A 55,165-nucleotide genomic window follows, 5' to 3' on the forward strand; every position below is an offset into this window, starting at 1 on the left:
CCGCGAGTTCGCGTGGGAGGACCTCGCCGACGACTACGTCGAACTCGTCAAGGGACGGCTGTACAACGGCCGGCCGGGCGAGCGTGCCGCCGCCGAGAAGACGCTCTACACCGCGGTTACCGCAGTTGTTCGGATGCTGTCGCCGTTCAGCCCGCACGTCACCGAGGAAATCTGGAACCACCTCCCGGGCACCGAGGGCAGCGTCCACAACGCCGCGTGGCCCGAGGTCGACATGTTCGACGAGGACGCGGAAGTCGCCGGCGAGTACATCGCCGAGACCGCCAGCGAGGTCCGCGCGTGGAAGTCCGAGAACCACATCCCGCTGAACGAACCCCTCGACCGCGTCGAGCTCTACTTCGAGCCCGGCCAGGAGGCGGGCCTCGACACGTACGACCTCAGCGAGACCGTCAACGCCCCCATCAAGCTCGTTGAGGGGCGCCCGGACATCGAACTGGTCCCGGTCGAGGTCGACGCCGACGAGTCCGAAATCGGTCCCGAGTTCCGCAGCGACGCGGGCGCGGTGATGCAGGCCGTCGACGCCGCCGACCCCGCCGAGATTCAGGCGCAGATGCACTCCGGCGACACCGTCACCGTCGACGCCGCCGGCGAGACGTACGAACTCGACGCCGACTGGCTGACCGTCGAGACGGAGTACCACGCCCAGTCCGGCGAGGAAGTCGCGGTCATCGAGACGTCGTTCGGCACCGTCCTCGTCTACGAGTAGGGCGGCCACCACCTTCTACTGGCGCGCGAGAGACCTCGCGAGCATGGTCGACCCAACAGCGCCACGAATCGAGGACGTCGTACGCCTCCCGGAGGACGCGTTTCTCGACCAGGTCGCGGAGACGATGCACGCAGAAGACGTCGGCAGCGTCGTCGTCACCGGCGACACGACCGACCTCGCAGGCATCGTCACCGACCGGGACCTCGCACTCGCACTCCGGAACGGCATCGACCCCGAGCAGACGACCGTGGACGAGGTGATGACGCCCGACCCAGTCACGGCCGAGAAAGGGGCGGAGATATTCGAGGTCGTAGAGACGATGCGCGACGAGGGCGTCCGCCGGCTTCCACTCGTGGACGAGGCGGGCGACGTCGTCCGGCTGGTGAGCCTCGACGACGCGCTCGTGTTGCTCGGCGAGGAGATGGCCGACGTCGCCGAACTCGTCGAAGCACAGGTGTAACCCCCGGCGTCGTCCGGAACCCGGCTGCTTTTTCGCCGCCGTCCGCGAGAGCAGGGTATGGACCCCCGCATCGAGGACCACGCCGAAGTGCTGGTGGACTGGAGCGCGCGCGTCGAGGAGGGCGACGACGTCGTGTTGAGCGTCGGCCCGGACGCCCACGAGCTCGCGGTCGCGGTCGCCGAGAAGGTCGGCGAGCGCGGCGCGAATCTCGTCACGACGTACTCGTCGAACGAACTCGGCCGGGCGTACGCGCTCGCCCACGGTGACGACTTCGACCAGGACCCCGAGTACGAACTCGCACTCTACCAGAACGCCGACGTGGTTCTCTCCATCGGCGGCGGTCGCAACACCAGCGAGGGCTCGGACATCCCCGCGGAGACGCGGCGCGCGCAGTCGAAGGCCCGGCAGGGCATTCGGGAGGCCCGGATGAACTCGGACTGGGTGTCGACGGTCCACCCGACGCGGTCGCTCGCTCAGCAGGCGAACATGTCCTTCGCGGAGTACCAGGACTTCGCGTACGACGCCATCCTCCGCGACTGGGAGGAACTCGCTGACCAGATGGCGAACATGAAGGAGATTCTGGACGCGGGCAGCGAGGTGCGGCTCGTCAAGGAGGACACCGACCTCACCATGAGTATCGAGAACCGGACCGCCGTGAATTCCGCGGCGTCGGTCGCGTACGACTCCCACAACCTCCCCTCCGGCGAGGTGTTCACCGCGCCCCACGCCACCGAGGGTGAGGTGTTCTTCGACGTCCCGATGACGATTCGCGGCGAGCGCGTGCAGGACGTCCACCTCACGTTCGAGGACGGCGAGGTCGTCGACTACAGTGCCGCCCAGAACGAGGAGGTCGTCGGCGAGGTTCTGGACACCGACGAGGGGTCCCGACGCCTCGGCGAATTGGGCATCGGGATGAACCGCGGCATCGACCAATTCACGGACTCCATCCTCTTCGACGAGAAGATGGGCGACACCGTCCACCTCGCGGTCGGCCGCGCGTACGAGTCGAACTTCCCCGAGGGCCACGAGGACGAGGCCAACGACTCCGCGGTCCACGTGGACATGATTACGGACGTGAGCGAGGATTCGTTCCTCGAAGTCGACGGCGAAGTGGTGCAGCGCGACGGGACGTTCCGGTGGGAAGACGGGTTCGAGGAGTAGCGTGGTTCGGAACGAACGAAGTGAGTGAGAACCACGGGCAGCCGAGCGGCGAACGAAGTGAGCCGTGAGGACGCGGCCCGGACCTCGAAACATTCGAACGGGTGAGCAGGCCACCGTGCTTATCTGCCGTCGGCGTGTCAACGTTTAGAGAGACACAATGTCCTTTCTCAACTCCGTCGGCGAACTCGTCGGCAGCGTCGTCGCGGTGGCGCTGCTGCTCGTCCTCGCGGTAATCAGCTTCTTCGTGACCATCTTCATCGTCGACGCGGGCGCGAGCCTCGCGGGGCTCGACCCGGGCGACGACTTCGTGACGCTCGCGGCAGCGGTGCTGACGGCCGGTGCCATCGTCGGCGGCGCGTCGCCGCTCACGGCGATTGCCGGCACCGAGAGCGCGTAACGCTCCGCAGTCGTTTTCCGTGTTTTCAGCGCCGAAAACCGTTCGGAAGATACACCGGCTGTCGGACAGCGACGCTCTGGGTCGATATTTCACACCCGGTAGCGGTTGCTGTCTTTTTTTAGCGTAGATTTTTGCGGGGTCGCGCAGCGATCCCGCAAAAAGGTACGAGCTCGAGGGGAGTAAGCCCCCTTCTGTTCGGCCTGGCATTCGGCTGAGCGTCCACACGGCCCCTTGCGGGCGTGTCGGGCTACCTTGCGCGCGTGGACTTGCACCGGCGGGGATTAGCCGTTCCATCGGTCCCCTCCCTTCAGCGAACGGGGATACCGTTCGCGTTTGACGCGGTAGAACCGCGCGGTTCGCGGCTGACGCCGCTCACCTGTAACGTGGCCTCCCGTTGGTCGGCCACGCCTCCCTCGGCGGGTTAGCTTCCTTCCCTCGCGGGTCGGGTCGCACGCCTCATCGGTGGGGGAGGGACGTGTCGTCTCTGTTCCAGTGCCGACGGTCTCCCGTCCCGGATTTGCATCCGGCCGCCTGCCCGAACGGGTGGGGGGACTTTCCTCATGCCTCTCGGCACGGGAGCCAGGCTCCCTCTGCTCGCCGGTTCTAGGAGTGCCGCGGCGTTAAGGGGTTCGGTTGAATGGGTCGTCGAAGCGCGTGGCGACGAACCGCGTTCAGTATTCAACCTTGTGGCCGGCGGAATTATACAGAACCATTGTCAACGAACCAATCAGTGCGCGCGAATCCGACTCACGTTCCGCGATTCGGCCGTCCTACGCAGCCGAGGAAAAATCCTTCACGGTTCTCGCCCGTGAGGGGAAGAGTTCAAGTTAATCCTTGCCATAAATAGACTCGTATGGCCGAGGCCCAGTCAGTAGTACTTTCCTTCGAGGACGGCGCTCGGACGGTTGAACTAGCACGCGAATCCGTCGAGGCGTTCGTCCGGAACGGCCAGCGCGAGCAGCCCGGCAGCATGCGGGACGCCTTCTACAACCGAACGAGCGCGTTCGTGCGATTGGAGTCGACCCACGGCCGCGGCCGGCTCCGGGGCTGTGCGGGCGCGCAGGAGTCCGCCCGCGACCTCGGGAGCCGCGACCAACAGCTCGGGCACGCCATCGTCGAGGCGTCCATCAAGGCAGCCTCGGAGGCGTCGTGTGGCTCCGAAGTCGAGGCCGCGGAGCTACCGAACCTCCGCGTCTCCGTCTGCACCGTCTCGAACCTCGTTCTCACGGACGACCCCGTCGAGGACATCGAGCTCGGCGTGCACGGCGTCGCCATCGACGGCGACGGCAAGCACGGCTGGATGTACCCGACGCTGCCCGTCGAGAACGACTGGAGCGTCTTCGAGTACCTCGACCGGACGTGCCGGAAGGCGGGCCTCCCGAACGGCGCGTGGGAGGACGACGACGTGATGGTCACTCTCTTCGAGGGGCAGGTGTTCCGGGAGACCGGCGAGGACGCCGAGGAGCCCGTCGAAGAGCTCACCGCGTAGAAGCGCGCGCTACTGTTACTCCCCTCCGTTCCCGAACCCGACACGCTCGGCGTCGTCGAGCGCTCGGTCGGCGGCGTTCTCGATGCTGAACGACCGGACGACGTCGCCGTCCCGAATCAGCGGGTCCAGCAGCGACGTACCGTCCGTCGGGCCGGGCCGGGCGGCGAGGCCGACGTGGTGGCCGCCGTCGCGCGTGCGATAGACGTCTTTCTTCCCGGAGAGTTTCCCGCGCTTGGCGGCGGGTTCGCCGTCCACCTCAACGATGTCGAGCGCGAAGTCCACGGGGTCGGCGTTCGAGACGTGGCTGCCGACGCCGAAGCCGTCCGCGACGTCCCGGAGATCCCGGAGTTGTGTGGGGCCGAGGCCGCCGCTGAGGAAGATGTCGACGTCGCGGCGGTCGCGGGCGTCCAGTTCCCAGCGAATCTCGCGGACGATGTGCCGGAAGTCGCCGCGGCGCGAGCCGGTGGTGTCGAGGCGGACGCTGTCGAGGTCGTCGCCGAGTTCGTCGATGGCGCGCAGGACTTCGTCTTTCTCGTCGCTGTACGTGTCACAGAGCGCGACCCGCGGAACCGACTCGTCGACGGCGTCGTCGAACGCGCGCCACGCCGCCTCCTGGTTGCCGCGCCCGAAGCAGATGAGGAGCGCGTGGGGCATCGTCCCGCCGGCTTCGCGCCCGATGACGTCGCCGGCGGCGAGGTGAGAGAAGCCGTCGAGGCCGCCGACGAGCGCGGAGCGTTCGACCATCGCCGCAATCGAGGGGTGGACGTGGCGCGCGCCGAAGCTCAGGACTTGGGAGTCGGGCGCGGCGCGCCGCGCTTCGAGGGCGGCGGTCGCGACGCCCGAGGCGTGCGAGAGGAAGCCCAAAAGCGACGTCTCGTAGCGCGCGAAGTCGCGGTAGTTGCCCTCGATGCGGAGGACGGGGCCGCCGTCGAACAGCGTCCCCTCGGAGATCGCGTCCACGTCGACGGGGAGGCCTTCGAGGAGGTGGGCGGCGTCCTTGACGCCCGCGAGCAGTTCGAACTCCCCGGTCGGGAACTGGTCGGCAGTCACCTCCGCGACCACGCGAGGGTTCTTCCCGGCGAAGTCCAGCGTCGTCTCGGTGCGCTCGAAGTACGCGTCGGTCGCGCGGCCGCTCTCGATGGCCTCCGGCGGCACGACGTCGAAGGTCACGCGACCACCCGGCGAGTAGCCTGCATGCCTCGGGGTAGACCCGCCCGAGCGAAAAAGCCTCGCCTCCCTACTGCGAGTGGACGTCGCCGAGGTCGCCGGGAGTGGGCGCGTTCACGATGGTGACCTCGTTCCCGGAGCGAGTGACGCGGAACGCGTCGGCGAACTCGCTCTCGTTCTCGGGGATGCGCCAGACGCCGTTCGAGCGCTGTTCGGCCCCCCAGTACTGGAGGAGGTGGCGGTACGTCCGCGCGAACTCGCGGGCGTCGCCGTTGGAGTCGAACGCGAGCCGCCACGTGTAGGCGGTCTCGTTGCCGTTCTCGTACACCCAGAGTTTTTCGCCGTCCCAGCCAGCGACGGGCTGGGTGGCGTAGTCGAACGGCGAGTCCTGGTCGATGTTGCCGTTCGCGCCATAGTTCAGCGGGTTCAACACGGCGTCCTGCGGGTGGCGGTCCTGCTCGTAGGCGGGGTAGCCGAACATCGCGGTGAGCCCGCCGACGCCGACTTCGCCGTAGGGCGCGCGGCCGCCGGGCGTGACGCGCTCCCAGGAGTCAGTAGAGCGGTCGGGGAGCGAGACGTCCCGGGGCTGGTCGCTGCCGTACTTCTCGGGCTGGGCGACCTGCTCGGAGGACGCCGGCGGCTGGTCGTAGACGCCCGCGACCGCGTCCCAGCCGCCGTCACTGTGGACGTGCTCGACGAACGCCGACCCCGCGCTGTACGGGAAGTACTTCATCATGTAGACGCCGAGGTGGATGCTCCCGCCGCCCCCGCCACCACCGCCCGCGGCTTCGGGCGTGGCGCACTCCCACTCGGCACCGCAGCGCTCGCTGTACTGGCTGTCGAGGAAGCTCGCTTCGCCCTCGATGAGGCCGTTGTGGGCGTTGGCCTTGTCCCGGGTGGGCGAGGAGAAGTTCGCCTGGAAGTTCCGGAATTGGAGGGCGTGCATCAGCTCGTGGCCGAGTGTGTTCTCGTCGATGGTCGGCGTCTCGGACTCGGAGATGACGACGATTCGGTCGTCGCGGGGCGTGTAGAACCCGAGCACGTTCGACCCGCGGTTTTCGTTCTGGACGGACAGCGAGTCGTTTCGCTCGCCGACGAGGAACAGCGCCTCGAATTTTACGTTGTCGAACGTCGCCATCGCGTCGCTGGAGTTTCCGGTGCCGGTGTACTCGTCGCGGTACGTCGACCGCGAGATGACGTCGACGGGCACCGGCTTCTGGAATTCGATGCCGCGGAGCTGTTCGACCCGCGCCATCGACCGGTTGACGACTTGGTCGCGTTCGGTCTCGTTGAGGCCGTCGTCGACGGTCACGGGGAGGGACTCGTTGTGCCAGTAGCCGCCCTCCCAGCCGAGCGCGTCGCCGGCGGGGTCGGCGTAGTCGAAGTCGCTCGTCGCGGGCGCGGTCGTGGTCTCGACGGCCCCACCGCCGGTCCCGGCGGGGGACTGACAGCCGGCGAGGACGACCAGCGCGACGAACGCCACGGCCAGAATACGGCGTGTCATTACACGCGGTTCGGTCTCGACGGGGTAAAACGCTACGCACAGCCACACCGCCCGAGGGCCGGCCCAACGGCTTAGTGGCTCGCCGGCGAGCACTCGCGCATGGAGTTCGACCCCGACAGCACCGCGGTCGTCGTCGTGGACGTCCAGAACGGCTTCTGCCACCCCGAGGGGAGCCTGTACGCGCCCGCCAGCGAGGAAGTCGTCGACCCCGTCACCTCGCTCGTCTCCCGGGCGCGCGAGGCGGGCGCGAGCGTCGTCTACACGCGGGACGTCCACCCGCCCGAGCAGTTCGAGGGCAACCACTACTACGACGAGTTCGAGCGCTGGGGCGAGCACGTCGTCGAGGGGACATGGGACGCCCAGTTCCACGACCGCCTCGACGTGCGCAACGAGGACTACGTCGTGGAGAAACACACCTACGACGCGTTCTACCAGACCGGCCTCGAAGGGCACCTCGACACCTACGGTATCGACGACGTGCTGGTCTGCGGGACGCTGGCGAACGTCTGCGTGCTCCACACCGCGGGGAGCGCGGGCCTGCGGGACTACCGGCCGGTGCTCGTCGAGGACGCCATCGGCTACATCGAAGAAGAGCACCGCGAGTACGCGCTCGACCACGCCGACTGGCTGTTCGGCGAAGTCCTCGACCGCGACGAGGTCGCGTTCCAGTAGTCGGAGCCGTCAGTGGAGACTGCCGGACTCGGTGGGCGTCTTCCGAACGATGTAGAGCGCGCCGACGAGCACGGCGAGCAGGACGGCGAATCCGGCGGACGTCAGCAGCGCTTCCATCGCGGCGTGGTCATCGGGGTGGAAACTGATGACGCGACGCGTGACCGCGATGATGCCGGTGATGATGACGATGCGGACGACGCTCTCCTCGCGGGTGTACGCGACGACCGTCTGGTAGATTTCCACGATGATGAAGAGGAGGAGGACGGTGTCGATGAGCGCGATGACCTCGCTGGTCTGCGTGATGGCGCCCGTGCGGACCAACTGGAAGATGTTCAATCCGAGGTCGAAGACGCCGACAGCGAACAGCAAGACGAGCACGTACGCGGCGACGATTTCGACCGCCTGGATGAGTCGCTCGGTGATTCGTACGTGGTCGTCGACGTCCATGCACCGGAGTACAGACGGGGCGCTATTAAGAGCGTGGGCGGGACGCGGTCCCAGGTGACCGCTACGTAATGTCGACCGAGACGCTATCTCCGACCGCGAGGTCGTGGCCGGGTGCGACGAGTTTGACGCCGAGCCGATCGGTGCCGAGCCACAGCGAAAGCCCGCGAATCGGCTCGCCGTTCGCCGTCACGGTGACGTCCCGCCACGCGACGGTGCGGCCGTCCGCGACGTCGCCGACGTGCGTCCCGAGGAACGAAACCGGGTCGTCGTCCGCGCTGCCGCGTCCGAAAACGCCGCCGCCCTCGTAGTGCGGGAAGCCGCCGTCGAGCACACGGCCGTCGTCGGTGGCGATACCCGCGAACCGCTTGCCCGGTTCAGGGTGTTCGGGCGCGTCGAGGAGCGCGTACGTCTCCCCGGTTTCTACGACCTCGCCAGTGCCGTCCCAGGGGACTGGCTCGACGTGCGCGTCGAGGTCGAGCGGGAGCGACCCGGACGCTCGCACGGCGTCGCCGTCGCGCTCGCGGAACCCGAGGTGGACGTGGTTGTCGACCCACGGCGCGAAGAAGCCCGAGCGCACCATCCGCCCGAGGTCGTCGCCGAGCGCGACGGCATCGCCGGCTTCGACGGCGGGCGCGACGTGGAGGATGCGCGCGAGGTAGTCGCCCGTATCGACGACGATGAGGTGATCGTGGTCGGCGGCGTACGGCTTCGACGGACAGCGGACGGTGCGGGTCTCCACGACTTCGCCCGCGACCGGACTGGGGGCGCGAGCGGTCCGGGGGTACAAGTCGACCGCACAGCCGGCGTCGTGGGCGGGGTACGGCGAGTTGTAGAGGGACGCTCGCGGGTAGCGCGCGAGCACGTCGCCGTCCAGCGTGACCATACCCGCGAATCGGACCGTGAGGATTTACCGCCGTCGGTCGAAGGGACCGGTATGCGCGTGCTCCGCGAGCAAACCGACAGCCCGGACGCCGACCGCGCGGCGACCCGGCGGCTCCTCGATTCCGTCGGGGAGACCGGCGAGCCGGCGGTCCGCGTGTGGGCTCCGGGTCGCCAACTCGCGTTCGGCCGCCGAGACGCCAACAGCGACGGCTACGAGGCCGCCCGCGAGGCCGCTCGAGAGCACGGCTTCCCGCCAGTCGAGCGCAGCGTCGGCGGGCGCGCGGTCGCGTACACGGAGACGACGCTCGCGTTCGCCAGAGTCACGCCGGTCGAGGGCGTCCGCACGGGCCTCCAGGAGCGCTACGACGCGATGGTCGCGGACGTCGTCGACGCGCTCGCTGCAGTCGGCGTGGCCGCCAACGAGGGCGAACCTCCAGACTCGTTCTGCCCGGGCGACCACTCCGTCTCCGCGGACGGTAAACTCGCGGGCATCGCCCAGCGCGTGACGAAGGACGCCGCGCTCACGTCGGGCGTGCTCGTCGTCGACGGCCGCGACGAGATTGCCGACGTACTCGCAGACGCCTACCCGAAACTCGGGGTCCCGTTCGACCCGAAATCGGTGGGGAGCGTCGCGACTGCTGGCGGCGACACCGAACGCGTCAGGGACGAACTGGAGCGTGCGCTCGTCGGCGATGAAGAGGTCGACGTGGAACGGCTCTAGGGGCTTTCCAACCACAGTACCAGCGATTACACAGCCGGCCCCTGGCGGATTGAAAGGGCGAGGCGCGCTCGCGGCCGGAGGCCGTGTGCGGTCCGCGAGCGCGACGAGGGCTTTCTAGGAGGCGGCACCGAGTAACGAGCGGTGAGTACGTCTCCGCAGTACTTAGGCCGGTGCCTGAAGACGACCACGTATGCGAGTAATCCGGAACGCAACGCTGGCGGACGGGCGGGAGCGCGACGTCCGAATCGCGGATGGGCGCATCGACGCGGTGGGCGAGGACCTCGACGGGGAGACGCTCGTCGACGCGACGGGGAAGCGCCTGCTGCCGGGGATGATAGACGCGCACGTGCACTTCCGCCAGCCCGGGTACGGGCACAAGGAGACGTGGGCGACGGGGTCGCGGAGCGCGGCGGCGGGCGGGGTCACTACCGTCGTCGACCAGCCGAACACGGAGCCGCCGACGGTGACGGGCGCGGCGTTCGACGAGAAGGCCGAGTACGCGGTCGACTCGCTCGTGGACTGGGGTATCAACGGCGGCGTCACCGAAGACTGGGACCCCGAAACGCTGTTCGACCGGCCGCTGTTCGCGCTCGGGGAGGTGTTCCTCGCTGATTCGACCGGGGACATGGGCATCGACGCGGACCTGTTCGCGGACGCGTGCCGGCGCGCGGCCGAGGAGGACGTGGTCGTTACCGTGCACGCCGAGGACGCCGACCTATTCTCCGAGGAGGCGAAGGAGCGTGACGACGCGGACGCGTGGAGCGCGTACCGGACGGCCGAAGCCGAGGAGGCGGCCGTGGAGCGCGCCGTCGGCGTCGGTGGGAACGTCGGCGCGACGATTCACGTCGCGCACACGTCGACACCCGAGGGCGTGGACGCGGCGCGGGCGGGCGGCGCGACCTGCGAGGTGACGCCCCACCACCTGTTCCTCTCGCGCGAGGACCTCGACGAGTTGGGGACGTTCGGGCGGATGAACCCGCCGCTGCGCAGCGAGGAGCGCCGCGAGGCGCTGTTCGAGCGACTCGAGGACGGCGAAGTCGATATCGTCGCGACCGACCACGCGCCCCACACGCGCGAGGAGAAGGACGCGAGCATCTGGGACGCGCCCTCCGGCGTGCCGGGTGTCGAGACCGCGCTGCCGCTGCTGCTCCAGGCTGCCAGCGAGGGGAGGCTGAGCTACGAGCGCGTGCGGGACGTCACCGCCGCGAATCCCGCGGATATCTTCGACCTGTCCGACAAGGGACGCATCGAAGCCGGCCGGGACGCCGACCTCGTGCTCGTCGACCCCGACGCGTCCCGCGAAATTCGCGGCGACGACCTCCACTCGAAGTGCGGGTGGACGCCGTTCGAGGGGATGGCGGGCGTGTTCCCTGAGTTGACGATGGTGCGCGGGACGGTCGTCTGGGACGGCGAGGAGTTCGACGAGCACGACGGCGAGAACGTCCGCGCCTGAGAGATTGCCGGCAGGGCTTAGTGCGGCGACGGCGACCGCTCATGTATGCGAACGGTCGTCGCGCTCGGCGGGAACGCGCTCGCGCCGAGCGGCGAAGCCACGATAGCCGCCCAGCGCGAGCGAATCGAGGAGACCGCCGACGAACTTCAGGTACTCCACGAGGAGGGCCACGACCTCGTGTCGACGCACGGGAACGGCCCGCAGGTCGGCGCGCTGCTCCGCCAGCAGGAGGAGTCGAACGTGCCCGAGCGCCCCCTCGACGTGCTCGTCGCGGAGACGCAGGCACAAATCGGCTACCTCCTCCAGCAGGCCATCGACGAGCGCATTAACGCCAGCGTCGCGTCGGTCGTCACCCAAGTAGCGGTTGACCCCGAGGATTCGGCGTTCGACGAACCGTCGAAGCCGGTCGGCCCGTACCTGAGCGCCGAGCAGGCCCGCGAGCGCGACTTCGAGACGACGGAAGTGACGACGCCCGAGGGCGAGACGGCGTACCGGCGGGTCGTCCCCTCACCCGAACCCACGCGGATTTTGGAGGGCGAGCGCGTCGAGAGTCTGGTCGCGGACGGCGCGCCCGTCGTCTGCGGCGGCGGTGGCGGCGTCCCGGTCACCGTCGGGGAGGAAGGAATCGAGGGAGTGGCGGCGGTCGTCGACAAGGACCACACGACGCGCCTCGTCGCCGAGCGCGTCGACTCGGAGGTGCTGGTGATGGCGACGGACGTCCCCTGCGTCTACACGGACTTCGGGACGGCCGAGCAGACCTCCATCGAGGATGCGACCGCCGCGGAGATGCGTGAACACCTCGCCAGCGGCGAGTTCGGCGAGGGGAGCATGCAGCCGAAAGTGCGGGCGTGTCTGCGGTTTCTCGACGCGGGCGGCGAGCGCGCGGTCGTCGCGGGAACGGGGGATATTGCTGCGGCGGTCGCGGGCGACGCCGGCACGCAGATTAGCCCGGACTAGACGCCGAGCGCGACGGCCGTGACTGCGGCGGCGAACGCCCAACCCGCGCCCGTCCACGTGAGCACGAAGAAGGCCTCGCGCGCGCCAGCCTCGGTCCACGCGGAGCCGACGTCGACGTACTCCTGGACGCCGCGGAGCGTCTCGCCGAGGCCGACGGCGGTCGCCCACGCGAACACGCCGAACCCGAGGACGAGCGCGCCGAGCGCGAACGCCGTGTCGGTCGCGCCCTTCGGGGACGTGACGACGAGTAGCGCCAGCGAGAGGGCGACGCCGACTGCGGCGCCGCGGAGGGTCCAGCGGCCCGCGCGAACGACGAGGTCGCGCAGGCTGGGGGGAGAATCAGTCAATCGCTTCCCGCATCCGCGGGTCGAGCGCGTCGCGCATGCCGTCCCCGAGGAGGTTGAACCCGAGGACGGTCAGCGCGAGCAGCAGGCCGGGGAAGAACGACCACCACCACGCCCCCGAGAAGAGGCCGTACTCGACGCCGTTCGAGAGCATCATCCCCCACGTCGGTTCGCCGGGGCTGGCACCGAACCCGAGGAAGGACAGCGCGGCGATGTCGATGATTGCGAGCCCGAAGTTCAGCGTCGACTGGACGGTGATGGGGGCCAGGCAGTTCGGGAGCACGTGGCGAACCAGCAGCCGGGGGTCGGTCGCACCGAGTGCGCGCGTCGCCTCGATGTACTCGTCCTCCAGAACTTTCAGCGCGGCGCCGCGGACGACGCGGGCGAACCGCGGCGTGTACACGAGCGTCAGCGCCGCGACCGCGCGCCACAGGCCGAGGTCGTCCGGGAAGATGGTGACGAGCGCGAGCGCGAGCAGTAGCGACGGGAACGACAACAGCACGTCCATCGTGCGCATGATGACGTTGTCCGTGAGGTCGCCGTAGTACGCCGCGATGATGCCGAGGCCGACGCCGAGCACGGTGGAGGCGGCGACCGTGACGGTGCCGTACAGCATCGCGTACCACGCGCCGTACAGCACGCGCGGGAAGATGTCGCGGGCCTGGCCGTCGGTGCCGAACCAGTACTGCGCGCTCGGCGCGGCCTCGGTTGGGTTCGTACCGAACTGCGTCGACGTAATCGCGCCGAGGTCGTAGGCGAACCGGGCGTAGATGGCGACCGCGAACACGCCGCCGATGAGCGTGAGGCCGAGGACGGCCAGTCGGTTCGACAACAGTTCGGAGAGGAACGGGCTCGCGCGGAGCCGCTCGACGATGCCACGCTCGACGTCGGGAGTTTGGGTTTCGGTGCTCATTGTTCGATGCGGGGGTCGAGGACGGAGTACGTCACGTCGACGAGGAGGTTCACCAGCGTGTACATCACCGCGAACACGAGCACGGTGGCTTGCACGACCGGGTAGTCACTCTGGTTGATGGCGCTGACCAGCAGCGTGCCGATGCCGTTGATTTCGAAGACGGTCTCGGTAAGCACGGCACCGCCGAGCAGCGCCCCGAACTGGATGCCGATGATGGTGATGACGGGGATGAAGGCGTTGCGGAGGCCGTGTTTCATCGTCGTAATCTTCTCGCCCTGGCCCTTCGCGCGGGCAGTCCGCATGTAGTCCTGGCGGATGACCTCGATCATCGACGAGCGCATCATCCGCGAGATGAGGGCCATCTGGTAGATGCCCAGCACGACGATGGGCAACAGGAGGTGGCGGAACGCCGACCGGAACGCGGGGAGGTCGCCCGCGAGGAGGGTGTCCACGAGGATGAAGCCGGTGACGGCGTCGATGAAGTGCGCGGAGCCGATGCGGCCGCTCGTCGGTAGGATGCCGAGGAACTGCGCGAACAGCAGGATGAGCAGCGGGCCGCTCCAATAGATGGGGATGCTGATGCCGCTGAGCGCGCCGATGCGCGTGAGGTGGTCGGTGAGCGTGTCCTGTTTGACCGCGCTCAGGATGCCCAGCGGCAGCCCGAACAGCAGGCCCGCGAGCTGGCCGAGCACCGCGAGCTCGATGGTGATGGGGAGGCGGTCGGCGAGAATCTGGCTGACCGGCGTGCCGCGCTGAATCTGGTAGGACTGGCCGAAGTCGAAGGTGGCGACGTCGCCGAGGAACCGGAGGTACTGCTGCCAGAGCGGGTCGTTCAGCCCGAGGTCCGTACGGACCTGCTCGACGAACGCCTGACTCGCGCGCTGGCCGGCGATTGCGACCGCCGGGTCGCCCGGCGAGAGGTGGAGGATCGCGAACACGACGGTCGCCACCCCGAACAGCACGGGGACGAGGAGCAGCAACCGTTTTGCGACGAACCGCTTTGAGACCATTACGCGAAGGGGGGAGTGCGAGAATTAAAAAGGTCCCGTCGTGGGGCCGTTATTCTAGTTCGACGAGGTCGAGGTGCGGGCCACCGATGGCCGAGATGGTGTAGTTGCTCACGCCGTTGCCGACGCCGCGCACCTCCTCGGCGTAGTCGATGTACACCCACGGCGCTTCGTCGTGGGCAATCTGGACCGCCTCGTTGTACAGGTCCGCGCGTTCGCTCTGGGTCGTCGTCGTCTGTGCTTCCTCGACGTGGTTCATGTAGTCCTGGTTCGCCCACGCCGTGATGTTGGACGTGTTGTAGCCCTCGGTGTCCCACGACACCCAGTCCTGGCCCTGGGGGACCTCGCACTGGGGGTGGAGGAGGACGTAACAGAAGTTGTCGGGGTCAGCGTTGTCCGTGTACCAGCCGGCGAGCGCCGCGTCGTGGCGGCCCTCGGCGGTGTACGTGAGGTAGTCCGAGAACTGGCGGTCGTCGATGGTGACGTCGATGCCGACCTCGTCGAGGTTCGACCGGATGGTCTCGGCGGTCGGGAGCGGCGCGGGGTTGTAGCCGCGCGGGTTCTGGAACGTCGTCAGCTCGAAGGAGAAGCCGTCGCCGTAGCCGGCTTCCTCGAGCAGCGACTGCGCCTGCTCGGGGTCGTGGGGGTACGGGCTGAGGTCGTCGCTGTGGCCGAACAGCGCGGGCGGAATCGGCTGGTCAGCCTGCGTCGCGATGCCCGAGTAGATGTTCTCGACGATGGACTGCGTGTCGATGGCGTAGCTGATTGCGCGGCGGACGCGCCGGTCGCGGAACGCCTCCACGCGGGACATGTTGAAGCCCATGTAGCCGATGTTGATGCCCTGCTCCGTCTCCACGGAGGCGGTGTCGGAGCCCTCGACGGTCTCGATGGTGTCGGGGTCGAGGCCGTCGATAATCTCCATCTCCTCCTCGACGAGAGCCTGTGCGCGCGTGGAGTTTTGGCCGCGCGTGAGGAACAGCACTTCGTTGACGTTCGGGGCGTCGCCCCAGTAGTCGTCGTAGGCGGTGAGTTGGATGCGGTTGTTGGCGTCGTCGAGCTCGGAGAGCTCGAACGGCCCGGTGCCGACCATCTCCTCGTCGAGGTTGACGTCGCCCTCGATGGCGTCCTGGGAGATGACGACCGCGCAGAACATTGCGAGGTTCCGGAGGAACGGCGCGTACGTCTGCGTGAGCGTGATGTTCAGCGTGTAGTCGCCGTCCTTGGAGACGCTGTCGATCCAGTTACCGAGCGTGAACGGCCCGTACGCGGACGCGTCCTCGAAGTGGTACTCGTAGTCGTCGTCGACGAACCGGCGGTACGTCGCGATGAAGTCGTCGGCCGTGAAGTCGGAGCCGTCGTGGAACGTCACGTCCTCGCGGAGCTGGAGGGTGACGTTCGAGCCGTCCATCGTCCAGTCGGTCGCGAGCGCTTCGGTGAGCGCGGCTTCGCCGGGCTGGAAGCCGATGAGCCCCTCGTAGGCCTGGTTGGTCACCTTCGCGACCTCGCCGCTGGTGGTATTCTGCGGGTCGAGCGTCGAGGAGTGCGAACCCCGGCCGTACCGGAGCGTGCCGCCGCCACCGCCGCCGCCACCGAGACAGCCGGCAACGGAACTCGTCGCGGTCGCGGCGACGGTCGCGGTACCGGCGGCCTTCAGGAAACTGCGCCGTGAGACCTGGCTGTCATTACCTGCCATAAGAGGACACCCGAGAGCTACCCAAATAATAGTATCGGATAGTCGTGGTGTAATCGGCACACGCCGCTGGGGTCGCCCGCAGACGGACTTCGTCCGGGGGCAAAATTGCCGCTAACTCCGGGGCGGCGACGGGGCAGTCCCAGCCCGGTTCACTCAGCGTCGGAGAACAGGTGACACGCTGCGGGATGGGGCTCGTCGCCGAGATGGGGGTCCTTCCGCTCGCAGACGCTTTCGAAGGTTTCGCTAAGGACCGCTTCCGCGCCATCCCAGTCGCCCTCGGCGAGGTAGTCGAAGGACTCGTCGACGGCGTCCCGAGCCTTCCCGGAGAGTGGCTCATCGAAGAACTGGTCGTGGAGGACGGCGTGGAGGTCGCTACCGCCGTCCGCGACCGCTCGGTCCGCGTGGGCCTCGCCGGCCGCCTGCTCGCGTGCGGCGTCAAGGTCGATGTCGCGGGACTCCACGCGCTGCCGGTAGAACATCACTTCGCGGTAGCGCTCCTGCTCGATGTCAAGGTCCTCGGGCGGAATCACGGACGGACACCGCGTGCGGAAGTGGCAGCCCGACGGCGGGTCGATAGGCGACGGCACGTCCCCCTTCAGGATGGTGCGGTCGCTGGTCTCGGCCAGCGGGTCGGGCTCGGGAATCGCCGACAGCAACGCGTTCGTGTAGGGGTGTTTGGGGTCGCCGAACAGCTCGTCCGTCCCCGCGACCTCCACGATTTCCCCGAGGTACATCACCGCGACGCGGTCGGAGATGTGGCGCACCACGGAGAGGTCGTGGGCGATGAACAGGTACGTCAGGCCGTACTCCTCCTGGAGGTCCTCCATGAGGTTGATAATCTGGGCCTGCACAGAGACGTCAAGCGCGCTCACCGGCTCGTCCGCGACGATGAAGTCGGGGTCGACCGCGAGTGCCCGCGCGATGCCAACGCGCTGGCGCTGCCCGCCCGAGAGTTCGTGTGGATAGCGGTCGTACTGACTCGGGTCGAGCCCGACCTCTTCGAGGAGTTCGACGACGCGCTGGCGGCGGTGGCCCTCCGCGAGGTCGTGAATCTTCAGCGGCTCCATGACCGTCTGACCGACCGTCATCCGCGGGTCGAGACTCGACATCGGGTCCTGGAACACCATCTGCATGTCCTTGCGCTTCTCCCGGAGTTCGGTCTTCGAGAGGGTCCCGAGGTCGTCGCCCGCGAACACGACCGTGCCGTCGGTCGGCGGGTCGAGGTGGAGGAGCGCGCGCCCGGCCGTCGACTTCCCGCAGCCGGACTCGCCGACCAGCCCGAGCGTCTCGCCCTCGTGGACGTCGAGGCTGATGCCGTCAACGGCCTTCACGCTGGGCTCCTCGCCCGGGAAGAACCGGTCGAGCCAGCCCGACTCCTGCTCGTAGTACTTGCGCATCTCCTGAAGTTCCACGAGCGGTTCGCCGATTTCGTGTTCGGCCTTCGAGGAGACGCCTTCGGACCCGTACTCGCTCTCGTCGAAGTCTGGGAGGATGCACTTCGAGCGGTGGTCGACGTCCTCGGCGCCGTGCTGGAGGAACGGAATCTCGCCCTCGCGGCACTCGGGTTTCGCCCACGGGCAGCGGTCCGCGAAGTGGCAGCCCTCGGGCATGTCGATGAGGTCCGGGACGTTGCCCTCGATGGGCGTCAGGCGCTCTTTTTCCTCGGTCGGAATCGACTCCAGCAGCGTGTACGTGTACGGGTGGCTGGGGTTGTGGAAGATTTCTTCCACGGGCCCCTTCTCGACGATTTCGCCCGCGTACATCACCGCGACGCGGTCGCAGGTCTCGGCGACCACGCCGAGGTCGTGGGTAATCATCAGCACGGACATCCCGAATTCGTCCTGGAGGTCGTCGATGAGGTCCAGAATCTGGGCCTGGATGGTCACGTCCAGCGCCGTCGTCGGCTCGTCGGCGACCAGCAGCCGCGGCTGGCACGCCAACGCGATGGCGATGAGCACGCGCTGGCGCATCCCTCCGGAGAACTCGTGGGGGTACTCCTCCAGCCGGGTCGTCGCCTCGGGAATTCCGACCTCGGTGAGGATGTCGATGACGTCCTCGAACACTTCCTCGTCGTGCTCGCGGCCGCCAATCTTGGGGAGAATCTCGCGAATCGCGTTCAGCCACGTGTCGGGCTTGCGGTCGCCGTAGCGGTGGAGGCGCAGCGACTCGGCGACCTGCTCGCCGACGGTCACCGCGGGGTTCAGCGACGTCATCGGGTCCTGGAAGATCATCCCCATCTCGCCGCCGCGCACCTTCCGCATCGCTTCCTCGGGGGCGTCCGTGAGGTCGAGGACGCCGTCGGTCACGTCCACGTCAGCCACGTCCGCCCCGCGCAGCAGTTCGGCGCGCGCGTCGTCGTCGACGTAGACGAAGCCGTCGTCGGCATCGTCGACAGCGGTTTCGAGGGCGTCCGCGACGACGGACTCGGTCGTGCCTTCGTCGAGTCGGTCGGCGGCCTCGCGGAGGTCGTCCGCGAGGTCGGCGGGGTCGTCGGCACCCGTGAGGTCGGCGGACATCCCGCGGAGTTCCGCGGACGCCGACTCAACGCCTTCGCCGACGCGGAGGTCGCCGACGACTTCCCAGACGGCGTCCACGAGCTCGAACGGGTACGGGACGACGCTGCCCTCAAAGTCCCCCGCGAGGTCGGCGGCGAGGTCGGCAGCACGGAACGTCACGCGGCCGTCCACGACCTCGCCGGGGTCGTCGACGAGGTCCATCGCCGACAGCGCCGTGACGCTCTTCCCGGAGCCGGATTCGCCGACGAGCCCGACGGTCTCGCCCTCCTCGATTGTGAGGTCGATGCCGTCCACGGCCTTCACCGCGCCGCGTTCGGTCTCGAACTGCGTCCGCAGGCCGGAGAGCGACAGGAGGTCAGTCACTGGGCAAAATTCGCAGTCCACCCAAGAAATACCTTGCGGGACTTGGGCAACGCTTATCCCCGGCGCTGCCCGCGACACAGACATGAACGACAACCCCGCCAGCGACGGCCCAACGAACCAGCCGACAGAGCAGGGCTGGCAGGCCGTCGTCGACGACATGGCGGCGACCGCCGAGGCGTACCGCGACCGCGGCTGGACGACGCTGGAACTCCACCCCGGCGACTCTGTACTCGTGGACTCGGAGTTCCGCACCGGCCTCGACGTGTTGCTGCCCGGTGACGAGTACGAGGACCTCGAAGCACTCGCCGAGGACACGGCGTTCACGGACGTGGACGTGTTCCAGGCGGCCGCGAACAGTACGACGTACCTGCTCGTCGTGGAGAAAGACCCTGACAGCGAGACCGCGGTGTTCGTGCCCGCGTACTACGACAGCGCAACCTCTGCGGAGAAACTCGACACGATTCGCGCGAACGGCGAAGTCCGGCTGTTCTGCCGGCGACTCAACGACGACTACGTGGAGTTCGTCCACGAGAACGTCGACCCGTTCCTCCCGGAGCAGCCCGACGCCTAGTCGTCGGCGCTCGCGTCCGCGTCGATGGTGTGCCCGCAGTTCGGGCACTCCGTGCCGTCGTGGCGCAGTTCGTCGCTCGCCGAGCGCACGTCCCGCATCACCGACGAGATGCGTTCCTCCGCCTCTAACTCCTCCTCGACGGCGAGGTCGACGCCCTCCACTTCGAGCAGGAACTTCGCGACCTCCGTCACCTCGTACATCAGGTCGTCGAGCTCGTCGGCCGTGAAGAACCCGGACATCGCGCCGTAGAGGAACGTCGCGCCCGCCATCCGGACTTTGTCCTCGAACGCCGACCGAGCCTGGTTGACCGCCTGCGGGCTGTACGTGTCGGTCATGAACGGCACGAGTTCCGGGAGGTTCTCCCCGATTTTCGTCATCTCCACGCCAGTCTCCGTGCGGAAGTCCGCGCAGAGCCGCGCTATCGCCCACTCGCGGGCCGTGACGTAGGTTCGGTCCCGGAGGAACTCGTTGACGCGGTCGTACTGCGCGCCGTCCATCTTCGAGAACCGCGCGTACTCGCGGACGTCCTCGGGCACGTCGTCGGTGTCGTCGGTCGGGGCCTCCGTCGGCTCGACGGCCGGCGTGAGGTCCCAGTCTGCGGGAGAAGCGCGTTCGGGCATGGAGTAGGGTTGCCGTGTTGAGCGCAAAAGCGTGTCGCCGGCGAGACTCCGACCAGAGGGAGGAGTCTCGTTATTGCGAGCGGCGACCAGAGGGAGCCGTGAGCAGCGCGGGGCGATCAGCCCAGCGAGAAATTCCCGAACGGACGAGCGGGGACGTGCTCGACCGGAGAGAGAGCACGGAAGAGCGAGCCGTGAGCGTAGCGAGCCGCGAGCAGCGCGGCTCGCTGAGTGGGGCGTTCGGTCACTCTGTGCTCGGAATCCCGCAGTTCGCGGGTCGCTTCGCTCCCCGCTCACATATCCGGAGGCGACTCGCGTTGCTCGTCGCCTCCCAGCCGAATCCTTTTACTCGGCGGCGCTGACAGTCCGACTATGAAAGTGCTGCTCGGCATCGGCGGCGCAGACGACTCCCTCGACGCGCTCCACGAGACGGTCGAACGGGCGGTCGAGACCGGCGACGAGGTGACGGTGGCTGTCGTGGAGAATCCCGACAGCGACCGGTCGCCCGAGGACATCGTGGAGGTCGCTCGGGAGACGCTGACCGAGGCCGGCCTGGAGGCGGACGTGCGGCAGTTGTCCGGCGACCCGGGGAGTAGTATCGTGCAGTTGGCCGAGACCGAGGAGTTCGACCAAATCGTGCTCGGGGGCGGCCAGCGAAGCCCGATGGGGAAGATTCGCCTCGGCAACATCGCGGAGTTCGTGCTGTTGAACGCGCGCGTGTCCGTGAAGTTGGTGCGATAGCATGTCCGACGAACGAGCGTACCCCGACGAGGTCGCGGACGAGTTCCCGCGGCCGCCGCGGGAGTTCGAGGACGGCGAGGGCCGAACCATCGAAGTGCGAGCGTGGGAGGGCGAGCACGGCCCGGGCGACGACGCCTTCGAGGCGGTCGTGGAGATGTACGTGGAGTTCGACCCGGCCGACCGCGCGCAGGGCGTGCCACCGGTCGGCGAGGAGCGCATCCGGGAGTGGCTGGAGAACCTCTTCGAGCAGGACGGCTACGACGTGCTGGCGTGGGACGACGACGAGGTGGCGGGGCACGCGACGCTCGTGCCGGACAACGAGTCGACGTACGAGCTCGCCATCTTCGTCCACCAGGACTACCAGGGCGCGGGCATCGGCACGAAACTCATCGAGGCGCTGCTCGGCCACGGCCAGGAGCACGGCGCGGAGTACGTCTGGCTGACCGTCGAACGCTGGAACCGGCCCGCAGTCGCGCTCTACGAGAAGGTCGGCTTCGACACGGCGGCCGCCGAGAGCTTCGAGATGGAGATGGCGATTCGACTGAATTAATTGGGTGGCGGGGGACGTGCCGACGATGACAACCCCGGATTGGTCCGACGAACACGTCTCGCGGGCGAACCGGTTCACGCTCCACGTGGTGCTCGTGTGGGTGGCGCTCGTCGTGTTGCAGGCGATGCTGCTCCCGACCGGCTCCATCGGCATGTTGCTGACGGGTGTGTTCGCGCTCGGCGCGACGTGGCTGCTCGTGCACTCGCTGTTCACGCAGGTGGACGGGCTCGTGAAGACGAGAATCGCGGAGGCAGAAGATTATGCAGACGTAAACGAACCGGACGCGGAGGCAGAGGGCGACGCGGCGGAAGAGTTAGACTGAGAGGACCGGCTGGCTGGCGTACAGCAGCACGTACTCGGCGGCTTTTTCGAGGACGTCGCCGGTTTCGTCGCGCATGCCCTCGCGGGGGATGGTGAGGAAGTCGGCGTCGACGTCCGCGGCGCAGTCGAGGATGACGCTGCCGGGGTGCTGGAGTTTGCGCCTCGTGGAGAACCCGTACGCGATGGTCGAGTCGACGCGGACGTCCTCGGGCGCGAGTTCCTCGACGTCGTTGAGGAACGTCCGGGTCTCGTCGGCGAGTTCCGGTTCGTCGACTTCGCCGGCGTGGATGCCGCGGCTGACCGTCTCGCCGAGGACGTACAGCGCGTGGGCGTCGGCGTCGTACCGGTCCGCGACCGCGAACGCGTACTCGGCGGCCGTGACCGAGGCGTCGGTCCCGTCCACGGGCACGAGCACGGTGTCCACTTCGAGGCTCATGGCTGCGTCTGCGCGGGCGGGCTACTAAAGCGCTCCGCGTGTGCGGGCTCCACTGCCGCGTGGCTTTAAGGGGCGCGGGCGCGCAGCGTCGAGTATGATAGAGACGGTGGTCATCGCGACCGACGGCTCCGAGAGCGTGGGGCGCGCCGTCGCGGTCGCGCTCGACTTCGCGGAGCGCTTCGACGCGGACGTCCACGCGCTGTACGTCTTAGAGGAGAGTGAGGTCGAGAGCGCGCCCGCGGAGGTCCGCGAGGAGATGCACGACGCCCTCGAGGAACGCGGCGAGGAGGCCGTCGAGCGCATCGCCGAGGATGCCGACCAGCGGGTGACGACGGCAGTGCGGGAGGGGCGGCCGGCCGCGGAAATCAGCCAGTACGCCCGCGACGTGGACGCCGACGTGGTCGCGACCGGGACGCGGGGCCGCCACGGTGAGAACCGCTTCCTCATCGGGAGCGTCGCCGAGCGCGTCGTCCGGACGTGTCCGGTGCCCGTGTTGACGGTGCGCCAGCTCGACGAGAACGAGTAGCGGGAGTACAGCGAGCGTCTGACCCAACGCGGGCTTTTTCCTCCGGGCGGCCGGGCGTGTAGTCGATGCCCTCCACGCGCCGCCGGTTCCTCGCGGCAGTCGGTACGACTGGTATCGCGGCCCTCGCCGGGTGTAGCGCGTTCGACGGCGGCCGTCCGGACGTGAACACGGGGAGCGGCCTGCACGCGGACACGAGTCGCGTGCTCGACGACGAAGCCGTGTACCTCGCCGGCGACACCGACGACCTCCCCGACCCGCCGAACACCAACGATGCAGTCGCGGGGGCGGACATCGTGCTCGCGACCGCGAGCGCGGACCGCGGGGACCTCGTCCGAGCGTTGCGAGCGGGCAAACCAGTGGCGTTCGCGGCCGGTGACGTACAAGCCGCGCTCCGCAGCCTGCTCGAAGCCGTGCGAGGCGAGTACACGTTCGGCGTCGAGGCCGTCCGCGCGAGGCCCGTCGAGACGGTCGTGGCGATACCGAACGCGAATGGAACCGTCGAGACGTACACGTTCGTCGACGACGGCGGGTGGGACGACCCCGCGCTCGACCCGCTCGGGTGGGCGCTCGTCGGCCGCGTTCCCGAGTGTGACACGTTCGTTCCGGAGTCCTCGGCGGACTCGATGTACGACTACGCGGGTGCCGCGCACGTCGTCGGCTGCCTCGAAACCGGGGAGGCGTACGCGTCGCGGACGGTCGCGTCGGTCAGCCGGCAAGACACCGGCCAGTACGTCCGTCTACGAACGACCCTCCACGCGGCGGCCGGCGACGGGTACGCCGTCGAGGAGGCCGTCCGCAGCGCCGACCTCCCCGACGACCAGCGCCTCGACAGCGTCTTCCCGAACCCGCACACGCGCAACGGCGTGCAGGTCGCGAACGTCTCGGACACGATTCGGAGCCAGTTCGCCGTCGAACTGACGCCCGCGTCCGACCGCGCCCGGAGCGCGCTCACCGGCTGTGGCGGCTTCCGGACCGAGGGTGCGGTCGGCTACGACCACCGCAGCAGTTTCCAGTGGAAACGCGACCGGCTGCTCGGGAGCGACCGTCACTACGCGAGCGCGACGGGGCGCGGCGAGTGGCACCTCGACGACTGACCGCCAACCCACCGAACCACTGGGTTCTTTGCGCGTCCGGGCGTCCGTCCAGTATGGAAGATTGGGTCATCGAGGACGAGGACATGCCGCTGGAGCGGAAGTCGCTGCTCCCCGGCAAGGGCTTCTTCATCCCGGACAGCATCCACGAGGAGCGCAAGGACCGAGAGATTCGCGAGGAAGCGGAGGGCGCGGACGTGCTCGTCGTCGCGGACCCGGACGCCGACGGGATGGCCTGCGCGGCCATCGTCCGCGAAGTGTACGGCGACGCGGCGCTCGTGCCCGCGGGCCCGCACGAACTCGAAGACGGCCTGCGGCGCGCCGCGGAGTTCGGCGAACTCGACTGCACGGTGTACGTCTGTGACCTCTGCCCGGACAAGTACGCGTACGTCGAGGACGAGCTCGCGTACCTCGTCGAGCACGCCAGCGACGTGCACTGGTACGACCACCACCAGTGGACCGACGACACCGAGGCCGCCGTGCGCGAGGCGGGCGTCGACCTCGTCATCGGCGACTCCGAAGAGGAGTGCACGGCCGACGTCGCGGTGCGCTCCATCGACGCGGACCTCCCGCGCTACCTCAAGGAACTCGCGGCTGTCACCCGCGACCACGACCTCTGGCTGAAGGAGGACCCGCGCAGCGACGACCTCGCGGACTACTCCTACTGGGTGGACACCGACGAGTACATGGAGACGATCCAGGAGCACGGCGCGGACCTCCCCGAGGACGTCATGGAGTTCCTCGAGGAGCGCCGCGTCGAGAAGAACGACCTCATCGACCGCGCGGTGTCGCGGGCGTCGCTGCGCGAGGTCAACGGCTGGACCGTCGGCGTCACCTACGGCCGCTGCTCGCAGAACGAGGTCGCCGAGGCGCTGCGCGAACAGGGAGCCGACGCCGCAGTCGTCGTCAAGCCTTCCGGGAGCGCGAGCATCCGGGGCACCGAGGACTTCCAGCGAGCCCACGAGGTCGCCCGCCAAGTGAACGGCGGCGGCCACCCGAAGGCGGCGGGCTGCAAGCCCGACATCTACGAGGACATGATGGACTACGCGAACCACTGGACGTCGCAGGGCGCGACCGCGAAACAGGTCATCCTCGACGGGTTCCGCAACCTCGACCCCGAAGAAGAACCGGACGAGTCCTGACTAGCGCTCGCCCGCGAGCCACTTGTCGGAGTACGACTCGCCGCAGGAACAGTAGACGTAGGCGTGGATGACGTCGCCCTCCGCGTAGAGGCCGCCGACCTCCTCGTTCTGGGGTTCCGCGAACGAGAACGCGAACTGGGGGCTGTGCTCCTGGGGGCCGTCGCTGGCGTGCGGGCAGTCGCCGCCCGCGAGGTCGCTGTCCACGTGCCCGGGGTTGTCCATCGCGGCGGACCCGAAGTCCATCGCGCCCATCCCCGTAATTTTCTTGAAGACGCTGCGGCCGCGCTCGCCCTCGACGACGAGCACGACGCCGTCGTCGACCCGTTCGGCGTCGTCGCGGTCGGCTAGCTTGTCCACGTCGGAGACGTACGACTCGGAGAGGTAGAGTGCGACGTCGTCGGTCCTGTCGCCGGCGAGATACGCGTCGTAGTCGCTCACGACGACGAATACGCGACGAACGCGAAAAAGCGTGGCGTTCCGTTAGGCTTCGGCTTCTTCGGCGTCCGCTTCCTCGGCTTCCTCCTCGCCCTCGCCGTAGAGGGATTCGACGGACTCCTCGCCGCGCTCGGCGATGGAGACGTTGAGCTGGGCGACGGCCTCGGAGACTTCCTTCCCGCGGACGGTGACGCGCTTGCGCTCGCCGTCGTCCTCGGGGTTGAAGCCGGGGCCGCCCGTGAGCAGCACGTCCTTGAGCGCGGAACCCTCGACGTCGCTGCGCATCGGTCGGCCGGCGGCGTCGCTGCCGCCCGTGATTTCGACCGTGTAGCCGTCGAGACCGACGGCTTCGCCGTCGACTTCGTCGCCGATTGCGAGGCCGAGGAACCGATTCGCGTCCTGTCCGTCTACCTCCTGCTGGTAGCTTCGCCCCGACTCGGGGTCGGCGACGACAACTTGGAACGTAGCCATGCGTGAAACCAATCGGGCGCAGTTCAAAAACCCGTCGAAGCCGCTCCCGCCGGCAGGACGCTCCTCGCGGGGGAATTGTGGGTGCTGGGGCGTAGCCGGCACCCGAGCGTTGAAGGCGCGGCCCACACAATCACGCGGTGACGGACATGGACCGCGAAGTTCTCATGGACCGCCTCGAAGCCGCCTTCGGCGGGACGCCCGCGGAGCGCCGCGTGGTCGCGCGGATGGCCGGCGACCTCGCCGACGCGGAGGCGGGAGACGGCGACCTCGACTTCGAGGTGACGCCGGAGGCCGTCGTCGACCACCTCGGGGACGCGCCGGGCGGGTCGCCCGCGGAGCGCTGGAACTGGTGGATTGGCGCGCTGGACGCCGCCCACGGCGGCTACCGGCGGTTCCGCGTGACGGCGTGGCAGCAGGACTCCTAGATGGAGCGCCGGCCGAGCGCGGCGACTGCGGCAGTCACGGGCACGAGTATCCACGCCGCGAGCGCCGCCAGCAGCACGCCCTGACTCAGCCCCGCGCCGGTGAGGACGCCGGCGATGCCGCCCGCGGTCGTGGAGACGGTGCGGAGCACGAGCACGCGGAAGAGGTCCGCGGGGTTCGCGAGCACCGCCACGGAGACCGCCCACTGCGGGAGGTCGAAAGTGGCGATAGCGCCGAGCGCGACGAGGTCGTGGACGAGCACGAACCACACCCACGCCGCGAGCGCGCCGCCCAGCGCCCGCGTCTTCTCACTGGCGAGCGCGGACGCGAGGACGCCGACGCCGAGGAACGCCAGCGCCGCGGCGACCGCGATCAGCGCCACCCACGCGTACGCGCCGGCGACGCCCACGCCAGCGTATCGGACGAGGAGTGCGCCGCCGACCGCGAACCCGAGCAGCATGCCGCCGCCGACCGCGGCTGCGCGGCCCGCGTACTTCCCGACGACCACCGAGAGATTCGACAGCGGGAGCGCAAGCAGCATCTCGAGGCTGCCGGACTCGTCGGCGCCGACGATGGCGTCGTAGCCCGCGGCGAGCGCGACCAGCGGGACGACGTAGACGCCGACCTGCGCGAAGCTCGCGAGCACGGCGCCGACGCGCGTCGGCCCGACCTCGGAGCCGCCGAGAACGACCAGTGCCAGCGAGAACAGCGCGAACACGACCGCCGCGCCGACCGCCCAGCGGCGCCGGACCGCGAGGCGGTACTCGCGGGCGGCGACCTCGACAGTGCCGCGGACGGTGCTGCGGATGCTGTCGCGCTCCACGAGGTCTGTCGCCGTTGCGCCGTCGGCTGCGAACTCTGGGGGTTCGTCGACGACCGCAGTTGCGCCGCCGTCGGTCGCAGGCTGCTCGTCCACGGCGTCGGTGCGGTCTGCCGTCACGCCCGCTCACCCCCGGTTTCGACTGCAACGTCGCCGCCCGCGGCGACCTCCTCACGAAACACCGCGTCGAGACCGGGCTCGGTGACCTCGACAGATTCGACGTCGGCGGCCTCGCGAAGCGCGTCGAGCACGTCGAAGACGCCGTCGCGCTCGCAGGTCAAGTGGACGCGGGCGCCGTCGGTTTCTACAGTCGTCACTGCGGCGTGGTCGAGCAGGTCGGCGGCGGCCGCGTCGGGGTCGCTCACGACGGTCGCGTCCACCGAGACGGTGTCTGCGGCCGCGCGTCGGAGGTCCTCGACGCTCCCCGAGACCGAGACGTCGCCATCTTCGAGGACGGCGACGCGGTCGCAGAGGCGCTTGATTTCCGGGAGGACGTGGGAGGTGACGAGGACCGTCACGTCCGTCTCGGTGGCGAGCGCGTCCACGATAGCGTGGAAGTCCGCGACGCCCGCCGGGTCGAGGCCGGCGGTCGGCTCGTCCAGGAGGAGGACGTCCGGGTCGCCGACGAGCGCGGTCGCGAGCCCGAGCCGACGGTTCATGCCGTTCGAGTAGCCGCCGACGCGCCGGTCCGCGGCGTCCGCGAGGCCGACCGTGCGGAGCACGCGCTCGACACGGCGGTCACGCGCGTCGGCAGGGACACTTCGGACACGAGCGTGGAACGAGAGGACTTCGCGGCCCGTCAGCGACGGCGGGAAGCCGGCGTGTTCGGGGAGGTAGCCGACGCGCTCGCGGAGCGCGGTGCCCGCCGACGGCGCGAGGCCCGCGACCGTGACGCTGCCCGCGTCCGGCGTCTCGTGGCCGACGAGGAGTTTGAACAGCGTGGTCTTGCCGGCGCCGTTGCGGCCGACGAGCCCGAGCGTCTCCCCGCGGTCGACGGCGAGGCTGGCGCCGTCGAGCGCGGTGACTGTGCCGTAGGACTTCTGCACGTCGCGGATGTCGATGGTTGGGTCAGGCATAGTATCGCCTCCAGTCGTCGTGAGCGGGAGTCGCGAGCGGATGGTGGTCGACGACGCCGGGCGCGTCCACGAGCGGCACCGACCGACCCGCCAGCCGGACCGCGTCGAACGCCGGGCTGGACGCGAACACGCGGGCCCCGGGATGTTGGCGCGCGAGGTTCTCGACGGTGCCGTCGGGCTGGAACCGGACCTCGCTGACGCCGTCGTGGTCGACGTCGACGGGGCTGGCGTCGCTCCAGTAGTTGCCGCGGTCGCTGGCGTTCCACGCGACCTGCTCGCCGACCACGGCGTACATCGCGTCCGCGTTGTCGACGAACGAGTTCCCGGCCGCGCGGACGTCGACGCTGCCAGCGGTGAGGTGGACGCCGACGTCGTTGGCGAGCACGAGATTGTCCCGGAACGCGTTGTCCAGAGAGTTGTAGACGAAAATCCCGTTGTCGTTACCGACGAGGTCGTTGCCGGCGATGGTGGAGTGGTCGACCTCTTTCACGAGGACGCCGTGGCCGCTCGTGCCGGTGTTGTTGACGGCGACGTTGTCGACGATTTCGAGGTCGTCCGAAACCATCAGCGCGTAGCCGGCGTCGTTGTCGAAGGCGGTGTTGTTCGCGAGCCGGTTCCTGTCGGAGTACATGTAGTGGACGCCGTAGCGGAGGTCCCACAGCGTGTTGTTCGACGCGACCACGCCCGAGCTCCACGAGAAGTAGACGCCGTCGCGGACGTCCGTGATGCGGTTGTCCGCGATTTCGGCGTCGTTGGCGCGCCAGAGTTGGATGCCGTTCCCGCGGTCGGAGCGACGCTCGACGCTCGTGCGGCCGACGATGGTGGTGTTCGCGATGCGAGCGTCCGGCACGCCGTTCACCCAGACGCCGAACGTGGTGTTCGTGATGCGCGTGTCCGCGACGGTCGCGCCGGGTGCGTCCACCCAGACGGCGGCGTCGTTGTCCTCGGTGCTGTAGCCGGCGTTGCGCACCCAGACGTCCCGAATCGTCACGCTGCTGGCGTTGACGGTGACGACGTCGCCCTCGGCTTCACCGGAGACGACGGACTCGGAGGGCGACTTCCCGGCGATGGTGACGTTCGGCGTGTCGACGCTGACGGGGCCGGCGACGTGGCCGTGGACCGCGACAGTATCGCCGGGTTCAGCCGCGTCGACGGCCGCGGCGAGGGAGTCGTAGCGTTCGTCGCCGATGGCCGCGTAGCCATCGCCGCGCTCGCCCACCGACGAGAGCGCGAAGTCGTACTCCGCGGGGACCGGCGCGTCGAACGCGACCTCGGGGCTGCCGGCCGCGTCGTCGCTGGGGGCGGCGACGACGGCGCCGACGCTCACCACGAGCACGGCGACGACCGCGACGGCGAACCCACGCTCGATGCGGCGGTCAGTCACGGGCGGTCACCTCGCAGCCTCCGCGTCCTCGGCGGTATTTCGGTTCGTGATGCGCGCGGCGAGGTCGCCGAACGTCGCGTCGCTGTCCCGGAAGTAGAACGCCACGACGAGCAACGCGACGGCGACGATGGCCATGTACGCGCCCAGCCCGAAGCGGCTGTAACTGGTGATGTTCGCGACGTGGTACTGGCCCCACAGCGGCGGCGTGAATCCCTCGACGCCCATCACGGGCGCGTCCGGGTCGAGCGTGTGGCCGGCCTGGTAGAGCCGGTACTGGATGTCCGCGAGCATCACGCCGAACACGACGACGGTGCCGACTAGTTGGGCGGTCAGCCCGCGCTTCAGCCGGCGGGCGTCGGGCGCCAGCGAGACGAACAGCGTGGCTGCCGACACCGCGACGAACGCCAGCGGGCCGAACGACCACTCCGGCACGTCCACGGCGTACGGGTGTGGCTCGTAGTTCGGCTGCCAGTACACCGGGTCGGGGTAGTAGAAGCCGATGTACTTGTTGAGGTTCGCCATCTCCGCGTAGTCGCCCGCGATGCGGGGGTAGGCGTACAGTTCGAGGTGCAGCGTCGTCGACGGGTACTGCACGGCGTCCACGGCGATGCGCCACATCGGGAAGCACAGCGCCGCGACGAACAGCACCGCCGCTGCGAGCGGGAGCGCGCGCCGGACTTCGCGGAACGCCGAGGGGTCGGGAATCTCGTAGTCCATGGTGTCACCTGCCCGGGGTTCGCGCGACGAACCACCGGTTGCGACCCCCGCGGGCCGCGCCGACACGGCGAGCGTGCCGGCGCCCCGGGGAGGCCGCCGATGGCCGTCGAGTGGATGACAGACAGCGGTCGGTCAGTCGTCGCGCGGTTCGACGAGCATCCGCGAGCGCATCTCCAGGTGGAGCGCGCTGCAGAAGTACGTGCAGTAGATCCAGTAGACGCCGGGCTCGTCGGCCGTGAACGTCGCCTCGCGGGTGTCCTGGGGCGCGATGGCGAGGTGGACGTCGTGCTCGGGGATGGCGACCCCGTGGATGACGTCGCGCACGCCCTCGATGTTCGTCACCGTGAGCGTCACCTCGTCGCCCTCCTTGACGGTGAAGTCCTTGAGGCCGTACTCCGAGCGCATCGAGGACGTCTTCACGTCGACGGAGCGCTCGCCCGTGCGCTCGACCCGGGAGTTCTCCTTCGTGACGAACTCCTTCTCGCCCTCGTAGTCGGCTTTGTCCCACGTCGTCGCGGGGTCGAGTTTGTCCTTGTGCGCGAACACGCAGTCGTGGGGCTCGGGGTAGGCGGGGTGGTCGGCGACCAGTTCCATCTCCTTCTCGCCCTGGCCGATGTGGATGAGCTGGTCGTTGTCCGGGTGGATGGGGCCGACCGGCAGGAAGCGGTCCTTCGAGAGCTTGTTCAGGCTCACCAGCCACTCGCCGTCGGGGTCCATCGTCATCGCCTCGACGGCCTGAATGTGGCCGGGGTTGTAGTGGACGTCCTGCTTCTCGATGACGGGGTCCGAGGAGCCCTCCTCGGCCTCCACCGCCGCCTGGATGTCCCACTTGACGGCCTGGGAGTCGATAAACAGCGACGTGTACGCGTGGCCGTTCCCGTCGAAGGTCGTGTGCAGCGGGCCGAGGCCGACGTTCGGTCGGCCGGCGACGACGTCCTCGGGGTCGCTGGAGGAGTCCAGCGCGTCGATGTCGAGGATGGTGACCGTCGGGGAGAGTTTTCCCGCGATGAACGCGTAGTCGCCGTTCGGCCCGATTTCCACGCAGTGCGGGCTCTTCGGCGTCGGGATGTACCGCACGATGGGGCTGTCCCCCTGGTTCAGCGAGCTGTCCTGCGTGCCGTCGACGACGGGCACGCCGTTGACTTCCTCGTACTCGCCCGCCTGCACGGCCTCCTCGATGGCGGGCACGTCGAATGCCTTCACGTAGTCGCGGTCGTCGCGGGTCATCTCCGTGACCGTGACGCCGCCCTCGTCGTTGTACGCCGACGAGATGGCCCAGCGGCCGTCCTTGTCGGTGTCGACGATGTCGAGGTTGCCGTCGACTTTCACCTGCCACTGGGTCTCCATCGACTCGGGGTCAATGGCGGAGAACAGCGACACGTACTCGTCGGGGTTGTCGAGGTCGCGGCCGTCGTTGGGCAGCGGTGTGCGGAACTCGCCGTTCCCGAATATGTACTCCGTGTCCGGGCTCTGCACGGAACACCCGTGGATGGCCTGCATGTTCGGGACGTCCGTGATGGCGTCCGTCTCGAAGTACTTCAGATTCACCCGGGCGATGCGGCCGTTGGCCTTGTCGTTCACCCAGAGGTACTCGCCGTCGTAGTCGCCGTCCGTCTCCGACAGCACGGGGTGGTGGTTGTCACCCCACGTGTAGTCGCCGGCGCCCTCCAGCATCTCCGCGGTCTGGTCGTCGTAGCCGTAGCCGCGGCCGGCCTCCGTGTTGAACACGGGAATGCGCATCAATTCGCGCATCGACGGGATGCCGATGATGCGGATTTCGCCGGACTGGCCGCCCGACCAGAAGCCGTAGTACTCGTCGTGCTCGCCGGGCGCGACCTTGTGGTCGGGTGTCGACCCGTCCGAGCTGGTCGTGGTGTTCGAACTGCCGCCGCCGATGTTGCCCGAACAGCCCGCCAGCCCCGCCATCGCGCCGGTCGCGACGCCGGCCTTCACGAAGTCACGCCGGGAGAGTTCGAGGCCGGCCAGTTCCAGCGTCGTCGAGTCCTCTTCGGGGGTCGGTTCGTCGACCTCCGCGAGCAGGTCGTCGAGTTGGTTCTCGTGGCGCTCGACGACCGCCTCGGGGTTGAGCGTCTCGTCTGCGTCGTCGGGAGTGTGTTGGGACATCTTAGACAACCCGGACGTAGCCGACCATCCCGCTCATCTCGTGCGGGATGCAGTAGTACTCGTAGGTGCCGGTCGTCTCGAACGTGTGTTCGTAGGTCTCGCCCTGCGGCACGTTGCCCTCCTGGCCGCTGTTGTAGCCGTCGATGGCGGCCTGCTCGGAGTCGAAGTCGCCGGACGCGAAGTACTCCGCGCCGTCCGGGATGTTGTCCTCGTAGGCCGTCACCGTGTGGCCGACCGCGCCGGTCGTCTCCCACGTCACCGTGGTGCCGGCCTCGACCTCGATGCGTTCGGGCTCGTAGACCAGTTCGTCGGTCATGTCGACGGTGCTCGTCTGTACCCACTCCTCGCCGGAGCCGCCGCTCTCGGTCTCGGTCGGCTCGGCCGTCGTCCCGCCACCGCCGCCACCACCGCCGCTGTCGCCACCGCCGGAACAGCCGGCGAGCGCTGCGACACCGACGACGCCAGTGCTTGCGAGGAACCGTCTGCGCGAGTAGTGCTCGTCCATGTTTGCCTCACGTCGTCGGTCAGGGGCACACACACGTAAACCGGAAACCACAGTACAAGGTCCCGGGAACGCAACCGAACACGTTCGGGAACGGGGTTACGGGCGGCGGCTCTGATATGGTTGGTAACAACCCACACAACGGCTGTGGCGGCCGGATTCTGGGGTCGCTGAGACTGACTGGACCGACGGAGCCAAACAGCGCGCGCCCCTACCACGCATATGGACTTGCGGTTTCTCGGCGGCGCGCGCGAAGTCGGGCGCAGCGCGATTCTCGTCGACGACTCGCTGCTGCTCGACTACGGGATGAAGCCCGGGACGCCCCCGGGCTACCCCGAGGACGTCGACCCGGACGCGGTCGTCGTCAGCCACGGCCACCTCGACCACGCCGGCGCCGTCCCCGCACTCGTCGCCGGCACGCGCCGCCCACCGATTCACTGGACACCGCCCACACGCGACCTCACGCGGTTGCTCGCGCAGGACACGCTCAAACTACAGGGAGGCGGCGAGCGCGGCGGCCGCTACGACTGTCCGTTCACGCGCGCGGAAGTCGCCGCGCTCGGCGAGGTCTCGGAGACGCACGGCTACCGGGAGACGTTCGAGGCCGCCGGCTACGAAATCACGCTCTACGACGCCGGCCACATCCCCGGAAGCGCGCACGTGCTCGTGGACGACGGCGACACCCGCTTGCTGTACACGGCGGACTTCAACACGGAGGACCAACGCTTGCTCGCCGGCACGACCGCCCGGCCCGACGCCGACGTCGTGATTACCGAAGCCACGTACGCGGACGTGACCCGCAATGACCGCGCGAGCATCGAGGACGCGTTCGCCACCTCCGTAGCGGAGACGATTCGCGGCGGCGGCACCGCCGTCGTCCCCGCGTTCGCGGTCGGGCGCACGCAGGAACTGTTCATGGTGTGTGCCGCCCACGACATCCCCTGTTACGTCGACGGGATGGGCGTCGCCGTCACCGAGCGGTTCAAACAGACCAGCGAGTTCCTCCGGGACGCCGACGCGTTCCAAGAAGCGCGTGGCCACGCGCGCCTCCTTGACAAATCCACGCGGAACGGCCAGCGAAAGCGCATCGCCGACAAACCGACAGCCATCGTGACGACGGCGGGGATGCTCTCGGGCGGCCCCGCGATGACGTACGTCCCGGAAATTTCGGGGAATCCCCAGCACGAAGTCGCGCTCACGGGGTACCAGGTCGAGGGGACGCCCGGCCGCGAACTCCTGGACACGGGCAGCGCAGAAATCGACGGCCGCCATCTCCGGGTCGCCGCGCGCGTCAACAGTTACGACTTCTCCGCGCACGCCGACCGCGAGGGCCTTCGCGGGTTCCTCGAGGACTACCGCGGCAGCGAGCTGCTCGTCAACCACGGCGACCGCTGCGAGTGGTTCGCCGACCAGTTGCGTGCGGACGGCTTCGACGCGAGCGCGCCCGACCGCGGCCCGACGATTACGGTGTAGTTACTCGTCGCTCTCGGCGCGGTCGGCGTAGGACTCGAGTTCGCCCGCGAGTTCGCGGGCCTCCTCGGGGGAGAGGGTCGCGCGCTCGGCGTGGGCCGGCACGTGCTCAGTGTCCGTGTTGTCCAGTTCGATTTCGAGGCGGACGTCGCCGTCGTCGGTCGTGACGTTGAGCACGGCGAGCGCGTCCTCGGTCCAGCCGTGGCCCTCCGCCTCGCCGGCGAGGAGGGTGAACGTCGTGTACGCGTTGACCTTGATGATGCGGTCGGCCATGGGGAGAGCACGCGCTCCGCGTGGGTGGGTGTTTCGACAGCGGCAGTAGAAAGCGGAGCGTGAGAGGAGAACGAGAAGCGCGGTCGCGTCAGTCGTCCGCGGAGATGGGTTCGCCCTCGCCGTTCGTCGGCGCGGGGCTGGCGTCCATGTCGTCGTCGTCCGCGTACGGGTACCACGTCATCTTCGTGTTGTGCATGTACGGGTCGTCGTAGTCCGTCTCCTCGGGGTCCGCGAGCTCCTGGAGCGCGTCCTCCTCCTGGCGCTGGATGAAGTCACGGAACGTCTCGTCGTTCTGGCGCTCGTCCTCGTAGGTCGCCAGCAGGTTCTGGATGTACCCCGGCACCTCGTCGGCGGGCACGCGCATCTCCACCCACTCCGCGAAGTGGGGGTTCTCGCCGAGCCCGCCGCCCAGGCCGACGTCGAGCGCTTCGACGGGTTCGCCGTCCTTGCGGGTCTTCATCCCGCGGAGGCTGATGTCCGCAATCTGGGGCTGCGCACAGGACGCCGTGCAGCCCGAGAGGTGGATGTGGAAGTCCGTCACGCCGTCGGGGACGTCGACGTTCTCCTTGAGCCAGCGCGCGTACCGCACCTGGCGGTTCTTCGTCTCCACGATGGACAGCGAGCAGAACTCGGTTCCCGTACACGCGATGGAGCCCCGCATGAACGGGTGGGGGTCCGGCGAGTAATCTTCTAAGAGGTCCGCCGCGAGGAAGTCGTCGAGGTCCTCCTCGGGGATGTCCGTCACGATGACGTTCTGGCGCTGCGTGAGCCGGACCTCGCCGCTGCCGTACTCGTCGGCGAGGTCGGCGAGTTCGTAGACGTCCTCGACGCCCTGCCGGCCGACCAGCACGTTCAGGCCGACGTAGTAGTTGCCGTCGGGCTGCTCGTGGACGCCGACGTGGTCGCCGTGCTCGTGGCCGCCCGCGTTGTACGTGTACTGGTCGCGGAGGTCGTCGCCCGCGGATTCGAGGTCCCAGTCGGTGTAGTCCTCCTGGAGGACGCGCCGAACCTTGTCGGCGCCCCACTCGTCGACGAGGAATTTGATGCGTGCGTTGTAGCGGTTGTCGCGGTCGCCGTGATCGTTGAACAGTTCGGTCACGGCCGCCGCGATGTCCGTGGCCTTCTCCTCGGGCACCCAGATGTCGACGTCGCGAGCGAGGCGCGGCTCTTTGCGGGAGAGCCCACCGCCGACGCGGACGTTGAAGCCGAGTTCGCCGTGCTTCTCGGCGGGCTCGAAGGCGAGGTCGTTGATGTCGCCCTGGCCGCAGCCCTGGTCGCAGCCCGTGACGGAGACCTTCCACTTTCGCGGGAGGTTCGAGTAGGCGTCGTTGCCCTTGAACGTCTCGTGGAGCTCCTCGGCGACCGGCCACGCGTCGATGTGCTCGTGGGTGTCCTTCCCGGCGACCGGGCAGCCGACGATGTTGCGCCACGAGTCACCACACGCCTGCTGGGTCGTGAGGTCGTTCTCCTCAAGCTTCTCGAAGATGTCCGGCACGTCTTCGAGTTTGATCCAGTGCAGCTGGATGGACTGGCGGGTCGTCCAGTCACAGTACGCCGCGCCGAACTCCGGATTGTCGACCGGGCCGCGGGCGTACTCGTCGGCGACCTCCGCGACCGTGCGGAGCTGGCCGGGCTCAAGGACGCCGTTGGGCGTCCCGATGCGCATCATGAAGTAGCTCTCCTGGCCCTTCCGCTGGTGGTACAGTCCCCACCACTTGAAGCGCTCGAACCAGGCGTCCTCCTCCTCCTCGGGGATGGCGTCCCACCCCTCCTCGGCGAACCGGAAGAGGTGCTCCCGGATTTCGTTACCGTAGACCTCGTCTTTCCATCGCTCCACGTCCGTTGGCATATAGAAGCATACTCGGTTTCCGCCCTTACCAAAGCGTGCTTGGTGTCAAGGTTCCCCGCGACCGTCCGGTAGCGGATACTTTTACCGCTATCGCCGAACACCTTCGACCAGCTCGAAGCCGTCGTCGGTCACCTTCCCGACCGGCAGCCACGGTGCCGTTCCGGACTCCCCGCAGTTCAGGCAGTGCCCGTGCGGCCGCGCCTCCACGCGCCGCCCGTCCGCGCCCACGTCGACGAACGCTTCGACGACGAGCCACGCGAGCGAGCACGAACAGAAGCTCTCCGCGACCGGCCACACCTCGCTGGTCCCCACCGCACGCTCGTCGTTCACGCTCACCCACGCGGCGTCGTCGAGCAGCCGCAGTCGCGTCGCCATACTCCCGCTAGGGGGTCCAGCCGGGTCCCCCCGTCGGCGCTGGCAACGCCTGCCTGCCGTCCTCACTACCGTCAAGACTCTCTGGTACCAGCCAGCGCTGGCGGGCGTTGCGCGCTAAGCGACAGTTATCCGTGTGTGTGCCGTACCGTGGAGTATGCATACCCGCACCCGCGGCCACCGCCAACACGCGTCCGCCGACGCCGCACCCGAGCTGTTCACAGCGGAGGTGGACGGCGAGTGAACCAACACGCCGAACGCGACGCCGACCGCAAGGAGACACCGGACCGCGACGACGACCACCTCGCCGACGTCGAACCCGGAGCCGGCTGCACGGAGATTTGGGAGCACCTCTCGGAGCGCCGGGAGAGCCACGACGACGAGGAGTAGGTGTTTTACGCGCAACGCCGTTACTGGACGCCATGACTGACGAGGAGCGGCTCCCGCCGACGGACCGCGAATCACCCGTCGGCGAGCCGGTCGTCCGCGGCGACGAACGCCTCACTGGCGAGCACGCCCGCGAAGCCGTCTCGTTCGACCCCGACGACCCAGACAGCGTCGCCGAAGCCGCGGAGACCGTCGGCGCGTTCGCGCGCAACGAACTCGGCGACAGCCACCTCTACATGCTCCGCGGGGCCGCCGCCTGCGCCGCGCTCGTCCGCGCGGAGGAATCCTACAAGGCCGCCGCCGAGCGCGCGGACGGCGACGTCGGCGTCTCGTTCATCCGGAAGTGGGCGCGCGTCCACGACCTCCCGCGGGCGGTCCGCGAGCACGTCGCCGCCGGCCACATCCCGCCGACCGCCGCGAAACACATCGCGCGCGTCGGCGGCGACGACCGCTACCTCCTCGCGTGGGCCGTCGTCGACAACGACCTCACCGTCCGGGACGTCCGGCAGGCCGCCAGCGCGGTCAACGACGGCGACTCCCTCGACGAAGTGCTCGAAGAACTCGGCGTCACCCCCGGCGAACTCACGGTCACGCTCCCGTCGCCGGTGTACCGCGACCTCCGCCGGCACGCGACCGTGTCGGACCGCGACGCCGACGACGTCGTCTCCGACGCGCTCCGCGACTACCTCTAGTTCTCCGCGAGGAACGCCTCACCCGCGTCAGCGAGTACGTCCACCGCCGTCTCGACCTCCCGGAAGTCGATAGTCTCGTCCGGGAAGTGCGCCTGCTCGATGCTCCCCGGGCCGAACATCACGGTCGGAATCCCGGCCTCGATGTAGTGGCGCGCGTCCGCACCGTAGGTCACGCCCCGCGGCGCGGTCTCCGCGAGGTCGTTCGCGCGCATCCCCGACTGGACGGCTCGCACCACGGGTTCGTCGGGCGAGATTTCCGACGCCTCGAACTGGACGGTGAAGCGCTCGAAGGCGGGCGGGTGCTCGGCTAGCCATTCGTTATCGTCGACGACGGCCGCGAGTCGTTCGTCGAACGCTTCCTCGACCTCGGCGACGGTCTCGCCCGGCGCGACGCCGATGCGCCACTCCGCGGTGAGTGACGCGGGGACCGTCGACGCCCACTCGCCCGCTTCGACCGTGCCACAGACGACCGGCCACTTCGTCGGGAACTCCTCGTACAGTGGGTGGGTGACGGTCTGCTCGCGCTCTTCGGCGAGGTCCGCGAACGCCTCCCGGATGCTATCGAAGTGCGGGAGGACGGACTCGCCGCGCCACGGCGTCGCCGCGTGCGAGGACCGCCCGGTCAGTCGCAGGCACTTCATCAGGCTCCCCTCAGAGGCGACCACGGGAGTGAGCGCGGTCGGCTCCGCGATAATCGCGGCGTCCCGGTCGAAGGGATAGGGGTTGTCCAGCGCTGCGGTCGCCGCACCGACGCCGCCGGCCTCCTCGCCGACCACGCCCTCGACGACGACTCGTCCGTTCAGGTCGCGCTCCGCGAGTGCGAGTGCCGCGAACACGCACGCCGCGAGCCCGGACTTCATATCCGCCGCGCCGCGCGCCGTCAGTTCGTCCCCGCGCCACCGCGCCTCGAACGGCTGCGACGACCACACCGCCTCGTCGGCGGGCACGACGTCGAGGTGGCCGTTCAACACGAGCGTCGGTCCCGCGTCCGGGTCGCCGAATTCGAGGACGCCGCCGACGCTGCGCCGGTCGGCCGCACGAATCGCGTCCGGGTCGTCCGGGAACGACCGGTGCTCGGCCAGCAACGCCGCGTCCACCTCCCACTCGTAGGTCTCGAACCCGAGTTCCTCCAGGCGCGCCGCGAACCACGCCGACACCGGTGCCTCCCCACCGTCCGTCGACGCGAACGAGACGAGCTCGGACGCGAAGTCGCGCACTCCATTCATACGAATCGGTTCGCCGACGGCCGCCTAAGGGTTTCGCTGGATGGTAAACGTTTAACGTCGCGCCGCCCGACGTGAAATCGAGGGCCGATAGCTCAGTCCGGCAGAGCGTCTGGCTTTTAACCAGACGGTCGAGGGTTCAAATCCCTCTCGGCCCGTTTCTACTGCGAACGCACGTGAGCAGCGATGCGTGCCGGAAGTTCAACTCGAAGACACCGTGTATCGGCGAACCCTGATGAGCGGCGTCGAACCCCGGGACTCTCGACCGTAGAACGGGTAGAACCGGGGCTCGACTGAACGTGGTTGGCGTTGCCACTATCGGTATCGACGGCCGAACGAGAATGAGCGACTACGACTGCGTGTGTGCAAGCCAGGTGAGACCAACGCCGAGGCCGACGGCACCGAGCGCGCCGAGAACCTGGAGGACGGTGACGACGCCGCTGTTGGTGTACTGCCACGGCATCCCGACGAGCGTCCCGAGGCCGACGAGCGCGACGAACACGCCCACGAGGACTCCGTAGACGTCGAGCGTATCAGCGAATAGCTGTTGCATGCACGACGCCTCGCCGCGGAACACGTTAACGGTGACGGAACGCCGTAGCGGCGTCAGTACCGCGACGGCATGAACGCCAGCATCGAGAGCAGCGCGGCCGCGAGCGTGCTCAGGATGACGATACCCCAGAGCCCGTTCGTGCGCTCGTGGAACTCCTGCTGGGCGTCCACGTCCGAGTGGTAGTCCTCGTAGTCGGTCGTCAACTGGAGGACTGTCGAACCGTCCTGCTGCTCGAAGTGCGCGAGGTACGCCGTGTCACCGAGTGTGGTGTTCTCGCCCTGGCTGAAACTGACCTCGTTGGTCCGCGGCGCGAACCACTCGATGGTCACCGACGAATTCGTGACTGACGCGACGCGCGTCTCGTTGTCGTTGTTCGGGCGCTCGATCGCGTCGCCCTCCGCGAAGTTGTGGACGACCGGATCGTCGAGGTACTCGTCGCGCTCGACGAGCCGCCGTTCACCGTCCTCCTCGACGATGACGTACGTCGTGCCGTTCTGTTCGACGGTCGGCCGGTCGACCGTCTGGACCTCGCGGAGCTCGAACTCCGTCGGCTCGGTCTGGTTCGGGATGACGACCGAGTAGTCGTCACCCTGGTAGACCACCGTGTCGTTGGCCGACCACGACTCCGTGTACCGCGCGGACTCGTTAGTCCACTTCGCGGTTGCGGAGCCGTCCGAGACCTCCGTGAAGCTGTACGACGTCCCCGCCACCGTCAACGTCTCGTCAGCGGAGACCGTGTAATCCGGGTCCTCAAGTGACACGTCGGGCTGCTGAGCGGCGCCGATGAACGTGTACGCGCCGGCCGCCAGCAGAAGGAAGACCACGACGGACACCGCCGCAGCACGTCGTTGCATACTCGAAGCGTAGAGAGGGCGTCGTATAATCGTTACTTTCCCGCCGCGTTACCCACGACGGCGACCCCCGAGACTACTGACTCGGCGATCGACAGCACGCGAAAAAGCCAAGGGCCGGATTTGAACCGGCGATGAGCGGCTCTGCAGGCCGCCGCGTTAGGCCGGACTCTGCCACCTTGGCACTGTCTCGTCGTACTGCGCTCGCTCGCTTAAACGTAGCGGTACGGAGCGTCGCCACTCCGCGCTACAAATACAAAAAGCCCCGAACAGCAGCAGTGCTGTTCGAGGCTTGATGAAGTATGAATAGCAGGCGGCAAACCGGATTTCCCAGAGGCTCGCGCACTCCAGTACTGACCGGAACGCAGGCGGGCTTATCTTCCGTGTTCGGGATGGGTACGGGAGTTGCCCCGCCGCTATGGCCGCCTTAATACCGACCAACGGAATCGAACCGTTGTTCCCGGACAGAAGTCCGGGACGCCAGTATCGGCGAACGTCCGTGTGTAAGTGCAATCCAGTTAACGCCTGGACTCGACCACGTAATGTGGTGAGTGCATGAGTGTGTGGCATTCGGTCGTTTAGTGCTCGCGGGCTGAACGTCTCGTTGCCTTGACGCGTACACCCCGAGTCTATCGAACTCGTCTTCTACGAGAGACCTCAACGGTGATTCTTTTCCAGGTGGGTTTCGAGCTTAGATGCATTCAGCTCTTACCCCGTGGTGCGTAGCTGCTCGGCACTTGCCCTCTCGGACAACCGATACACCAGTGGCACCCGTTCATAGTTCCTCTCGTACTATATGAACGTTCCTGTCAATCACCAATAACACCCCCAATAGATAGCAGCCGACCTGTCTCACGACGGTCTAAACCCAGCTCACGACCTCCTTTAATAGGCGAACAACCTCACCCTTGCCCGCTTCTGCACGGGCAGGATGGAGGGAACCGACATCGAGGTAGCAAGCCACTCGGTCGATATGTGCTCTTGCGAGTGACGACTCTGTTATCCCTAAGGTAGCTTTTCTGTCAGCAATGGCCCGCATCAAGCAGGCTCATTGGTTCGCTAGACCAGGCTTTCGCCTCAGCGTCCCTCGTTGTGTAGGACACTGTCAGACTACCTTATGCTCTTGCGCTCTTCTCCGGGTCTCCGACCCGGATGAGGTAGCCTTAGGGCGCGCTCGATATCTTTTCGAGCGCGTACCGCCCCAGTCAAACTGCCCGGCTACCGGTGTCCTCCTCCCGGAGTTAGGGTCACAGTCACTGACGGGTAGTGTTTCATGGCTGACTCGGCGACGTGCTGGCGCACGCACCTGTGTAACGTCTCCTACCTACCCTGCACATCAGCGACCGTGTCCCAGCGACAGCCTGCAGTAAAGCTCTATAGGGTCTTCGCTTCCCCTTGGGGGTCTCCAGACTCCGCACTGGAACGTACAGTTCACCGGGCCCAACGTTGGGACAGTGAGGCTCTCGTTGATCCATTCATGCAAGCCGCTACTGAAGCGGCAAGGTACTACGCTACCTTAAGAGGGTCATAGTTACCCCCGCCGTTAACGGGTCCTTCGCCCCATTGTACTGGGTGTTCAGATACCCGCACTGGGCAGGATTCAGTGACCGTACGCGTCCTTGCGGATTTGCGGTCACCTATGTTGTTATTAGACAGTCGGAGCCTCCAAGACACTGCGACCTGCCCAATCACTGGGCAGGCATCCCTTATCGCGAACTTACGGGACTAACTTGCCGAATTCCCTAACGTCGGTTGTTCCCGACAGACCTAGGCTTTCGCTGCCAGAGCACCTGTGTCGGATCTTGGTACGGACATCGTGCTCGTCTTTTCACGGGCCCCAGATTGACTCGAGTTTCCCTATCCTGCCGTTCGTCCGCTTCCTGCCATTACGGCTTCCACGGACTTGGACAGTTCGACCGGGCGATGGCCCGGCTCGAGCTACTCCGAGGCGTCGACTTTCACTGCACGATGGCACGAGAATATTAACTCGTTTCCCTTTTGACCCGCTCGAATTACGACGGGACTTAGGACCGGCTAACCCTCGGCTGATAAGCATTGCCGAGGAACCCTTGCTCTTCTCGGTCGTCGGGGTTCTAACCCGACTAACGCTGCTACTATGGCCAGGATTTTCTTCCCCATTCGGTCCACTCGAGTTCTCACCCGAGCTTCCGCCCGAACAGAGTGCCAACCTACTGGATCACGCTGTCACACGTGCCGTTAGGTCTCGGTGGTGAACTTGAGCCCCGATCATTTTAGGCGCCCCGAACCTCGGCCGGTAAGCTGTTACGCTTTTCTTGGAGGGTAGCTGCTTCTAAGCTCACCTCCCGGCTGTCTAGGGCTCGGGACCACCTTCAATCGCACTTAGCTCACACTTTGGGACCTTAACCTAACTCTGGGTTGTCTCCCTCACGGTACACAGGCTTACCCCGCATACCGGATTCCCTGCGTCAACGGCGTTCGTAGGTTCGGAGTTCGACAGGAGGGCCAACTCCTCTCGGAGTTGGACCCTCCAATCGGTAGCTCTACCCCACGAACTACCTCGGCAGAGGTCATGCTTCGACATGTTTCGGTTGGAACCAGCTGTTGCCAGATTCGATGGGCCTTTCACCCCTACACGTAGGTCACGGGAGGGTATTGAAAGACACCAACCCTAACAGACCTCCACATGGCTTTCGCCATGCTTCATCTTGCCCACGCGTAGATCATCTGGTTTCGGGTCGTGTCCGTTTGACTCCCCGCCCTTGAAGACGGCGGCCCTCGCGCAAAGCGCTGCGGCCATGTCGGTTTCCCTACGCCTCCCCGGATACTCCGGTTAGACTCGTCAGACAGACACACTCCCTGGCTCGTTTTTCAAAACGTACGACGGAACATCGGCTCCTCACAGGTCCTACTACAGGCTCGCGCCTGACTCGTTCCCAGTGAGGCCTTTTATGCCCCGTCGCTCCATCGCCACCTGATTTCAAGCCCTATTTCACCCCCCTTTGTGGGGTGCTTTTCAGCGTTCGTTCACACTACTTGTTCACTATCGGTCTCGGAGAGTACTTAGTCTTGGCAGTCGATGCCTGCCATCTTCACGAGGGATTTCCGACCCCCGCTACTCTGGAGCTGGCTCACGACTTACTTGTCCTCGATACGGGGCTGTCACCCTGTATCGCGCTCCGTTTCAGGAGACTTCGCGAGAACGTTCAGTCGATGCACGCCAGTCCGAACACCACATTGCCCAGAAGGCTTCGGTTTGGACTGTGCCGCGTTCATTCGCCATTACTGACGGCGTCCCATTCGGTTTCTCTTCCTGGCCGTACTGAGATGTTTCAATTCCGGCCGTTCCCTATTGCGCAAAGCAATTGCAGTGGGGATTCCCATTAGGAGATCCTGAGTTCTTCGCCTCCGTGCGGCTCCCTCAGGCTTATCGCAGCTTGGCACGTCCTTCATCGGCATCCGAGCCGAGCTATCCACCAGGTGGCACAGTAGCCACGTTGGATGTCAGCTGCAGAGCAGCTGACGATGGTACTCAACCACACGAAGTGGTCGAGGGTTGTTGGCGGTGAAGCCAACGACGATGAATGTCGACTGTAGAACAGTCGACGATGCTCAACACATAATGGTTGAGCGCTGTTGAGTCACGGATGTGACCAACAGTCGGTACTCGACCACGGTGGTCGAGTCCAGTGAGCGCCTGGATTGCACTTACACACGGTCGTCATCGTACGTCCTCGTGGTGAACGAGGAGCGTACATAGACCCTTCCCACCCGCACTTTCGCGGGGTGGTGCATCAGTCTTCGTCGCGATTCATCGTTGCGCCGTCTCCCACTTAAGGGGCACGGTTCAAGATGAATCCCGGACGGGATGGACCCACTGGGATTCGAACCCAGGGCATCCTCCTTGCAAAGGAGGCACTCTACCACTGAGCTATGGGCCCACCTCCCGAATCGGGAGGAGGTTACGTTAGCCTTGATGGTTTGTAGGTGTCCAACTGGTCACGGCGTCGTCGAAAGGTGGGCCAGGGCAACGCCCTGGTCCCGATCGTTAGGAGGTGATCCAGCCGCAGATTCCCCTACGGCTACCTTGTTACGACTTAAGCCCCCTTGCGGAGCCCAGATTCGACCGGCGCATGCCGGCCTCATCCGAACCCCACTCGGGTGCTTTGACGGGCGGTGTGTGCAAGGAGCAGGGACGTATTCACCGCGCGCTTCTGACACGCGATTACTACCGAATCCAGCTTCATGAGGGCGAGTTTCAGCCCTCAATCCGAACTACGATCGAGTTTAGGAGATTAGCGCCTCCTCTCGGAGTTGCATCCCATTGTCTCGACCATTGTAGCCCGCGTGTTGCCCAGCTCATTCGGGGCATACTGACCTACCGTTGCCCGTTCCTTCCTCCGCTTTAGCAGCGGCAGTCCACCTAATGTACCCAGCTACCCAAAGGGTACTGCTGGCAATTAGGAGTGCGGGTCTCGCTCGTTGCCTGACTTAACAGGACGCCTCACGGTACGAGCTGACGGCGGCCATGCACCTCCTCTCAGTAGCATCGGGTAAGGTCATCAACCTGACCGTCATTACTACTGTCGGAGCTGGTGAGATGTCCGGCGTTGAGTCCAATTAAACCGCAGGCTCCTCCGGTTGTAGTGCTCCCCCGCCAATTCCTTTAAGTTTCATCCTTGCAGACGTACTTCCCAGGCGGCCCGCTTCTCGGCTTCCCTACGGCACAGCGCAGGCTCGTAGCCTGCGCCACACCTAGCGGGCATCGTTTACAGCTAGGACTACCCGGGTATCTAATCCGGTTCGAGACCCTAGCTTTCGTCCCTCACTGTCGGATCCGTCCTCCTGAGGCGCTTTCGCCACCGGTGGTCCGTCCAGGATTACAGGATTTCACTCCTACCCCGGACGTACCCCTCAGGTCTTCCGGTCCCAAGCCGAACAGTTTCCGCTGGACGCCTGCTCGTTAAGCGAACAGATTTCCCAACGGACTTGTCCGGCCAGCTACGGACGCTTTAGGCCCAATAATATCGGCCATCACTCGGGCTGCCGGTATTACCGCGGCGGCTGGCACCGGTCTTGCCCAGCCCTTATTCGTACACCACCTTACGGTGTACAAAAGTGAAGGCTCTATGCCTTCACACTCGGAGTCCCCTTATCGCACTTGCGTACAGTGTAAAGGTTTCGCGCCTGCTGCGCCCCGTAGGGCCCGGAATCTTGTCTCAGATTCCGTCTCCGGGCTCTTGCTCTCACAACCCGTACCGATTATTGGCACGGTGGGCCGTTACCCCACCGTCTACCTAATCGACCGCAGCCACATCCTGTGGCGCCGTAGCGTTTCCAGCTCCGCCCGTTCCAGGGGTGGAGCGTTATTGGGAATTAGCCTCAGTTTCCCGAGATTGTTCCCATCCACAGGGTAGTTTGGCCACGTGTTACTGAGCTTTCCGCTGCGGGTCTAAACCCGCACAACTAGCATGGCTAAATCGGACTCCGATAGCAATGGCCTCCGGCAGGATCAACCGGAATGTTTGCTGGGGTTAAACCCCAGCGACCAGAACTAAAAGTCCTGGTTTGGCGGGAACACAAAAGTGTTCCTCATAGCCACGACAAAGCGCCGTGGCCAGTTGGATGTCACCAAACCATCAAGGCTAACATCAGATTCCATCTGTACGGCGGACCGCAGGGGTGGAATCCTCATTCCTTCGGACCTGAACGTAGTCCGCGATGGGCCATAAACCCATCGGACTTCGTTCGGTCCGAGACGACGTTCGCATTTCCTCCAACGCCCCGTTATTACTTAAGGGCATCGAACCACGCTCGTAAGAGCGGGAATCGAGCCCCAGAACGGGACCGAGGTAATGCATCAGTCGCCCGGAGAGACCCGGACGACCTCATTGTCGTACGCATTACCTCGTATTGCCCGTTATTACTTAAGGGCATCGAACCACGCTCGTAAGAGCGAAGGTCGAAGCCCGGAAGCGGGCGTCGGAAGCATACGTCAGTCACCCGGGAAACCCGAGTGACCTCATCGTCGTTCGCATTCTTCCGAAGCGCCCGGTATCACTTAAGGGCGTCGAACCAGACTCGCCGAAGGCGAGGGGTTCGACGCGGGGGCGTCGAGGCGTCAATCAGTGGCGTCGGGTACACCGAGCCACCTCACGTCGTTCGCATCTCATCCGAGTGCCGGGTTACGTAAAACCCCATCGAACCAGGGACGCATAGACACGCCACCGCATACCAGAAAACCACGTGACGGCGTACCGAGGGCTACGCGTGAAAGTACCGCGTGGGTGGAGGTCGACCGGTCGTCCCGCGCGAGTGCGTGCGGTCGGGCCGAGTGGTGCCCACGCAGCCGTCACTAGTCGTGGGAGTGACTAAGCCGTTACGCGTCGCACACGCGGACAAAAGATACGGCGAGCGGCGTCAGTCTTCGATGTGCTTGATGCCTTCCTTGGAGACGTTCGCTTTCGTAATCTCGCCGGGCATCCAGTCTGGTTTGTCGCCGGGGGCCTCCTCCTCCCACGCCCACGCTTCGTAGATGTGGACTTTGTCGGTGCCCTTCTCGCGGAGCCGGAGCTCCTTGCGGTCGGCGTCCTGTTCACTGTCGGCGACGTCCTCGATACGGCGAGCCGCTTTGAGCGCGGCCTGCCGTGGGGTGTTCCCGCTGAAGACGCTCGTCTCGTCGTCAGATTCTCGGAGCGCGAAGTTGCGCTTGCCGTCCTCACGTACCATGGTTTTGCTCCATGCTATGCGAACACAAGGACGGGTGATAAATATACCGCCGATTTTGCCGGTAGATTTATGTACTGAGTCGGCTGGTTCGGGGAAAGCTCCGACCTCCCAGGCCGACAGTCCGCCAGCCGTACTCGCTGCCAATCGCCGCCAGCGCGCGTCAACTCAGACGGTCGGAAGAACTTAAGTACGGTGTGCGGCGAAAGGCAACGTAGACACTTCGCGATGGTTCGCAAGAAGACGCTCAGCCCGAGTGGCGCCAAAGGCGACGACGGGGAGTACCACAACGCCCACGTCAACCTCCACGAGGACGAACTGTCGGTCGCCGGCCTCGACATCGGCGACGAAGTCTTCGTCAGGGTTCGCGAGGACAAAATCATCATCCAGAGAGCCGACCAGGACGACGTCGAGCACGACTTCTGACCGAGATGTACCGGCTGGCCAAACCGCTGTTGTTCCGGCTGCCCCCAGAGACCGCCCACGAAGCGATTACGGGGCTGCTCCGAGTCGCACAGCGCACACATCTCGAACGCGCGTACGCGGGCCACTACACGGTCGACGACGACCGACTGTCCATCGAGGCGTTCGACCAGTCGTTCCCGAACCCCGTCGGGGTGGCCGCGGGCTTCGACAAGAACGCCGAGATTCCACGAGCGCTGGCTGCGCTCGGGTTCGGCCACGTCGAGGTCGGCGCAGTCACCGCGGAGGGCCAGCCCGGCAACCCGAAGCCACGAATGTTCCGGCTCCAGGAGGACAACGCGCTCGTCAACCGAATGGGGTTCAACAACGCGGGCGCGGACGTCGTGGGCGAGCGGCTCGCCGAACAGCGCCTCCCGAACGTGCCCGTGGGCGTGAACATCGGGAAGTCGAAGTCCACGCCACTAGAAGACGCCCCCAACGACTACCGCTACACGTACGAGCAGGTGGCCGAAGACGGCGACTACTTCGTGGTGAACGTCTCCAGTCCGAACACGCCGGGGCTACGCGAGCTCCAGAACCGCGAGCAGCTGGCGGCGATTCTGGAGACGCTCCAGGACGCGGGCGCAGCACCCCTACTCGTGAAACTCTCCCCGGACCTCCACCGCGACGCCGTGATAGATGCCGTCGAACTCGCGAACGAACTCGGGCTGGACGGCGTCGTCGCGACGAACACGACGACCGACCGTCCCGACTCGCTCCGGAGCCCGAACGCCGCGGAGACGGGCGGGCTCTCCGGGCGGCCGATTCGGGAGCGCGCGACCGACCAGGTGCGGTTCGTCGCCGAGCGCACGGACCTCCCGGTGGTCGGCGTGGGTGGCGTGTTCACGGCGGAGGACGCCTACGAGAAGATTCGGGCGGGCGCGTCCGTCGTCCAACTGTACACGGGCCTCGTCTACCGCGGCCCCGGCATCGCGCGCGACATCAACGAGGGGCTGCTCGAACTGCTGGACCGCGACGGCTTCGCGTCAGTGGAGGACGCGGTCGGCGCGGACCTGTAACTGTTCTACCGGAGCGCGTCGAGTGCGAATTCGAAGCCGGCGACCGGCACTTCGACGTCGTGGTCGACGACGACCGCGGGATGGACTTCGCCGATGACGCCGACGTCCTCGCCGTCGATGACCACGCTCGCAGCGCGGCCGTCGATGAACGAGGGGTGCTCGGTGGCGGGCGTTTCGAGGTCGACGTGGAACTCCTCGCAGAGCGCCGCGAGTCGCGCCTTGGCGTCCTCGTAGGAGGCGTCGTGGCGCGCGAGCACGGCGGCGACCGTCCGCCGTTCGGCGACGCCCGTCTCCGTGGCGTCGTCGACGTGCGCGGCGAACCCGATTTCTGCGAGGTCCTGCGGGTACGACCGGTGCGTGTTGTTCTCCAGCACCGAAACCAGCGACGGCAGCGCCCACGTGCGGAGGATAGTGAAGTCCTCGCTGTACGGCTCGTCGATGGTCGCGGGTTCGGCAGCGCCGACAGCGGTGTCGCCCGAGCCGTCGGGCGACTGACCGGTATCCGGCGCGATGCGCATGCGCTCGAAGTTGTCGACCTCGTTGGTCATGTTGAAGTTCAGGAGGTCCTCGAAGCCGAGGCCGACGAGCGTCTCCCGGGCGGCGGCCTCCAGCCGCGACGTCTCCGTGCGCCCGCCGATGGTGCCGACGTCGGGGTAGCGCGGCACGAGGTTGTTGAACCCGTACGCGCGCCCGATGTCGTCGACGACGTCCACGGGGTGGAGGACGTCGACGCGGTACGGCGGAATCTCCACCTCGTAGGTGAGTTCGTCGCCACCCTCCGGTTCGGCATCGAGACCCGCACGTTCGGCGAGGTCGACGACCTCGTCGGGTTCGAGGTCGATGCCGAGCAGCGTCTCGACGCGCTCGTGGGGGACCTGTTTGGTCTGGACCTCGAAGTCCGGGCGTACGAGTTCGGTGTCGGCGTACTCGACGTTGACGTCCTCGACGGTGGCGCCGCGCGCGTCGAGCGCGTAACAGATGATGGCGCACATCCGGTCGATGGTCCACTGGTCGGTGCCAGTGAGTTCGACGAACAGTTCCCGGGAGTCCGTCGAGACCTCGGTCCGGCGGCCGTTGATGACCGGCGGGAAACTGAACATCCCGATGTCGTCGTAGATGGCGGGGTAGCGGTCGTAGTTCTCGAGCAGGTCGGCGTACTGCTCGCCGGTCGGGTGCTCGGTGAGCACTTCGGCGGGCGTGCGTTCGGCGTCGTCGTCGAGCGGCACGAACGTGTCGCCGTCCGGCTCAATGCCGGTGTACGTGATAGAGCGCCCAGCGGGGCCGTCCTCTTCACTGATGGATTCACCCTTGAGCATCGCGAGGTCGTGGATGCCGATGGCGCCCTTCGCGCGCTTGCGCCCCATCGTCGCGTGGAGTTTCTCCTGGAGTTGGATGAGCGAGTCGAGGGCGTCCTCGTCGAGGTCGACGCCGCGAACCACGGCGCCCGTGACGCAGGGCCGCTCGTCGGGGACGTCCTCGACGTTGATGGTCCACTCGGCGCTGTTCGTGTCGGGGACGTAGACGCCCCGGGTGTCGCCGTAGTGGTAGCGCAGCGAGCGCGCGATGCCCTCCACGGAGAGGCGGTCGAGGCGGTCGGCCTCGAATTCGAGTTTGAACTCGCCGTCGTCGGTCTCGCCTTCGTACTCGATGCCGAGGCCGAAGAGGTCGTCTTTGAGTTCGTCGTCGCTCTTCTCGGTGTGGCCGGTGAGCGTGCGGAGTTCGTCGGGGTCGATGTCGACGACGGGCATCAGTACACCACCTCCGCGTCCCGCAGGAAGTCGAGGTCACACAGCGTCCCGTGGACGTCGCGGATGTCCTCGAAGCCAGTGACCAACATCAGGAGCCGTTCGAGGGCGAGCCCCCACGCCATCACGTCGGCTTCGACGCCGAGCGGTTCGAGCATCTCCGGGCGGAAAATCCCGGAGTTCCCGATTTCGATGAGTTCGCCGGTCTCGGGGTGGCGGCCGAACAGTTCGAACGACGGCTCCGTGTAGGGGTTGTACGTGGGCTTGAATTCGATGTCCGTGATGCCGAACTGGCTGTAGAACTCCTGGAACGTCCCCATGAGGTCCCGGACGGAGAGGTCCTCGGCCATCACCCACCCCTCGATCTGGAAGAACTCCAGGAGGTGCGTGGCGTCGAGGGTGTCGTTGCGGTAGGCCTTCTCGACGCTGAAGTACCGCGCGGGCGCTTCCACGTCCTCACCGGCGACGCCGGAGAGGTAGCGGGCGGTGAGACTCGTCGTGTGCCCGCGGAGCGCGAGCGCACGCGCGAAGTCCTCGTCCCACGGCGAGTGGTAGCCGTCGCCGTCCGGCCCGACGCCCTCGCGATGGGCGCGTTCGACGCGCTCGACGAGGTCCTCGGGTAACTCGTCGATTTTCTCGGGCTGCTCCAGCGCGAACCGGTCCCAGTGGTTGCGCGCGGGGTGGTCCTGGGGCATGAACAGGCAGTCGTTGATGTAGAAGTCCGCGTCGACGTGCGGGCCCTCCATCTCCTGGAAGCCCATCCCGACGAGCACTTCCTTGACGCGCTCGGATGCCTGCCGGAGCACGTGCGTCTTCCCGGGCGTGTACTCGCCGGCGTCGGCTTCGACGTTGTAGTCGGCGAATTCGGCGTCCCGCCACTCGCCGGACGCGAGCATGTCGGGGGTGAGTTGGCCGACTTCCTCGGCGGCTTCGACGCCCGCCATAAGTTCGGTGACGCCCGCCTCCGTCAGCAGCACCGACCGGACGGTGCGCTCGCGGACGGCGACAAGGTCGCGGCGCGCCAACTGGTCGAGGGCGTCGTCGTCCTCGACGGTCCCGCCCTCGGCCAGCGTCTCGAGTGCGACGGCCTCCGCGTCCTCGCTGGGGTCGGCGTCGGGGTCCGCGGAGAGGTCGCCGCTGTCGATGCTCCCGTAGCCCTTCCGGGCGTAGTTCGAGAGCGCGATGTCGACCTGTGGGTTCTCCAACCCGGACGCACCGATGACTTCTCCCATCGAGACGGGTTCGTCGTCGGCGCCGGCGTCGAGGGCGGCCTCGTAGAGCCGGACCTCCGGCAGTCCGGCTTCGGCGTACTCGCGGCCTTCCTCGGTGAGTTCGACCTCTTCCTCGGTCTCTTCGATAACGTCCACGAGACCGGCGTCCTCCAGTTCGAACGCCGCGCCCGTGACCGTCTCCGGCGGCCGCTCGATGGCGGCCGCGAGGTCGGCGATGCGTCTCGGTTCGTCGGCGCTCGCCGCTTCGAGCACCGCGACCTGCTGTGGTGGCAGTTTCATTGTGCGTAGGGGTGTGTGGCAGTCAGTTATCCGTTCCGCTCCCAGCCCGAACGAGTGGGTTCGGCCCGCGACGACTCTCGCCGCCACTGGGCGTCCACCGGCTCGCTCAGGCGAAGAAGAAACCGAACCCCGGAGCTGCGGCTGCTCGACGTGCGCTGCGACCGGCGTGAGGTTCGGACGCCATGTGCGGGAGCATGGCACGACCAGTGAAAAGAATTCCGTCAGCGGTCCGCTCGGCCCGGGTTCGCTCAGTCCGCGGCCGCCCTACAGGCCGCCACGCGCCGAATTCAGTTCGACGTCGAGGCCCTCCAGCAGTTCCTCGGCTTCCTCGCGTTTCTCCTGGTGGTCTTCGAGGAACGCTTCCATGAGTTCGGCAGCCTCCTCCTTGCAGCCGCCACAGAGCCGTTCACCGCCCGCACACTCCTCGTAGACACGCTCGGCGAACTCGTCGTCGTCGCCAGCGAGGAGGTAGGCGTACAACTCGTAGACGGGGCACTTGTCGGGTTCGCCGCCGAGTTCGCGCTGCTTCTCGGCTGTCTCGCGGCCACCGGTGGTCGCGGCCTTGACCTTGTCGTAGCCGTCCTCGGGGTCGTCGAGGAGGCTGATGTGGCTGGCGGGAATCGACGAGGACATCTTCCCGCCGGTGAGCCCGGTCATGAAGCGGTGGTAGATCGAGGAGGGTGGCACGAAGCCGTAGCCGCCGTGGTCGACTTCGACGGCGAGCGCGAGGTCCTCGGCGGTCTCGCGGTCGATTTCGAAGGCGTCGACGTGGCCCTCGAAGACGCGCTTCTCGCCGACGACTTCGTCGATGAGCGCCTCGAACGCCTCGTCGGTGGCCTGCCGGTCGAAGAACCGAATCCGGGGACGGAGCGGCTCCATTCCGGCGTTGTCGAGTTTCTGGACGACCGACTCGACCACTTCGTCGTCGTAGGCGGCCGCGAGGTCGGCGTCCTCGCGCAGCCAGTCGGCGGCTTCCGCGCAGCGCGGGGAGCCGTGGTCCTCGGCGTACTGCTCGCGGGCGTCGTAGGCCGCGGCGACCAGCGGACGCTCGTCGTCGTCGAACGCGACGCTGGCGTACGCCTCGGTGACCTTGAAGTAGCGCGTGCGCTCGGCGAGGTCACGCGCGAGCCGCATGTGGGGGTCCTGGTCGGGGCCGACCGGGATGACGGTGGGCTTGGACTCCTCCAATTGCGGGTAGAGAATGTCCGCCATCTGGGTGACGACGCTCTGCATGTGGGAAACGTCGGTCTCGCCGTCGAACCCGTAGATGGCTTCGAATTCCGAGAAGTTCGCCTCCGCGCCGAGCTCGAACGCCAGGTCCTGGAGTTCGCGGTTCGCGGACTGGCGGTAGAGCGTGCCCTCCTCGGCGTCGAAGCCGAGCGCGAGCAGGCTGAGGAGGTAGTCCTTCGCGTGCTCGTCGATTTCGTCCCATGAGAGTCCGCGGGCAGCGTGGGCTTCGAGGTCCGCAATGAGCGCGTACGCGTCCGCGCCCTGCTGCTGATGCCAGACGATTTCGTCGAACACCATCTTGTGGCCGATGTGGGGGTCGCCGGTCGGCATGAACCCCGACAGCGCGGCGAACGGCTCGTCGTTGCGCATCGCGTCGGCGACGCGACGGTAGTCGCGGTGCCCGAAGATGATGGCGCGGCGCATCAGGAAGTGCGGGTCGGGCACCTCGTCGATGACGTCGTCGAAGGACTCGATGCCGAACTCCTCGAAGAGTTTGCGGTAGTCCGAGACCGTCGAGGAGCCCCACGGGTCGAGGGCGACGCTGTCCGCGCCCGGCGCGTCCTCGCCGTCCGTCTCGTTGTCTGTGTCGGTCATAGTTAGGGAGTGAGCCTGCTCACGGAGAGCCAGCGAATCGTGTCCGCACTGGGATTGTCGAGCGCAAAAACCATTCGCTTCCGGACCCCGTGGGCGAGCCGCACGTCCAGGGAGAGGTCCCGCGGCGCGAACACGTAGCCCGCGGGAAGCACGCGCACGAGCAGTTCGGAGTGGCCGAGTTCGTCGACGGACTCGACCTCGCTGTACACGCGGAAGTCCGCGCCGAATTTGAACCCGGTCTTCGGGACCATCCCGCGGTCGCGCAGCGCCCGGTAGACGCGCAGCCGGCGGTCGAAGCGGTCGGCTTCGCCAGCGCGCCCACGATCGACCACCGCCTCGACGTCGTCGTCCCCAAGGTCGAGGACGCCCTGCGCGGCGAGGTACGCGGCTTCCAGCAGTGAGAGTTGGAGCGCGTCGTACTCGGCCGCGCGGCCGCCGAGTGGCTGCCCGTAGAACCCCTGTTCGTGGAGTTCGCTGGGCGCGTCCCAGATGAGCACGCGGTCTTCGAGCAGCGTGCCGCGGACGCCGGTCGGCGGGGTGAAGTCGGTGTCGCCGTCGGGCTCGGTGGCGGCCACGTCGAGGTACGTGATTTCGCTCTCCTCGTCGACGACCGCGAGCACGACGTCGCCGAGGTCGCCGGCGGGTATCGTCACGCGCTCGTCGACGACGCGAATCCGGTGTTTCACGACGCCGTCGCCGGGCCCCTTCCCACGCGGGAAGACGACAAAGTCGCCGTCGCCGGGGTCGTCCCACCACGGATGGCGGTCGGGCGCGAGGTAGAAGCCGCGGTCGCGGAGGTCCGCGTAGACGAGGAAGCGCGCCGCGAAGCCGGCTTCCCGACCGGCGAAGAAGTCCCGGAACCCCGCGCCGTCGACGGCGTCGAGGTCGCCGCGGAACAGCAGGTGGGCGGCCTCCACGAGCGACAGCGCGATGGTGTTGCCGTCGAGCGGGTGGCCGTAGCCGCGGGCGTCGTGGAACCGCTGGCGGGCGTCGCCGCCGACCCGGACCTCGTCGCCGTGTAGCTCGCCGTCCATACCGGGAGTCTCGCGCGCCCGACGTTCAACTGTTGCGGTCGCGCCCTCCCGCACTCGGCGTCTGCTCGCAGTCGCCGTCGAGACACCGTCGTCCGCTCGGTGTCTCGAAGAGCGGTAGCCCGCACTCACAGGTCCCGTCGACGGTGCCGCGAGGCAGCCGATAGCTGGCGTCGCACTCCGGACAGGTCGCGTGGAGGCCGCGGTCGGCCTCGATTTCGAGTGCGGCGCCGCACCGACACGACCACTCGCCGTCGAAGCGCTCGGCCACGACATCGGCGATGGGCGTGCAGTCGCGGTCCAGACACGCCGTCACCGCGCCGCCGCGTTCCACCCGCAACTGGGGGAGCCCGCAGTCCGGACAGGGCTCGTCCACGACGG

Annotated in this window: 53 protein-coding genes, 3 tRNA genes, 3 rRNA genes and 1 other RNA gene (2 of these 60 only partly in view); 23 read left to right on the forward strand and 37 right to left on the reverse strand. The window is 67.2% G+C overall.

Annotation, left to right across the window (positions count from 1 at the left end):
* From LPA44_RS09745 to LPA44_RS09760, 4 genes are all read left to right on the forward strand, one after another.
* Positions 1-724 carry the 3' portion of a valine--tRNA ligase gene (locus LPA44_RS09745; protein ID WP_230889396.1) on the forward strand. 1,916 nt of this gene lie to the left of the window's left edge, so only the last 724 of its 2,640 coding nucleotides appear in the window; its start codon lies off the left edge, out of view; its stop codon occupies positions 722-724.
* A 43-nt stretch (positions 725-767) separates the two neighbouring features.
* The gene (locus LPA44_RS09750; protein WP_230889397.1) at positions 768-1,184 is read left to right on the forward strand and encodes a CBS domain-containing protein; all 417 of its coding nucleotides are present in this window, start codon (positions 768-770) and stop codon (positions 1,182-1,184) included.
* A 57-nt stretch (positions 1,185-1,241) separates the two neighbouring features.
* Entirely contained in the window at positions 1,242-2,345 is a 1,104-nt protein-coding gene (locus LPA44_RS09755; protein WP_230889398.1) for an aminopeptidase, read from the forward strand.
* Positions 2,346-2,502: 157 nt separating this feature from the next.
* On the forward strand, positions 2,503-2,742 hold the full coding sequence (locus LPA44_RS09760; RefSeq protein WP_230889399.1) for a hypothetical protein: 240 nt from the start codon (positions 2,503-2,505) through the stop codon (positions 2,740-2,742).
* Between the two features lie 167 nt (positions 2,743-2,909).
* Here the strand turns inward: LPA44_RS09760 and rnpB are convergent.
* Positions 2,910-3,337: RNase P RNA component (gene rnpB, locus LPA44_RS09765), an RNA gene on the reverse strand.
* 258 nt (positions 3,338-3,595) lie between these two features.
* On the opposite strand from rnpB, the gene LPA44_RS09770 reads away from it, so the two are divergent.
* Entirely contained in the window at positions 3,596-4,231 is a 636-nt protein-coding gene (locus LPA44_RS09770; RefSeq protein WP_230889400.1) for a TIGR00296 family protein, read from the forward strand.
* A gap of 15 nt (positions 4,232-4,246) precedes the next feature.
* Here the strand turns inward: LPA44_RS09770 and LPA44_RS09775 are convergent, their stop codons facing one another.
* Positions 4,247-5,401: a nicotinate phosphoribosyltransferase gene (locus LPA44_RS09775; RefSeq protein ID WP_230889401.1), complete on the reverse strand. Its 1,155-nt coding sequence runs from the start codon at positions 5,399-5,401 to the stop codon at positions 4,247-4,249.
* 67 nt (positions 5,402-5,468) lie between these two features.
* Positions 5,469-6,902: an Hvo_1808 family surface protein gene (locus LPA44_RS09780; RefSeq protein ID WP_230889402.1), complete on the reverse strand. Its 1,434-nt coding sequence runs from the start codon at positions 6,900-6,902 to the stop codon at positions 5,469-5,471.
* Between the two features lie 99 nt (positions 6,903-7,001).
* Here LPA44_RS09780 and LPA44_RS09785 point away from each other — a divergent pair, with 99 nt between their 5' ends.
* On the forward strand, positions 7,002-7,574 hold the full coding sequence (locus tag LPA44_RS09785) for a cysteine hydrolase family protein (RefSeq protein ID WP_230889403.1): 573 nt from the start codon (positions 7,002-7,004) through the stop codon (positions 7,572-7,574).
* A 9-nt stretch (positions 7,575-7,583) separates the two neighbouring features.
* Here the strand turns inward: LPA44_RS09785 and LPA44_RS09790 are convergent, their stop codons facing one another.
* Complete coding sequence (locus LPA44_RS09790; RefSeq protein WP_230889404.1) at positions 7,584-8,021, reverse strand: phosphate-starvation-inducible PsiE family protein; 438 nt, start codon at positions 8,019-8,021, stop codon at positions 7,584-7,586.
* A gap of 61 nt (positions 8,022-8,082) precedes the next feature.
* A complete protein-coding gene (locus tag LPA44_RS09795; RefSeq protein ID WP_230889405.1) occupies positions 8,083-8,904 on the reverse strand; it encodes a hypothetical protein in 822 nt (273 codons plus the stop codon).
* A 51-nt stretch (positions 8,905-8,955) separates the two neighbouring features.
* Here LPA44_RS09795 and LPA44_RS09800 point away from each other — a divergent pair, with 51 nt between their 5' ends.
* From LPA44_RS09800 to LPA44_RS09810, 3 genes are all read left to right on the forward strand, one after another.
* Positions 8,956-9,624 carry a lipoate--protein ligase family protein gene (locus LPA44_RS09800; protein WP_230889406.1) on the forward strand — a complete coding sequence of 223 codons (669 nt, stop codon included), beginning with the start codon at positions 8,956-8,958 and terminating at the stop codon, positions 9,622-9,624.
* A gap of 190 nt (positions 9,625-9,814) precedes the next feature.
* On the forward strand, positions 9,815-11,077 hold the full coding sequence (locus LPA44_RS09805; protein WP_230889407.1) for a dihydroorotase: 1,263 nt from the start codon (positions 9,815-9,817) through the stop codon (positions 11,075-11,077).
* Between the two features lie 45 nt (positions 11,078-11,122).
* The gene (locus LPA44_RS09810; protein ID WP_230889408.1) at positions 11,123-12,034 is read left to right on the forward strand and encodes an amino acid kinase family protein; all 912 of its coding nucleotides are present in this window, start codon (positions 11,123-11,125) and stop codon (positions 12,032-12,034) included.
* Here LPA44_RS09810 and LPA44_RS09815 read toward each other — a convergent pair.
* The 5 genes from LPA44_RS09815 to LPA44_RS09835 form a co-directional block, all read right to left on the reverse strand.
* Positions 12,031-12,381 (reverse strand): DUF7268 family protein, encoded by a 351-nt coding sequence (locus LPA44_RS09815; RefSeq protein WP_230889409.1) that lies wholly within the window; start codon positions 12,379-12,381, stop codon positions 12,031-12,033. The two genes, LPA44_RS09810 and LPA44_RS09815, sit on opposite strands and share 4 nt — an antisense overlap.
* Entirely contained in the window at positions 12,374-13,291 is a 918-nt protein-coding gene (locus LPA44_RS09820) for an ABC transporter permease (RefSeq protein WP_230889410.1), read from the reverse strand. Before LPA44_RS09820 ends, LPA44_RS09815 begins: the two co-directional genes overlap by 8 nt.
* Positions 13,288-14,301, reverse strand: a complete 1,014-nt coding sequence (locus tag LPA44_RS09825) for an ABC transporter permease (protein WP_230889411.1) — start codon at positions 14,299-14,301, stop codon at positions 13,288-13,290. The genes LPA44_RS09820 and LPA44_RS09825 overlap by 4 nt, the downstream gene beginning before the upstream one ends.
* Positions 14,302-14,350: 49 nt before the next feature.
* Complete coding sequence (locus tag LPA44_RS09830; protein WP_230889412.1) at positions 14,351-15,991, reverse strand: ABC transporter substrate-binding protein; 1,641 nt, start codon at positions 15,989-15,991, stop codon at positions 14,351-14,353.
* Positions 15,992-16,140: 149 nt separating this feature from the next.
* Positions 16,141-18,870: an ABC transporter ATP-binding protein gene (locus LPA44_RS09835; RefSeq protein WP_330166495.1), complete on the reverse strand. Its 2,730-nt coding sequence runs from the start codon at positions 18,868-18,870 to the stop codon at positions 16,141-16,143.
* 82 nt (positions 18,871-18,952) lie between these two features.
* Here LPA44_RS09835 and LPA44_RS09845 point away from each other — a divergent pair, with 82 nt between their 5' ends.
* A complete protein-coding gene (locus tag LPA44_RS09845; RefSeq protein WP_230889413.1) occupies positions 18,953-19,441 on the forward strand; it encodes a DUF7529 family protein in 489 nt (162 codons plus the stop codon).
* Here the strand turns inward: LPA44_RS09845 and LPA44_RS09850 are convergent.
* Positions 19,438-20,181: a DUF5806 family protein gene (locus LPA44_RS09850; protein WP_442903378.1), complete on the reverse strand. Its 744-nt coding sequence runs from the start codon at positions 20,179-20,181 to the stop codon at positions 19,438-19,440. The genes LPA44_RS09845 and LPA44_RS09850 overlap by 4 nt on opposite strands.
* A 249-nt stretch (positions 20,182-20,430) precedes the next feature.
* Here LPA44_RS09850 and LPA44_RS09855 point away from each other — a divergent pair, with 249 nt between their 5' ends.
* The 3 genes from LPA44_RS09855 to LPA44_RS09865 are packed head-to-tail and all read left to right on the forward strand — an operon-like array spanning position 20,431 to position 21,671.
* Entirely contained in the window at positions 20,431-20,799 is a 369-nt protein-coding gene (locus tag LPA44_RS09855; protein ID WP_230889415.1) for a universal stress protein, read from the forward strand.
* A gap of 1 nt (position 20,800) precedes the next feature.
* The gene (locus LPA44_RS09860) at positions 20,801-21,349 is read left to right on the forward strand and encodes a GNAT family N-acetyltransferase (RefSeq protein WP_230889416.1); all 549 of its coding nucleotides are present in this window, start codon (positions 20,801-20,803) and stop codon (positions 21,347-21,349) included.
* 25 nt (positions 21,350-21,374) lie between these two features.
* Entirely contained in the window at positions 21,375-21,671 is a 297-nt protein-coding gene (locus LPA44_RS09865) for a hypothetical protein (protein ID WP_230889417.1), read from the forward strand.
* On the opposite strand, the gene LPA44_RS09870 is transcribed toward LPA44_RS09865, so the two are convergent.
* Positions 21,663-22,106 carry a universal stress protein gene (locus LPA44_RS09870; RefSeq protein WP_230889418.1) on the reverse strand — a complete coding sequence of 148 codons (444 nt, stop codon included), beginning with the start codon at positions 22,104-22,106 and terminating at the stop codon, positions 21,663-21,665. The two genes, LPA44_RS09865 and LPA44_RS09870, sit on opposite strands and share 9 nt — an antisense overlap.
* 94 nt (positions 22,107-22,200) lie before the next feature.
* Between LPA44_RS09870 and LPA44_RS09875 the strand changes: the two genes are divergently transcribed.
* The 3 genes from LPA44_RS09875 to LPA44_RS09885 all read left to right on the forward strand — a co-directional run bounded on the left by LPA44_RS09875 (position 22,201) and on the right by LPA44_RS09885 (position 24,865).
* The gene (locus LPA44_RS09875) at positions 22,201-22,632 is read left to right on the forward strand and encodes a universal stress protein (RefSeq protein ID WP_230889419.1); all 432 of its coding nucleotides are present in this window, start codon (positions 22,201-22,203) and stop codon (positions 22,630-22,632) included.
* Between the two features lie 65 nt (positions 22,633-22,697).
* A complete protein-coding gene (locus LPA44_RS09880; RefSeq protein ID WP_230889420.1) occupies positions 22,698-23,726 on the forward strand; it encodes a hypothetical protein in 1,029 nt (342 codons plus the stop codon).
* 53 nt (positions 23,727-23,779) lie between these two features.
* Entirely contained in the window at positions 23,780-24,865 is a 1,086-nt protein-coding gene (locus LPA44_RS09885) for a DHH family phosphoesterase (protein WP_230889421.1), read from the forward strand.
* Here LPA44_RS09885 and LPA44_RS09890 read toward each other — a convergent pair whose 3' ends face one another.
* Together LPA44_RS09890 and LPA44_RS09895 are read right to left on the reverse strand one after the other, a co-directional pair.
* Complete coding sequence (locus tag LPA44_RS09890; RefSeq protein ID WP_230889422.1) at positions 24,866-25,303, reverse strand: DUF5807 family protein; 438 nt, start codon at positions 25,301-25,303, stop codon at positions 24,866-24,868.
* Between the two features lie 42 nt (positions 25,304-25,345).
* Positions 25,346-25,771, reverse strand: coding sequence for a 30S ribosomal protein S6e (locus LPA44_RS09895; protein ID WP_230889423.1), 426 nt, complete (start codon positions 25,769-25,771; stop codon positions 25,346-25,348).
* 146 nt (positions 25,772-25,917) lie between these two features.
* Between LPA44_RS09895 and LPA44_RS09900 the strand changes: the two genes are divergently transcribed.
* Entirely contained in the window at positions 25,918-26,196 is a 279-nt protein-coding gene (locus tag LPA44_RS09900; RefSeq protein ID WP_230889424.1) for a hypothetical protein, read from the forward strand.
* Here the strand turns inward: LPA44_RS09900 and LPA44_RS09905 are convergent.
* From LPA44_RS09905 to LPA44_RS09930, 6 genes are all read right to left on the reverse strand, one after another.
* Positions 26,193-27,134 (reverse strand): ABC transporter permease, encoded by a 942-nt coding sequence (locus LPA44_RS09905; RefSeq protein WP_230889425.1) that lies wholly within the window; start codon positions 27,132-27,134, stop codon positions 26,193-26,195. The two genes, LPA44_RS09900 and LPA44_RS09905, sit on opposite strands and share 4 nt — an antisense overlap.
* A complete protein-coding gene (locus tag LPA44_RS09910; RefSeq protein WP_230889426.1) occupies positions 27,131-28,090 on the reverse strand; it encodes an ABC transporter ATP-binding protein in 960 nt (319 codons plus the stop codon). Before LPA44_RS09910 ends, LPA44_RS09905 begins: the two co-directional genes overlap by 4 nt.
* Entirely contained in the window at positions 28,083-29,474 is a 1,392-nt protein-coding gene (gene nosD, locus LPA44_RS09915) for a nitrous oxide reductase family maturation protein NosD (protein WP_230889427.1), read from the reverse strand. The genes LPA44_RS09910 and nosD overlap by 8 nt, the downstream gene beginning before the upstream one ends.
* A gap of 6 nt (positions 29,475-29,480) precedes the next feature.
* On the reverse strand, positions 29,481-30,191 hold the full coding sequence (locus LPA44_RS09920; RefSeq protein WP_230889428.1) for a hypothetical protein: 711 nt from the start codon (positions 30,189-30,191) through the stop codon (positions 29,481-29,483).
* A gap of 132 nt (positions 30,192-30,323) precedes the next feature.
* Positions 30,324-32,315, reverse strand: a complete 1,992-nt coding sequence (gene nosZ, locus LPA44_RS09925) for a TAT-dependent nitrous-oxide reductase (protein ID WP_230889429.1) — start codon at positions 32,313-32,315, stop codon at positions 30,324-30,326.
* Position 32,316: 1 nt separating this feature from the next.
* Positions 32,317-32,820: a plastocyanin/azurin family copper-binding protein gene (locus LPA44_RS09930; RefSeq protein WP_230889430.1), complete on the reverse strand. Its 504-nt coding sequence runs from the start codon at positions 32,818-32,820 to the stop codon at positions 32,317-32,319.
* A gap of 219 nt (positions 32,821-33,039) precedes the next feature.
* On the opposite strand from LPA44_RS09930, the gene LPA44_RS09935 reads away from it, so the two are divergent.
* Positions 33,040-34,290: an MBL fold metallo-hydrolase gene (locus LPA44_RS09935; RefSeq protein WP_230889431.1), complete on the forward strand. Its 1,251-nt coding sequence runs from the start codon at positions 33,040-33,042 to the stop codon at positions 34,288-34,290.
* On the opposite strand, the gene LPA44_RS09940 is transcribed toward LPA44_RS09935, so the two are convergent.
* The 3 genes from LPA44_RS09940 to LPA44_RS09950 form a co-directional block, all read right to left on the reverse strand.
* Complete coding sequence (locus LPA44_RS09940; protein ID WP_230889432.1) at positions 34,291-34,560, reverse strand: DUF6360 family protein; 270 nt, start codon at positions 34,558-34,560, stop codon at positions 34,291-34,293.
* Positions 34,561-34,648: 88 nt separating this feature from the next.
* Positions 34,649-36,409, reverse strand: coding sequence for a nitrite/sulfite reductase (locus LPA44_RS09945; RefSeq protein ID WP_230889433.1), 1,761 nt, complete (start codon positions 36,407-36,409; stop codon positions 34,649-34,651).
* Between the two features lie 87 nt (positions 36,410-36,496).
* Entirely contained in the window at positions 36,497-36,784 is a 288-nt protein-coding gene (locus LPA44_RS09950; RefSeq protein ID WP_230889434.1) for a hypothetical protein, read from the reverse strand.
* Between the two features lie 237 nt (positions 36,785-37,021).
* Here LPA44_RS09950 and LPA44_RS09955 point away from each other — a divergent pair, with 237 nt between their 5' ends.
* Both LPA44_RS09955 and LPA44_RS09960 read left to right on the forward strand, forming a co-directional pair.
* Entirely contained in the window at positions 37,022-37,171 is a 150-nt protein-coding gene (locus tag LPA44_RS09955; RefSeq protein ID WP_230889435.1) for a hypothetical protein, read from the forward strand.
* A 32-nt stretch (positions 37,172-37,203) separates the two neighbouring features.
* Complete coding sequence (locus LPA44_RS09960; RefSeq protein ID WP_230889436.1) at positions 37,204-37,860, forward strand: DUF7119 family protein; 657 nt, start codon at positions 37,204-37,206, stop codon at positions 37,858-37,860.
* Here LPA44_RS09960 and LPA44_RS09965 read toward each other — a convergent pair.
* Positions 37,857-39,086, reverse strand: a complete 1,230-nt coding sequence (locus LPA44_RS09965; protein WP_230889437.1) for a M20 family metallopeptidase — start codon at positions 39,084-39,086, stop codon at positions 37,857-37,859. The two genes, LPA44_RS09960 and LPA44_RS09965, sit on opposite strands and share 4 nt — an antisense overlap.
* An 81-nt stretch (positions 39,087-39,167) precedes the next feature.
* On the opposite strand from LPA44_RS09965, the gene LPA44_RS09970 reads away from it, so the two are divergent.
* Positions 39,168-39,241 (forward strand) — tRNA-Lys (locus LPA44_RS09970).
* 191 nt (positions 39,242-39,432) lie between these two features.
* Here the strand turns inward: LPA44_RS09970 and LPA44_RS09975 are convergent.
* The 8 genes from LPA44_RS09975 to LPA44_RS10010 all read right to left on the reverse strand — a co-directional run bounded on the left by LPA44_RS09975 (position 39,433) and on the right by LPA44_RS10010 (position 47,195).
* The gene (locus LPA44_RS09975) at positions 39,433-39,636 is read right to left on the reverse strand and encodes a hypothetical protein (protein WP_230889438.1); all 204 of its coding nucleotides are present in this window, start codon (positions 39,634-39,636) and stop codon (positions 39,433-39,435) included.
* Positions 39,637-39,689: 53 nt separating this feature from the next.
* The gene (locus LPA44_RS09980; RefSeq protein WP_230889439.1) at positions 39,690-40,490 is read right to left on the reverse strand and encodes a hypothetical protein; all 801 of its coding nucleotides are present in this window, start codon (positions 40,488-40,490) and stop codon (positions 39,690-39,692) included.
* A 105-nt stretch (positions 40,491-40,595) separates the two neighbouring features.
* Positions 40,596-40,671, reverse strand: a tRNA-Cys gene (locus tag LPA44_RS09985).
* Between the two features lie 124 nt (positions 40,672-40,795).
* Positions 40,796-40,917 (reverse strand): 5S ribosomal RNA (gene rrf, locus LPA44_RS09990).
* Between the two features lie 128 nt (positions 40,918-41,045).
* A 23S ribosomal RNA gene (locus LPA44_RS09995) occupies positions 41,046-43,967 on the reverse strand.
* A 368-nt stretch (positions 43,968-44,335) separates the two neighbouring features.
* A tRNA-Ala gene (locus tag LPA44_RS10000) sits at positions 44,336-44,407 on the reverse strand.
* 109 nt (positions 44,408-44,516) lie between these two features.
* Positions 44,517-45,989 (reverse strand): 16S ribosomal RNA (locus LPA44_RS10005).
* Together the 16S, 23S and 5S rRNA genes with 2 tRNA genes alongside form the textbook arrangement of a ribosomal RNA operon.
* Positions 45,990-46,886: 897 nt before the next feature.
* On the reverse strand, positions 46,887-47,195 hold the full coding sequence (locus tag LPA44_RS10010; RefSeq protein ID WP_230889440.1) for a non-histone chromosomal MC1 family protein: 309 nt from the start codon (positions 47,193-47,195) through the stop codon (positions 46,887-46,889).
* 225 nt (positions 47,196-47,420) lie between these two features.
* On the opposite strand from LPA44_RS10010, the gene LPA44_RS10015 reads away from it, so the two are divergent.
* Both LPA44_RS10015 and LPA44_RS10020 read left to right on the forward strand, forming a co-directional pair.
* Positions 47,421-47,618 carry an AbrB/MazE/SpoVT family DNA-binding domain-containing protein gene (locus LPA44_RS10015; protein WP_058984575.1) on the forward strand — a complete coding sequence of 66 codons (198 nt, stop codon included), beginning with the start codon at positions 47,421-47,423 and terminating at the stop codon, positions 47,616-47,618.
* 5 nt (positions 47,619-47,623) lie between these two features.
* Entirely contained in the window at positions 47,624-48,673 is a 1,050-nt protein-coding gene (locus LPA44_RS10020) for a quinone-dependent dihydroorotate dehydrogenase (RefSeq protein ID WP_230889441.1), read from the forward strand.
* Between the two features lie 5 nt (positions 48,674-48,678).
* On the opposite strand, the gene pheT is transcribed toward LPA44_RS10020, so the two are convergent.
* The 5 genes from pheT to LPA44_RS10045 all read right to left on the reverse strand — a co-directional run.
* Positions 48,679-50,421 (reverse strand): phenylalanine--tRNA ligase subunit beta, encoded by a 1,743-nt coding sequence (pheT, locus tag LPA44_RS10025; protein ID WP_230889442.1) that lies wholly within the window; start codon positions 50,419-50,421, stop codon positions 48,679-48,681.
* Positions 50,421-51,929, reverse strand: coding sequence for a phenylalanine--tRNA ligase subunit alpha (gene pheS, locus LPA44_RS10030; RefSeq protein ID WP_230889443.1), 1,509 nt, complete (start codon positions 51,927-51,929; stop codon positions 50,421-50,423). The genes pheT and pheS overlap by 1 nt, the downstream gene beginning before the upstream one ends.
* Positions 51,930-52,193: 264 nt before the next feature.
* Positions 52,194-53,753 carry a tryptophan--tRNA ligase gene (locus tag LPA44_RS10035; protein WP_230889444.1) on the reverse strand — a complete coding sequence of 520 codons (1,560 nt, stop codon included), beginning with the start codon at positions 53,751-53,753 and terminating at the stop codon, positions 52,194-52,196.
* Positions 53,754-53,755: 2 nt separating this feature from the next.
* Positions 53,756-54,787: a tRNA-intron lyase gene (endA, locus tag LPA44_RS10040; protein ID WP_230889445.1), complete on the reverse strand. Its 1,032-nt coding sequence runs from the start codon at positions 54,785-54,787 to the stop codon at positions 53,756-53,758.
* A 25-nt stretch (positions 54,788-54,812) separates the two neighbouring features.
* On the reverse strand, positions 54,813-55,165 hold the final stretch of the coding sequence (locus LPA44_RS10045) for an endonuclease NucS domain-containing protein (RefSeq protein ID WP_230889446.1). It continues 400 nt past the right edge of the window; the window shows 353 of its 753 coding nt (coding positions 401-753); the start codon falls outside the window, past its right edge; it ends in the stop codon at positions 54,813-54,815.

The sequence above is a fragment of the Halobacterium sp. KA-4 genome (assembly GCF_021028995.1).
In the GTDB taxonomy this organism is placed as follows: domain Archaea; phylum Halobacteriota; class Halobacteria; order Halobacteriales; family Halobacteriaceae; genus Halobacterium.

What these genes read in the sequence shown, in the direction of transcription:
- LPA44_RS09820 (WP_230889410.1), bottom strand. Translation starts at nt 13,291, where the DNA reads ATGAGCACCGAAACCCAAACTCCCGACGTCGAGCGTGGCATCGTCGAG.
- LPA44_RS09900 (WP_230889424.1), top strand. Translation starts at nt 25,918, where the DNA reads ATGGACCGCGAAGTTCTCATGGACCGCCTCGAAGCCGCCTTCGGCGGG.
- LPA44_RS09855 (WP_230889415.1), top strand. Translation starts at nt 20,431, where the DNA reads ATGAAAGTGCTGCTCGGCATCGGCGGCGCAGACGACTCCCTCGACGCG.
- LPA44_RS09980 (WP_230889439.1), bottom strand. Translation starts at nt 40,490, where the DNA reads ATGCAACGACGTGCTGCGGCGGTGTCCGTCGTGGTCTTCCTTCTGCTG.
- LPA44_RS09805 (WP_230889407.1), top strand. Translation starts at nt 9,815, where the DNA reads ATGCGAGTAATCCGGAACGCAACGCTGGCGGACGGGCGGGAGCGCGAC.
- LPA44_RS09780 (WP_230889402.1), bottom strand. Translation starts at nt 6,902, where the DNA reads ATGACACGCCGTATTCTGGCCGTGGCGTTCGTCGCGCTGGTCGTCCTC.
- LPA44_RS09750 (WP_230889397.1), top strand. Translation starts at nt 768, where the DNA reads ATGGTCGACCCAACAGCGCCACGAATCGAGGACGTCGTACGCCTCCCG.
- LPA44_RS09810 (WP_230889408.1), top strand. Translation starts at nt 11,123, where the DNA reads ATGCGAACGGTCGTCGCGCTCGGCGGGAACGCGCTCGCGCCGAGCGGC.
- LPA44_RS09910 (WP_230889426.1), bottom strand. Translation starts at nt 28,090, where the DNA reads ATGCCTGACCCAACCATCGACATCCGCGACGTGCAGAAGTCCTACGGC.
- nosZ (WP_230889429.1), bottom strand. Translation starts at nt 32,315, where the DNA reads ATGTCCCAACACACTCCCGACGACGCAGACGAGACGCTCAACCCCGAG.
- LPA44_RS10015 (WP_058984575.1), top strand. Translation starts at nt 47,421, where the DNA reads ATGGTTCGCAAGAAGACGCTCAGCCCGAGTGGCGCCAAAGGCGACGAC.
- LPA44_RS09975 (WP_230889438.1), bottom strand. Translation starts at nt 39,636, where the DNA reads ATGCAACAGCTATTCGCTGATACGCTCGACGTCTACGGAGTCCTCGTG.
- pheT (WP_230889442.1), bottom strand. Translation starts at nt 50,421, where the DNA reads ATGCCCGTCGTCGACATCGACCCCGACGAACTCCGCACGCTCACCGGC.
- LPA44_RS09795 (WP_230889405.1), bottom strand. Translation starts at nt 8,904, where the DNA reads ATGGTCACGCTGGACGGCGACGTGCTCGCGCGCTACCCGCGAGCGTCC.
- pheS (WP_230889443.1), bottom strand. Translation starts at nt 51,929, where the DNA reads ATGAAACTGCCACCACAGCAGGTCGCGGTGCTCGAAGCGGCGAGCGCC.
- endA (WP_230889445.1), bottom strand. Translation starts at nt 54,787, where the DNA reads ATGGACGGCGAGCTACACGGCGACGAGGTCCGGGTCGGCGGCGACGCC.
- LPA44_RS09965 (WP_230889437.1), bottom strand. Translation starts at nt 39,086, where the DNA reads ATGAATGGAGTGCGCGACTTCGCGTCCGAGCTCGTCTCGTTCGCGTCG.
- LPA44_RS10010 (WP_230889440.1), bottom strand. Translation starts at nt 47,195, where the DNA reads ATGGTACGTGAGGACGGCAAGCGCAACTTCGCGCTCCGAGAATCTGAC.
- LPA44_RS09760 (WP_230889399.1), top strand. Translation starts at nt 2,503, where the DNA reads ATGTCCTTTCTCAACTCCGTCGGCGAACTCGTCGGCAGCGTCGTCGCG.
- LPA44_RS09940 (WP_230889432.1), bottom strand. Translation starts at nt 34,560, where the DNA reads ATGGCCGACCGCATCATCAAGGTCAACGCGTACACGACGTTCACCCTC.
- LPA44_RS09865 (WP_230889417.1), top strand. Translation starts at nt 21,375, where the DNA reads ATGACAACCCCGGATTGGTCCGACGAACACGTCTCGCGGGCGAACCGG.
- LPA44_RS09755 (WP_230889398.1), top strand. Translation starts at nt 1,242, where the DNA reads ATGGACCCCCGCATCGAGGACCACGCCGAAGTGCTGGTGGACTGGAGC.
- LPA44_RS09885 (WP_230889421.1), top strand. Translation starts at nt 23,780, where the DNA reads ATGGAAGATTGGGTCATCGAGGACGAGGACATGCCGCTGGAGCGGAAG.
- LPA44_RS09790 (WP_230889404.1), bottom strand. Translation starts at nt 8,021, where the DNA reads ATGGACGTCGACGACCACGTACGAATCACCGAGCGACTCATCCAGGCG.
- LPA44_RS09880 (WP_230889420.1), top strand. Translation starts at nt 22,698, where the DNA reads ATGCCCTCCACGCGCCGCCGGTTCCTCGCGGCAGTCGGTACGACTGGT.
- LPA44_RS09930 (WP_230889430.1), bottom strand. Translation starts at nt 32,820, where the DNA reads ATGGACGAGCACTACTCGCGCAGACGGTTCCTCGCAAGCACTGGCGTC.
- LPA44_RS09785 (WP_230889403.1), top strand. Translation starts at nt 7,002, where the DNA reads ATGGAGTTCGACCCCGACAGCACCGCGGTCGTCGTCGTGGACGTCCAG.
- LPA44_RS10020 (WP_230889441.1), top strand. Translation starts at nt 47,624, where the DNA reads ATGTACCGGCTGGCCAAACCGCTGTTGTTCCGGCTGCCCCCAGAGACC.
- LPA44_RS10035 (WP_230889444.1), bottom strand. Translation starts at nt 53,753, where the DNA reads ATGACCGACACAGACAACGAGACGGACGGCGAGGACGCGCCGGGCGCG.
- LPA44_RS09875 (WP_230889419.1), top strand. Translation starts at nt 22,201, where the DNA reads ATGATAGAGACGGTGGTCATCGCGACCGACGGCTCCGAGAGCGTGGGG.
- LPA44_RS09945 (WP_230889433.1), bottom strand. Translation starts at nt 36,409, where the DNA reads ATGCCAACGGACGTGGAGCGATGGAAAGACGAGGTCTACGGTAACGAA.
- LPA44_RS09770 (WP_230889400.1), top strand. Translation starts at nt 3,596, where the DNA reads ATGGCCGAGGCCCAGTCAGTAGTACTTTCCTTCGAGGACGGCGCTCGG.
- LPA44_RS09920 (WP_230889428.1), bottom strand. Translation starts at nt 30,191, where the DNA reads ATGGACTACGAGATTCCCGACCCCTCGGCGTTCCGCGAAGTCCGGCGC.
- LPA44_RS09845 (WP_230889413.1), top strand. Translation starts at nt 18,953, where the DNA reads ATGAACGACAACCCCGCCAGCGACGGCCCAACGAACCAGCCGACAGAG.
- LPA44_RS09870 (WP_230889418.1), bottom strand. Translation starts at nt 22,106, where the DNA reads ATGAGCCTCGAAGTGGACACCGTGCTCGTGCCCGTGGACGGGACCGAC.
- LPA44_RS09895 (WP_230889423.1), bottom strand. Translation starts at nt 25,771, where the DNA reads ATGGCTACGTTCCAAGTTGTCGTCGCCGACCCCGAGTCGGGGCGAAGC.
- LPA44_RS09935 (WP_230889431.1), top strand. Translation starts at nt 33,040, where the DNA reads ATGGACTTGCGGTTTCTCGGCGGCGCGCGCGAAGTCGGGCGCAGCGCG.
- LPA44_RS09800 (WP_230889406.1), top strand. Translation starts at nt 8,956, where the DNA reads ATGCGCGTGCTCCGCGAGCAAACCGACAGCCCGGACGCCGACCGCGCG.
- LPA44_RS09960 (WP_230889436.1), top strand. Translation starts at nt 37,204, where the DNA reads ATGACTGACGAGGAGCGGCTCCCGCCGACGGACCGCGAATCACCCGTC.
- LPA44_RS09860 (WP_230889416.1), top strand. Translation starts at nt 20,801, where the DNA reads ATGTCCGACGAACGAGCGTACCCCGACGAGGTCGCGGACGAGTTCCCG.
- LPA44_RS09830 (WP_230889412.1), bottom strand. Translation starts at nt 15,991, where the DNA reads ATGGCAGGTAATGACAGCCAGGTCTCACGGCGCAGTTTCCTGAAGGCC.
- LPA44_RS09825 (WP_230889411.1), bottom strand. Translation starts at nt 14,301, where the DNA reads ATGGTCTCAAAGCGGTTCGTCGCAAAACGGTTGCTGCTCCTCGTCCCC.
- LPA44_RS09950 (WP_230889434.1), bottom strand. Translation starts at nt 36,784, where the DNA reads ATGGCGACGCGACTGCGGCTGCTCGACGACGCCGCGTGGGTGAGCGTG.